General features: G+C 66.2%; 56 protein-coding genes and 1 tRNA gene. 36 read left to right on the top strand and 21 right to left on the bottom strand.

Translation table 11 applies throughout. From position 1 onward, the window contains the following. Positions 1-47: 47 nt before the first annotated feature. From hemW to C662_RS05885, 5 genes are read right to left on the bottom strand one after another with little or no spacing between them, the layout of a single operon-like run. On the bottom strand, positions 48-1,271 hold the full coding sequence (gene hemW / locus C662_RS05905; RefSeq protein ID WP_002926098.1) for a radical SAM family heme chaperone HemW: 1,224 nt from the start codon (positions 1,269-1,271) through the stop codon (positions 48-50). Further along, entirely contained in the window at positions 1,268-1,873 is a 606-nt protein-coding gene (gene rdgB / locus C662_RS05900; RefSeq protein ID WP_002926097.1) for an RdgB/HAM1 family non-canonical purine NTP pyrophosphatase, read from the bottom strand. The genes hemW and rdgB overlap by 4 nt, the downstream gene beginning before the upstream one ends. A gap of 3 nt (positions 1,874-1,876) precedes the next feature. Further along, positions 1,877-2,596 carry a ribonuclease PH gene (rph, locus tag C662_RS05895; RefSeq protein ID WP_002926095.1) on the bottom strand — a complete coding sequence of 240 codons (720 nt, stop codon included), beginning with the start codon at positions 2,594-2,596 and terminating at the stop codon, positions 1,877-1,879. 8 nt (positions 2,597-2,604) lie between these two features. Next, positions 2,605-3,528, bottom strand: coding sequence for a PP2C family protein-serine/threonine phosphatase (locus C662_RS05890; RefSeq protein WP_002926091.1), 924 nt, complete (start codon positions 3,526-3,528; stop codon positions 2,605-2,607). An 11-nt stretch (positions 3,529-3,539) separates the two neighbouring features. Continuing rightward, the gene (locus C662_RS05885) at positions 3,540-4,487 is read right to left on the bottom strand and encodes a serine/threonine-protein kinase (RefSeq protein WP_002926089.1); all 948 of its coding nucleotides are present in this window, start codon (positions 4,485-4,487) and stop codon (positions 3,540-3,542) included. 91 nt (positions 4,488-4,578) lie between these two features. On the opposite strand from C662_RS05885, the gene C662_RS05880 reads away from it, so the two are divergent. From C662_RS05880 to C662_RS05855, 6 genes are all read left to right on the top strand, one after another. Further along, a complete protein-coding gene (locus tag C662_RS05880) occupies positions 4,579-5,445 on the top strand; it encodes a YicC/YloC family endoribonuclease (protein ID WP_002926087.1) in 867 nt (288 codons plus the stop codon). A 12-nt stretch (positions 5,446-5,457) separates the two neighbouring features. After that, complete coding sequence (gmk, locus tag C662_RS05875) at positions 5,458-6,072, top strand: guanylate kinase (RefSeq protein ID WP_002926084.1); 615 nt, start codon at positions 5,458-5,460, stop codon at positions 6,070-6,072. Positions 6,073-6,074: 2 nt separating this feature from the next. Next, positions 6,075-6,290: a DNA-directed RNA polymerase subunit omega gene (gene rpoZ, locus C662_RS05870; protein ID WP_002926082.1), complete on the top strand. Its 216-nt coding sequence runs from the start codon at positions 6,075-6,077 to the stop codon at positions 6,288-6,290. A 22-nt stretch (positions 6,291-6,312) separates the two neighbouring features. Beyond that, positions 6,313-8,541, top strand: a complete 2,229-nt coding sequence (locus C662_RS05865) for a RelA/SpoT family protein (protein WP_002926080.1) — start codon at positions 6,313-6,315, stop codon at positions 8,539-8,541. A gap of 108 nt (positions 8,542-8,649) precedes the next feature. Then, positions 8,650-8,838 (top strand): DUF3460 family protein, encoded by a 189-nt coding sequence (locus tag C662_RS05860; RefSeq protein WP_002926078.1) that lies wholly within the window; start codon positions 8,650-8,652, stop codon positions 8,836-8,838. A 55-nt stretch (positions 8,839-8,893) separates the two neighbouring features. Next, positions 8,894-10,342 carry an exonuclease domain-containing protein gene (locus tag C662_RS05855; RefSeq protein ID WP_002926075.1) on the top strand — a complete coding sequence of 483 codons (1,449 nt, stop codon included), beginning with the start codon at positions 8,894-8,896 and terminating at the stop codon, positions 10,340-10,342. A gap of 32 nt (positions 10,343-10,374) precedes the next feature. On the opposite strand, the gene C662_RS05850 is transcribed toward C662_RS05855, so the two are convergent. Then, entirely contained in the window at positions 10,375-11,073 is a 699-nt protein-coding gene (locus C662_RS05850; RefSeq protein ID WP_002926074.1) for a Crp/Fnr family transcriptional regulator, read from the bottom strand. Positions 11,074-11,327: 254 nt separating this feature from the next. Between C662_RS05850 and C662_RS05845 the strand changes: the two genes are divergently transcribed. From C662_RS05845 to ccmI, 18 genes are all read left to right on the top strand, one after another. Further along, positions 11,328-13,259: a histidine kinase gene (locus C662_RS05845; protein ID WP_002926073.1), complete on the top strand. Its 1,932-nt coding sequence runs from the start codon at positions 11,328-11,330 to the stop codon at positions 13,257-13,259. After that, complete coding sequence (narL, locus tag C662_RS05840) at positions 13,256-13,900, top strand: two-component system response regulator NarL (protein WP_002926072.1); 645 nt, start codon at positions 13,256-13,258, stop codon at positions 13,898-13,900. Before C662_RS05845 ends, narL begins: the two co-directional genes overlap by 4 nt. 86 nt (positions 13,901-13,986) lie before the next feature. Continuing rightward, complete coding sequence (napF, locus tag C662_RS05835; protein ID WP_083485739.1) at positions 13,987-14,508, top strand: ferredoxin-type protein NapF; 522 nt, start codon at positions 13,987-13,989, stop codon at positions 14,506-14,508. Continuing rightward, positions 14,505-14,759 carry a chaperone NapD gene (locus C662_RS05830; protein ID WP_002926070.1) on the top strand — a complete coding sequence of 85 codons (255 nt, stop codon included), beginning with the start codon at positions 14,505-14,507 and terminating at the stop codon, positions 14,757-14,759. Before napF ends, C662_RS05830 begins: the two co-directional genes overlap by 4 nt. Position 14,760: 1 nt before the next feature. Then, entirely contained in the window at positions 14,761-17,307 is a 2,547-nt protein-coding gene (gene napA / locus C662_RS05825; RefSeq protein WP_002926069.1) for a nitrate reductase catalytic subunit NapA, read from the top strand. A 75-nt stretch (positions 17,308-17,382) separates the two neighbouring features. Then, positions 17,383-18,258, top strand: a complete 876-nt coding sequence (napG, locus tag C662_RS05820; protein ID WP_002926067.1) for a ferredoxin-type protein NapG — start codon at positions 17,383-17,385, stop codon at positions 18,256-18,258. Beyond that, complete coding sequence (gene napH, locus C662_RS05815; RefSeq protein WP_002926065.1) at positions 18,255-19,199, top strand: quinol dehydrogenase ferredoxin subunit NapH; 945 nt, start codon at positions 18,255-18,257, stop codon at positions 19,197-19,199. Before napG ends, napH begins: the two co-directional genes overlap by 4 nt. After that, positions 19,196-19,648 (top strand): nitrate reductase cytochrome c-type subunit, encoded by a 453-nt coding sequence (locus C662_RS05810; protein WP_002926061.1) that lies wholly within the window; start codon positions 19,196-19,198, stop codon positions 19,646-19,648. Before napH ends, C662_RS05810 begins: the two co-directional genes overlap by 4 nt. Before the next feature lie 22 nt (positions 19,649-19,670). Continuing rightward, a complete protein-coding gene (locus C662_RS05805) occupies positions 19,671-20,297 on the top strand; it encodes a NapC/NirT family cytochrome c (RefSeq protein WP_002926059.1) in 627 nt (208 codons plus the stop codon). A 158-nt stretch (positions 20,298-20,455) separates the two neighbouring features. Further along, a complete protein-coding gene (gene ccmA, locus C662_RS05800) occupies positions 20,456-21,082 on the top strand; it encodes a cytochrome c biogenesis heme-transporting ATPase CcmA (RefSeq protein ID WP_002926056.1) in 627 nt (208 codons plus the stop codon). Next, positions 21,076-21,744 carry a heme exporter protein CcmB gene (ccmB, locus tag C662_RS05795; protein WP_002926054.1) on the top strand — a complete coding sequence of 223 codons (669 nt, stop codon included), beginning with the start codon at positions 21,076-21,078 and terminating at the stop codon, positions 21,742-21,744. Before ccmA ends, ccmB begins: the two co-directional genes overlap by 7 nt. A 58-nt stretch (positions 21,745-21,802) precedes the next feature. Continuing rightward, entirely contained in the window at positions 21,803-22,591 is a 789-nt protein-coding gene (gene ccmC, locus C662_RS05790) for a heme ABC transporter permease CcmC (protein WP_002926053.1), read from the top strand. Then, entirely contained in the window at positions 22,591-22,818 is a 228-nt protein-coding gene (ccmD, locus tag C662_RS05785; protein WP_002926051.1) for a heme exporter protein CcmD, read from the top strand. Before ccmC ends, ccmD begins: the two co-directional genes overlap by 1 nt. Continuing rightward, complete coding sequence (ccmE, locus tag C662_RS05780) at positions 22,815-23,261, top strand: cytochrome c maturation protein CcmE (RefSeq protein ID WP_002926049.1); 447 nt, start codon at positions 22,815-22,817, stop codon at positions 23,259-23,261. The genes ccmD and ccmE overlap by 4 nt, the downstream gene beginning before the upstream one ends. Before the next feature lie 4 nt (positions 23,262-23,265). Continuing rightward, positions 23,266-25,248, top strand: a complete 1,983-nt coding sequence (locus tag C662_RS05775) for a heme lyase CcmF/NrfE family subunit (protein WP_002926047.1) — start codon at positions 23,266-23,268, stop codon at positions 25,246-25,248. Positions 25,249-25,268: 20 nt separating this feature from the next. Beyond that, positions 25,269-25,862: a DsbE family thiol:disulfide interchange protein gene (locus C662_RS05770; RefSeq protein WP_002926045.1), complete on the top strand. Its 594-nt coding sequence runs from the start codon at positions 25,269-25,271 to the stop codon at positions 25,860-25,862. Next, positions 25,852-26,412 carry a cytochrome c-type biogenesis protein gene (locus tag C662_RS05765; protein ID WP_002926043.1) on the top strand — a complete coding sequence of 187 codons (561 nt, stop codon included), beginning with the start codon at positions 25,852-25,854 and terminating at the stop codon, positions 26,410-26,412. Before C662_RS05770 ends, C662_RS05765 begins: the two co-directional genes overlap by 11 nt. Then, on the top strand, positions 26,409-27,635 hold the full coding sequence (ccmI, locus tag C662_RS05760; RefSeq protein WP_002926041.1) for a c-type cytochrome biogenesis protein CcmI: 1,227 nt from the start codon (positions 26,409-26,411) through the stop codon (positions 27,633-27,635). Before C662_RS05765 ends, ccmI begins: the two co-directional genes overlap by 4 nt. Before the next feature lie 10 nt (positions 27,636-27,645). Here the strand turns inward: ccmI and alr are convergent, their stop codons facing one another. Beyond that, complete coding sequence (gene alr, locus C662_RS05755) at positions 27,646-28,707, bottom strand: alanine racemase (protein WP_002926039.1); 1,062 nt, start codon at positions 28,705-28,707, stop codon at positions 27,646-27,648. 107 nt (positions 28,708-28,814) lie between these two features. Beyond that, complete coding sequence (locus C662_RS05750) at positions 28,815-30,125, bottom strand: D-amino acid dehydrogenase (RefSeq protein WP_002926037.1); 1,311 nt, start codon at positions 30,123-30,125, stop codon at positions 28,815-28,817. Positions 30,126-30,259: 134 nt separating this feature from the next. Here C662_RS05750 and C662_RS05745 point away from each other — a divergent pair, with 134 nt between their 5' ends. After that, complete coding sequence (locus tag C662_RS05745) at positions 30,260-30,727, top strand: winged helix-turn-helix transcriptional regulator (protein ID WP_002926036.1); 468 nt, start codon at positions 30,260-30,262, stop codon at positions 30,725-30,727. Here C662_RS05745 and C662_RS05740 read toward each other — a convergent pair. Continuing rightward, complete coding sequence (locus C662_RS05740) at positions 30,706-31,488, bottom strand: hypothetical protein (RefSeq protein ID WP_002926033.1); 783 nt, start codon at positions 31,486-31,488, stop codon at positions 30,706-30,708. The two genes, C662_RS05745 and C662_RS05740, sit on opposite strands and share 22 nt — an antisense overlap. Before the next feature lie 173 nt (positions 31,489-31,661). Continuing rightward, on the bottom strand, positions 31,662-32,375 hold the full coding sequence (locus tag C662_RS05735; protein ID WP_002926031.1) for an autoinducer binding domain-containing protein: 714 nt from the start codon (positions 32,373-32,375) through the stop codon (positions 31,662-31,664). Between the two features lie 89 nt (positions 32,376-32,464). Between C662_RS05735 and C662_RS05730 the strand changes: the two genes are divergently transcribed. Together C662_RS05730 and C662_RS05725 are read left to right on the top strand one after the other, a co-directional pair. Beyond that, positions 32,465-32,923: a DUF4902 domain-containing protein gene (locus C662_RS05730; protein WP_332306949.1), complete on the top strand. Its 459-nt coding sequence runs from the start codon at positions 32,465-32,467 to the stop codon at positions 32,921-32,923. Positions 32,924-33,101: 178 nt separating this feature from the next. Beyond that, entirely contained in the window at positions 33,102-34,553 is a 1,452-nt protein-coding gene (locus C662_RS05725) for an amidase (protein WP_002926026.1), read from the top strand. 137 nt (positions 34,554-34,690) lie between these two features. On the opposite strand, the gene C662_RS05720 is transcribed toward C662_RS05725, so the two are convergent. From C662_RS05720 to C662_RS05685, 8 genes are all read right to left on the bottom strand, one after another. Then, positions 34,691-34,765 (bottom strand) — tRNA-Gly (locus C662_RS05720). A gap of 142 nt (positions 34,766-34,907) precedes the next feature. Next, entirely contained in the window at positions 34,908-35,732 is an 825-nt protein-coding gene (locus tag C662_RS05715; protein ID WP_002926024.1) for an LIC_10091 family protein, read from the bottom strand. 17 nt (positions 35,733-35,749) lie between these two features. Next, entirely contained in the window at positions 35,750-36,463 is a 714-nt protein-coding gene (locus C662_RS05710; RefSeq protein ID WP_232431447.1) for a hypothetical protein, read from the bottom strand. Beyond that, positions 36,460-37,752, bottom strand: a complete 1,293-nt coding sequence (locus C662_RS05705) for a phenylacetate--CoA ligase family protein (protein WP_002926020.1) — start codon at positions 37,750-37,752, stop codon at positions 36,460-36,462. Before C662_RS05705 ends, C662_RS05710 begins: the two co-directional genes overlap by 4 nt. Positions 37,753-37,924: 172 nt before the next feature. Beyond that, the gene (locus C662_RS05700; protein ID WP_002926016.1) at positions 37,925-40,120 is read right to left on the bottom strand and encodes an autotransporter domain-containing protein; all 2,196 of its coding nucleotides are present in this window, start codon (positions 40,118-40,120) and stop codon (positions 37,925-37,927) included. A 145-nt stretch (positions 40,121-40,265) separates the two neighbouring features. Continuing rightward, the gene (gene ptsP / locus C662_RS05695) at positions 40,266-41,996 is read right to left on the bottom strand and encodes a phosphoenolpyruvate--protein phosphotransferase (protein WP_002926013.1); all 1,731 of its coding nucleotides are present in this window, start codon (positions 41,994-41,996) and stop codon (positions 40,266-40,268) included. A gap of 1 nt (position 41,997) precedes the next feature. Beyond that, the gene (locus tag C662_RS05690) at positions 41,998-42,267 is read right to left on the bottom strand and encodes an HPr family phosphocarrier protein (RefSeq protein WP_002926011.1); all 270 of its coding nucleotides are present in this window, start codon (positions 42,265-42,267) and stop codon (positions 41,998-42,000) included. Between the two features lie 47 nt (positions 42,268-42,314). Continuing rightward, the gene (locus tag C662_RS05685; protein WP_002926009.1) at positions 42,315-42,704 is read right to left on the bottom strand and encodes a PTS sugar transporter subunit IIA; all 390 of its coding nucleotides are present in this window, start codon (positions 42,702-42,704) and stop codon (positions 42,315-42,317) included. A 194-nt stretch (positions 42,705-42,898) separates the two neighbouring features. Between C662_RS05685 and C662_RS05680 the strand changes: the two genes are divergently transcribed. Genes C662_RS05680 through C662_RS05670 form a run of 3 tightly spaced genes read left to right on the top strand, consistent with a single transcriptional unit; the run spans position 42,899 to position 47,253 of the window. After that, positions 42,899-44,530, top strand: a complete 1,632-nt coding sequence (locus C662_RS05680) for a BCCT family transporter (protein ID WP_002926006.1) — start codon at positions 42,899-42,901, stop codon at positions 44,528-44,530. A gap of 46 nt (positions 44,531-44,576) precedes the next feature. Beyond that, the gene (locus C662_RS05675) at positions 44,577-46,454 is read left to right on the top strand and encodes a DUF294 nucleotidyltransferase-like domain-containing protein (protein ID WP_002926004.1); all 1,878 of its coding nucleotides are present in this window, start codon (positions 44,577-44,579) and stop codon (positions 46,452-46,454) included. A 10-nt stretch (positions 46,455-46,464) separates the two neighbouring features. Further along, positions 46,465-47,253 (top strand): 3'-5' exonuclease, encoded by a 789-nt coding sequence (locus C662_RS05670; protein WP_002926002.1) that lies wholly within the window; start codon positions 46,465-46,467, stop codon positions 47,251-47,253. 1 nt (position 47,254) lies between these two features. Here C662_RS05670 and C662_RS05665 read toward each other — a convergent pair whose 3' ends face one another. Further along, positions 47,255-48,880 carry an ABC-F family ATPase gene (locus tag C662_RS05665; protein ID WP_002926001.1) on the bottom strand — a complete coding sequence of 542 codons (1,626 nt, stop codon included), beginning with the start codon at positions 48,878-48,880 and terminating at the stop codon, positions 47,255-47,257. A gap of 314 nt (positions 48,881-49,194) precedes the next feature. Here C662_RS05665 and C662_RS05660 point away from each other — a divergent pair, with 314 nt between their 5' ends. From C662_RS05660 to C662_RS05645, 4 genes are all read left to right on the top strand, one after another. Beyond that, positions 49,195-49,392 carry a CsbD family protein gene (locus C662_RS05660; RefSeq protein ID WP_002925999.1) on the top strand — a complete coding sequence of 66 codons (198 nt, stop codon included), beginning with the start codon at positions 49,195-49,197 and terminating at the stop codon, positions 49,390-49,392. A gap of 72 nt (positions 49,393-49,464) precedes the next feature. After that, positions 49,465-49,629, top strand: a complete 165-nt coding sequence (locus C662_RS20005; protein ID WP_002925996.1) for a DUF1328 domain-containing protein — start codon at positions 49,465-49,467, stop codon at positions 49,627-49,629. A 119-nt stretch (positions 49,630-49,748) separates the two neighbouring features. Next, positions 49,749-50,384 (top strand): response regulator, encoded by a 636-nt coding sequence (locus tag C662_RS05650; protein WP_002925994.1) that lies wholly within the window; start codon positions 49,749-49,751, stop codon positions 50,382-50,384. 7 nt (positions 50,385-50,391) lie between these two features. Beyond that, positions 50,392-50,814 carry a response regulator gene (locus C662_RS05645; RefSeq protein ID WP_002925992.1) on the top strand — a complete coding sequence of 141 codons (423 nt, stop codon included), beginning with the start codon at positions 50,392-50,394 and terminating at the stop codon, positions 50,812-50,814. Between the two features lie 26 nt (positions 50,815-50,840). On the opposite strand, the gene C662_RS05640 is transcribed toward C662_RS05645, so the two are convergent. Both C662_RS05640 and C662_RS05635 read right to left on the bottom strand, forming a co-directional pair. Beyond that, complete coding sequence (locus tag C662_RS05640) at positions 50,841-52,235, bottom strand: CHASE3 domain-containing protein (RefSeq protein WP_157354464.1); 1,395 nt, start codon at positions 52,233-52,235, stop codon at positions 50,841-50,843. Positions 52,236-52,344: 109 nt separating this feature from the next. Then, on the bottom strand, positions 52,345-52,656 hold the full coding sequence (locus tag C662_RS05635; protein ID WP_002925989.1) for a BON domain-containing protein: 312 nt from the start codon (positions 52,654-52,656) through the stop codon (positions 52,345-52,347). Between the two features lie 215 nt (positions 52,657-52,871). Here C662_RS05635 and C662_RS05630 point away from each other — a divergent pair, with 215 nt between their 5' ends. Further along, positions 52,872-54,017 carry an exonuclease SbcCD subunit D gene (locus C662_RS05630; RefSeq protein WP_002925986.1) on the top strand — a complete coding sequence of 382 codons (1,146 nt, stop codon included), beginning with the start codon at positions 52,872-52,874 and terminating at the stop codon, positions 54,015-54,017. Continuing rightward, the coding region (locus tag C662_RS05625; RefSeq protein ID WP_002925982.1) for an AAA family ATPase at positions 54,014-54,975 on the top strand (962 nt) is incomplete at its 3' end. The genes C662_RS05630 and C662_RS05625, both read left to right, overlap by 4 nt.

Genomic DNA, 54,975 nt, shown 5'->3' with positions numbered 1-54,975 from the left:
AGCGAGGCGGCCGCGCTTCAGTCTCAAGGTCGTGAGGGCTTGCACCCTCAATCCCGCAAGAACACCTGCAGCAACTCGTTCAGGAACCGCCGCCCCTGGAGCGTCGGCCGCAATTGCCCCTCTGCCATCTCCAGCAGCCCGCGCTCGCGCGCCTGCGCCAGCTCGTCGGTGATCGTCTCGATCGGCACCCCGGTGCGTGCGGCGAACAGCTTGGCCGGCACACCCTCGGTGAGGCGCAGCGCGTTCATCATGAACTCGAAGGGCAGCTCGGCTACCGACACCTCGCGCGCCTCCTGGATGAAGTCGTTGCGTGCCGCGCCTTCGAGGTAGCGCCCCGGGTGCTTGTGGCGCATCTCGCGGCGGATGCCTTCGTGGCTGGAGAGCTTGCCGTGGGCGCCGGGGCCGATGCCGAGGTAGTCGCCGAAGGTCCAGTAGTTGAGGTTGTGACGGCTCTGCTCGTGCGGGCGGGCGAAGGCGGAGGTCTCGTAGTGGGCGAAGCCGGCCGCGGCGAGGCGGGATTCGATCGCCTCCTGCATGTCGGCGGCGGTGTCGTCGTCGGGCAGCGCCGGCGGGTTGTGGGCGAAGGGGGTGTTGGGTTCGAGGGTGAGGTGGTAGCAGGACAGGTGCTGCACGCCGAAGCCGATTGCGGTGTCCAGGTCGGCAAGCGCCATGTCCAGGGTCTGGCCTGGCAGGGCGTACATGAGGTCGAGATTGACGCGCTCGAAGTGCGTGCGCGCAGCGTCGATCGCGCGTCGCGCCTCATCGCCGCCGTGGATGCGGCCGATCTTCGCCAGCATGGCGTCGTCGAAGCTCTGGATGCCGAGCGAGATTCGATTGACGCCGGCAGCGCGGTAGTCGCGGAAGCGCCCGGCTTCCACCGTGCCCGGGTTGGCTTCGAGCGTGACCTCGGCGAGCGGGTCGAGCGGCAGCAGCATGCGGATGCCGGTGAGCAGGCCGTCGAGCGTGGCCGCGGACATCAGGCTGGGCGTGCCGCCACCGATGAAGACGCTATGTACCCGCCGCCCCCAGACCTGGGGCAGTGCGTGCTGGAGGTCGGCGAGTACCGCATCGAGCCAGGCCTGCTCCGGGATGCCGCCCTCGCGCGGGGCGTGCGAGTTGAAGTCGCAGTAGGGGCACTTCCTCACGCACCAGGGAAAATGCACATACAGCGACAGCGGCGGAGGTGCCTCGAGCTGCGGACGCTCGGGTAGCGGCAGGGGCTTCGCCGGGGGGGTGACCGGGCTCAGCGGGATGATGCGGCGGCTGCTCACAGCGGGTAGTACTTGAGGCGGTCGAGCAGGTGGCGCATGGCGGCGCCGCGGTGGCTGAGGGTGTTCTTGAGCGCAGGTTCGAGCTCGGCGGCGGTCTGTTCGAGCTCGGGCAGCCAGAACAGCGGGTCGTAGCCGAAACCGCCCGCGCCGCGCTCGGCGGTGAGGATCTGGCCGTGCCATTCGCCGTCGGCGATCAGCGGGCGCGGGTCCTCTGCGTGACGCACCAGGACCACGGTGGAGTAGAAGTAGGCTGCGCGCTGGGCGGGCTCGGTGAGGTGCGCGAGCTTTTCCAGCAGCAGGGCGTTGTTGCGTGCATCCGACTTGGGCTCGCCGGCAAAGCGTGCGGAGATCACGCCCGGTGCGCCGCCTAGCGCTTCCACGCACAGGCCGGAGTCGTCGGCGACCGCCGGCAGGCCGGTGGCCGCTGCCGCGTGACGGGCCTTGGCGAGTGCATTCTCGACGAAGGTGGGGTGGGGCTCCTCGGCTTCACTGACGCCGAACACCGACTGCGGCACCACCTCGATCCCCAGCGGGGCGAGCAGGGCCTGCATTTCGGCGGCCTTCTTGACGTTGTTGCTGGCGAGGACGAGTCGCTTGCTCATGCTTCAGGCTCCATGAATGGCATTGCGTTGCAGTTCGAACAGGCGGCGGCCGCCGAGTTCGGCGAGGTCGAGCAGGGCGTTGAGTTCGGCGCGCGAGAAGGCGGCGCCTTCGGCCGTGCCCTGCACCTCGATCAGGCCACCGCCTTCGGTCATCACCACGTTCATGTCGGTGTCGCAGTCGGAGTCCTCGGCGTAATCGAGGTCGAGCACCGGGACGCCCTGGTGGATGCCCACCGAGACGGCGGCGACGAGCTCGCGCATCGGGTTGCGGGCGAGCTTGCCAGCGGCAACCAGGCCGACGAGCGCGTCATGCACGGCGACGCAGGCGCCGGTGATGGCGGCGGTGCGGGTGCCGCCGTCGGCCTGCAGCACGTCGCAGTCGATCACGACCTGGCGTTCGCCCAGGGCGGTGAGGTCGACCACGGCGCGCAGGCTGCGCCCGATCAGGCGCTGGATTTCCTGGGTGCGGCCACTTTGCTTGCCCTTGGCGGCTTCGCGCGCGCTGCGGGTGTGGGTGGCACGCGGCAACATGCCGTACTCGGCGGTGAGCCAGCCCTGGCCCTTGCCGCGCAGGAAGCCGGGAACGCTGTCGTCCACGCTGGCCGTGCACAGCACGCGGGTGTCGCCGAACTCGACCAGCACCGAACCTTCGGCATGGCGGGTGAAGCCGCGGGTGAGGCGCACGGGGCGCAGTTCGGCAGGTTGGCGGTTGCTGGGTCGCATGGAGGTTCCTATCGCTTGTCGAGTTTCTTGATGGTGTCGTTGATCTCGCGGATCGCGCGTTCGATCTCGTCGTCGTTGTCCAGCTCGCCGGAGGCGTCCGCACCCATGCTCGAGGTGTCGAGACGGGTGGTGTTGTCGTCGAGCGCCATCGTCCGTGTGGAGATCGCGTCGGCCATCGTTGCCTGACTGGCGTTGTCGGCATGCCAGCACATGGCGACGATGGACAGGTTGTCGGCACTGCTGCCGGCAGTGAGTTCTGCCTGCTTGAGGAGCTGGGGCACGCAGCGGCTGAGTGGGCCGCCGGTGAGTCCGCTGACGAGCGCATCGTCGCCCGCCGGGCCCCACACGCCGTCGCTGCACAGGGCGATGATGTCGCCGTCGCGCAGCGGTGTCCGGGCGGAATGCTCGATCTGCGGCGCGTGGCTGCCTCCCAGGCAGGAGTAGAGTCGATTGCGAGCGGGGTGGCTGTCGGCCTCGGCGGGCGTGAGGATACCCTGGTCGACCAGCAGTTGCGTGCGCGAATGGTCGCGCGTGCGCGTCACCACATGGCCGCGACGCAGCAGGTACAGGCGCGAGTCGCCGGCATGGGCCCAGTGCGCAGCGCCGTCCTGGATGACGCAGGCGACGATGGTCGTGCGCGGCGCCTCGGGCAGCGCGCGGTCGAGCGCATCGTCGAGGATGGCGTGATGGGCACCGGCGAGTGCGCGCGACAGGAACAGGCCAGGGTCGGGCAGGGCAGGGCGCGCCTCGCGCTGGAACGCCTGGACCACGTGGCGGGCGGCGATGTGCGCGGCCAGTTCGCCATGAAGGTGGCCGCCCATGCCGTCGGCGACGAGCATGAGCAGGGCATCGCGCGAATAGCAGTGCGCAATGCGGTCCTGGTTGTCGTTGCGCTTGCCGGTGCGGCTTTCCTGGTAGATCGTGAAACGCATGGGCAGTCTCTTCAGTTGCGTCCGATGAAGGACTTCAGCCTGCCGCCGAGGTCGGAGAACCAGCGTGCGGACGGTTGTGCCCCGGTGTCGCGCTGGATCAGCGCCTTCTGCAGGCTGTACACGCTCTGCGGCCGGGCCAGCGGGTCGAGCTTGAGGCACCAGTCCACGAGTTCGAGCAATTGTGGCGCGTAGTGTTCGGCATGGGTCTTCGCGACCGGCTGCAGGGTGTCCTTGGTGCTGCGTTCATCGGCACGCGGCGGCGCCTTGCCGGTGACGCTGGCATACAGGCTGGCGCCGACGCTGTAGATGTCTGTCCATGGGCCGAGCTGATCGCGCTTGTCATACTGTTCCGGTGCGGCATAGCCTGGCGTGTACATCGGCTTGAGCACCGGTTGGCCCACCATCAAGGTCTGGCGTGCCGCGCCGAAATCGAGCAGCACGGGCGTGCCGTCGGCACGCAGGTAGATGTTGGCCGGCTTGATGTCGAGGTGGAGCAGCTTGTGGGCGTGCACTTCGCGCAGGCCGTTGAGCATGCGGGCGAACACCGCGCGGATGAACAGCTCCTTGAGCTCGCCGCGGTGGCGCTGGATGTAGTCGTGCAACGTGCGGCCGCGCTCGAATTGCATCACCATGTACACCGTGCCGTTGGCGCGGAAGAAGTTGAGCACGCGCACCACGTTGGGGTGCATCAGCTTGGCGAGTGCGCGGCCTTCCTCGAAGAAGCACTTCATGCCGTAGCGGAAGGCGGCGCGGTGCTCGTCCGGGACCTGCGGTTCGATCTCGCCCTCCTTGCGCAGCGCGAGCGAATTGGGCAGGTACTCCTTGATCGCCACCGGGATGCCGGCCTCGTCATGAGCGAGGTAGACGATGGAGAAGCCGCCCAGCGACAATTGCCGCTCGATACGGTACTGGTCGAGCTGAAAGCCCTGTGGCAGCGCGAAGTTGGCTTGAGAGGGCATCTTCGTGGGCGCTAGAATCAGCTCTTTGCAGCTTCATTCCTGAGTGGGACCCGCAGTGTAATCGATCGCGCCGGGTTCCCGGAGACTCCACATGATCCACAGCATGACGGGTTTCGCGGTACAGACGCGAGACCTGGGCAGCGTTTGTCTGCACCTCGAACTGCGCAGCGTCAATTCGCGCTATCTCGACCTCGGCTTTCGTATCGTCGATGACCTGCGTGCGGCCGAACCCGCCATTCGCGAACGCCTGAGCGCCCGCCTGGGCCGTGGCAAGGTCGAATGCCGGCTCAACCTGCAGGCCGGCCATGGCGGTGCGCGCAGCCTGGCGCTCAACACCGCACTGCTCGATCAGCTCGCCGACGCCCAGGCCGGGCTGCGTGCGCGCTTTGCCGATGCCGCGCCGCTGTCGGTCAATGAGCTGCTGCGCTGGCCCGGCATGCTGGCTGACGACGGCCTCGGCTTCGACGAGATGCTGCCGGCGATCGTCGAGCTCACCAACGCCGCGCTCGACGAACTCGTCGCCACCCGCCGTCGTGAAGGCGACAAGCTTGCCGACATGATCCGCGAGCGCGTCGTGCGCATGCGCGAACTGGTCACCATCGCCACCCCGCGCATGCCGGCCGTTGTTGCCGAATACCAGGAGCGCCTCACGACCAAGCTGCGCGACGCAGTGGCCAGTCTTGACGAGGACCGCATCCGCCAGGAGGTGGCACTCTACGCGCAGCGCATCGACGTGGCCGAGGAGCTCACCCGGCTCGTCACCCACCTCGACGAGGTCGAGCGCATCCTCAAGGCCGGCGGGGCTGCGGGCAAGCGCCTGGATTTCCTGATGCAGGAGCTCAACCGCGAGGCCAACACCCTGGCCTCCAAGTCGCCCGCCACCGACATCACCGCCATCGCCATGGAGATGAAGGTGCTGATCGAGCAGATGCGCGAGCAAGTGCAGAACATCGAATAAGGAGCGCCTCGCATGCCCGGAACCCTCTTCATCGTCACCGCGCCATCGGGCGCGGGCAAGACCACCCTGGTGCGCGGCCTGCTGCAACGCGATGCACGCGTGCAGCTGTCGATCTCCTACACCACGCGCGACCCGCGCCCGGGCGAGCAGGATGGGCGCGAGTACCATTTCGTCGATGTGGCGACCTTCCGTGCCCTGCGCGATCGCGGCGAGTTTCTCGAGTGGGCCGAGGTGCATGGCAACTATTACGCTACTTCCAAGGTCTGGTTGAAGGAGCAGATCGAGGCTGGGCGCGACACCTTGCTCGAGATCGACTGGCAGGGGGCGCAGCAGGTGCGCAAGCACTTTCCGGATGCGGTCGGGGTCTTCATCCTGCCGCCGTCGATGGAGGCGCTCGAGGCGCGTCTCGTCGGTCGCGGCACCGACAGTCCCGACGTGATCAGCCGGCGCTTGCTGGGTGCGCGCGGGGAAATGCGCCATGTCGCCGAATTCGACTACGTTATAATCAACGACGAAATCGGTGCCGCGCTGGATGATCTCGTCGCCGTCGTGCGTGCAGCGCGCCTGCGCTGCGGCAATCAGCACCTGCGGCATCCCGAATATTTCGCCTTTCTCGAACAGGATTGAACATGGCCCGCATCACCGTCGAAGATTGCCTGAAACGCATCCCCAATCGCTTCCAGCTCACCCTGGCTGCGACCTATCGTGCCCGCCAGCTCACCATCGGCAGCACGCCCCAGATCGAACTCGAGCCGGGTGACAACGACAAGCCCACCGTGATCGCCCTGCGCGAAGTGGCGGCGGGCAAGGTCGGGCTCGAGATGCTCAACCGCGGCCAGGCCTGAGCCCGGGGCCAGGGGGTGAAGCATGCAAGCCAATCATGTAGGCGCGCCCCCTCAGCCCGCGCAATCCCCCGGCCCGATCTTTCGTCCGCCGGTGTCGAGCGTGCTGTCGCTCGACTTCCAGCAACTCAAGGCCAAGATCGAGACCTACCTCAAGCCCGAGGACGTCGGCCGGGTCGAGGCGGCTTACCATTTCTCGGCCGATGCCCATGCCGGGCAGTTCCGCGTCAGTGGCGAGCCCTATGTCAGCCACCCGGTTGCCGTCTGCTCGCTCGTCGCCGACTGGCATCTTGACGCCCAGGCGCTGATCGCCGCGCTCCTCCATGATGTGATGGAGGACACCCACATCACGAAGGCGGAGCTGACCGAGCGCTTCGGCAAGGTGTCCGCCGAGCTGGTCGATGGCCTGTCCAAGCTCGACAAGATCGAGTTCCGCTCGCAGGAAGAGGCGCAGGCCGAGAATTTCCGCAAGATGCTGCTGGCGATGGCGAGCGACCTGCGCGTCATCCTCATCAAGCTCGCCGACCGCCTGCACAACATGCGCACGCTGGACCACATGCGTCCGGCCAAGCGCCGCCGCATCGCCAACGAAACGCTCGAGATCTACGCGCCGATCGCCAACCGGCTCGGCCTCAACGACCTCTATCGCGAGCTGCAGGAACTGTCCTTCCGCAACAAGCATCCGCTGCGCTACGAGGTGCTTGCCAAGGCGATCCGCTCGGCGCGTGGCAACCGCCGCGAGGTTGTGGGCAAGATCCTCGCCAGTATCGAGGAACGCTTGCCGCAGTGGGGCATCGGCGCAGAGGTGCAGGGGCGCGAGAAGCATCTCTACGGCATCTACCGCAAGATGGTGGAAAAGCACCTGTCCTTCTCGCAGGTGCTCGACATCTATGGCTTTCGCGTCATCGTGCGCGACGTACCGAGTTGTTACCTCGCGCTGGGCGCACTGCACTCGATGTACAAGCCGGTGCCGGGCAAGTTCAAGGACTATCTGGCGATTCCCAAGGCCAACGGCTACCAGAGCCTGCACACGACGCTGATCGGCCCTTTCGGCATGCCGGTCGAGGTGCAGATCCGCACTCGCGAGATGCACCACATCGCCGAGACCGGCGTGGCCTCCCACTGGCTGTACAAGGAGGACGAGCGCACGCTGTCCGAACTCCAGCAGAAGACGCACTCATGGCTGCAGTCCCTGCTCGAGCTCCAGTCCACCTCGGGCGAGGCCACCGAGTTCCTCGAGCACGTCAAGATCGACCTTTTCCCGGGTGAGGTCTACGTGTTCTCGCCCAAGGGCAAGATCTTCTCCATGCCCAAGGGCTCGACGCCGGTCGATTTCGCCTATGCGGTGCATACGGACGTCGGCAACCGCTGCGTGGCCTGCCGCATCAATGGCGACCTGATGCCCCTGCGCAGCGAGCTCAAGAACGGCGACCAGGTCGAGATCATCACCGCCGCGCATGCCAACCCCAACCCCGCCTGGTTGTCCTACGCCCGCACCGGCAAGGCGCGCTCGCAGATCCGCCACTTCCTCAAGAACGCCCAGCTCGACGAGTCGGTCGCGCTCGGCGAGCGCCTGCTCAACCAGGCTTTGCGACCGCACGGGCTCACCCTGGGGCAGATCTCCACGTTTGCCTGGGACCGCTTCCTGCGTGACCGCGGTGTGCGCAGCAAGAAGGACATCTTCTCCGATCTCGGTCTGGGCAAGCGCTTGCCGATCATCGTGGCGCGGCGTCTGGCAGAGGCCCAGGACCTCGAATCCGGTCGCCCGGACGTGGTCAAGCCCAAGCCGGCAGGCGCCATCACCATCCGCGGCTCCGAGGGCGTTGCGGTCCAGTTGGCGCGGTGCTGCCACCCGATTCCGGGTGATCCGATCATCGGTACCTTGCGCAAGGGCCAGGGACTCGAGGTGCATACGCACGACTGCGCAGTGATGGGCAAGCTGCGTGGCGACCGCGGGCGCTGGGTCGATGTGGAGTGGGAGCACGTTGTCGATGATCGCCTGTTCGATGTCGGCATCCGCGTGCTCACGCGCAATGCTCGCGGCGTGCTCGCCCGTGTCGCCAACGCGATCGCCGAGGAAGACTGCAATATCCAGAGCGTCAGCATGGAAAGCGGGCAGGGCGACTACACCGCGCTCAATTTCACCGTCCAGGTGCGCGACCGCATGCACCTGGCGCGCGTCATGCGCGGGGTACGCAGGGTGCAGGAAGTGGTGCGCATTGGCCGGGCCAAGGGCGACGGGCGGGCGAGCTGAACGGCCGCCGCGCTGCTAGAATACCGGCCTTGTGTCTTTGCTTGCGCTGCGGCCAGGGCCGCTGCAGGCGCGACTGACAACCCTCATTGCATCCAGCCGGGACCCGACATGGCAATGTACGAATCCGATCACACCAAGTTCATGCGCGAATGGCTTGCGCAGCATCCCGAGCAGGCGGCCGAACAGCAGAAGGGCCGCGCGCTGTGGTGGGACAAGCCGCAGGACGTCCGTGCGCAGGGCGCGCTCGAGCAGGCCAAGGTGCCGGTCAAGCCCTACTACTACGACAGCAACCACTGAGCCGTAACGCCCTGAACACCTTGCCGCAAGGGCGGCGCGAAGGCGGCGCGCGCGCATGAGCCTGCCGCGTCGCCTAGCCTTCATTGATGTCGAGAGCACCGGCGCCCATCCGGTACGCGACCGCATCACCGAGATCGCCATCCTGCGGATCGAGGACGGGCAGGTCGTCGCAAGCTGGGAAAGCCTGGTCTGTCCCGGTCAGCCGATTCCGCCGCTGATCCGCGAGGTGACCGGCATCTCCGATGAGATGGTTGCCGACGCGCCGAGCTTCGAAGCGCTCGCCGACAAGGTCGAAGCCCTGCTTGCCGACTGCGTCTTCGTCGCCCACAACGCCCGCTTCGACTTCGGTTTCATCAAGAGTGCCTTCGACCGCATCGGACGCCGTTTCGATGCGCCGGTGCTGTGTACGGTGAAGCTGTCGCGCGCGCTCTACCCCGAGCATCATCGGCACGGCCTCGATGCACTGATAGAGCGCCATCAACTTGTCTGTGACGCCCGTCACCGCGCCATGGGCGACGTGCAGGCGCTCTGGCAGTTCGTGTGCCAGGCCCGGGCCGCATTCGCTCCCGAGGTGCTCGAGCGCGCCGTCGAGCGTGCGATGAAGGCAGCGGCCCAGGCCCCCGGCCTGCCCGAGGGGCTGCTGGAGGCGGTGCCGGACGTGCCCGGGCTATACCTTTTTCACGATACCCCCGAGCCGCCCGCTGGTGCGCGCGACACTCGGCCGCTATACGTCGGCCGCGCGCAAAGCCTGCGTGCGCGGGTACGTGAGCATTTTGCCGCGCAGGCCCGCAAGGGGCGCGACGCCGAGCTGGCAGCAAGGGTGCGCCGGGTGGAGTGGGTCGAGACCGCGGGCGAGCTCGACACCTCACTGCAGGAGCTGGCGCTACTACGCCGCTTTGGCCCACCCTACAACCGACCTCAGGAGCCGGCGGACACGGTCTTTGCCTTGCGCCTGCTGACGGGGCGCCGGCGGGCACCGATCTATGAACGCGTGCCCGTGGCTGGCACCGATCCGGCGCAATGGACGGGCCTGCATGGCGTGTTTCGCAACGCGCGCGAGGTGGACAACCTTCTGCGCGAACTGGCGATGCTGTATCGCCTGTGTCCGCGCCGGCTGGGGCTGGAGGGTGGGAGCGGTCCGTGCTCGGCTTACCAAGGGCGCCGTTGTGCAGGCGTCTGCGCACGACGTGAGTCGATTGACGAGCATGATGGGCGCCTCGCCGCTGCTCTGTCGGCTCTGGGTCCGAAGCCGTGGCCGTGGTCAGGCGCAGTGTTCGTGCGGGAAAGCAATGCGCACAGCGGGCGCGAGATGTTCCATCTTTTCGACCGCTGGTGCCACCTGGGCAGCGTGCCGGACGCGGCCTCGTTGGCGGCCATGGCGGCGAGCACCGCACGTGCGTTCGATGCCGATGTCGCGCGCATCCTCACACGCTGGCTCGCTGTGCCGGTTCATCTTGCCGGTGTGCAGCCGGTGGACGGCCGGGGCGCAACAGGCGCCGAGTAAGGCCTGTTCGAGGGCCTGTGTGTGCAGTGCGCTCAGTGTGCTGCGCAGCTGCGCAGTTCCGAGACCCGGTTCAACACCATGCCACGCCGGCCGCGCGGCTGGATCATGCCGTCGCGGGTCAGTTGCGAAAGGATGCGCGACAGGGTTTCGGGCGTCAGGTTGAGCTGTGCCGCAATGGTCTGCTTGTCGATGTCGAGGCGGATCTCACAGTGCTCGGCATCGTCGGGCGCGAGGCGGGTGAGGTAGTGCGCGACGCGCTGCGTGCCGCTCATCTGCAGCTGTACCTGCATGGTCGACATCAGGTCGTAGTTCGCCATCGCCAGGCGCATCGCCATCGACACCGAGAATGCGGTCGAACTCACCATGGCTTCGCGCAGGAGGGTGGTCGGAACCAGCAGCAGCTCGGTTGCCGTCATGGCCTGAGCGTTGACGATGTGCGGGCGGTTGAGCATCGCTGCGTCCTCGCCGAAGAAACAGCCTGATTCCGCCAGGCTGACGATTTTCTCGCCGCCCGAGGGTGAGAGCACGAAGCACTTCACCCGGCCGGAGAGGACGAGGTAGACACCGCGCGGACAGTCATCCTGCTGCACGAGCAGTTCGCCGCGTGCCGCGTGGATGGGCCGCGCGCCGGCCTGGAGACGGTTGCGCTCCGCGTCGTCGAGCATGTTGAAAGGGCTGAAGCGGCTCAGTAGGCTGCTTGTATCGACGACGGGGGGCTTGCTGCGGTTCATGCGGTTCTCCTGCGGACGCCGTGTCTGGCGCTAGACCTGTACACTAGACACTTGTGCACCGATTTACGCCCTGCCAGCGCTGGGCCGGACGCCCGGTGTGGCTTGGCGCATACCTCCAAAGAGGTATGCGCCAAGCGTGTAAGTGCATGATTTGAATAGGGTGGCAAGAATGTGTGCTTCCGAGTTGCCTGACCCTGGCGTTAAAGGGGTATGTCCACGTTTCCGACGTGGGATTGCCTGAGCGGAGGTTGAGGATGAACTTTCCCACCCTGCGTCCGCTGGCAAGGCGTTCGATCATGCTGCTGGTATCGGTGGCAATGCTCACCCTCACCCTGATCACCCTTGCCGGTATGAGCGCCTCGGTGCTGGTCGTCGAGAGTGCGCGCGGCAGTGCGAGCGCGATCAACGTTGCCGGCAGCCTGCGCCGCTACACCCATCGCCTTGCCAACCTGATCGCGGTCGACGCGCTCTCGGGGCGTTCCGAGTCGCAGCGGGTCGAGGCGGCGGTGAGGGACTTCGAGACCCATCTCGAGCACCCTGCGCTGCTGCGCTTCGTCGAGCGTGCGCCCGGCGAGTTGTTTGCCGCCACGTACCGCGGCGTGCACGCATCCTGGCACTTGAGCCTCAAGCCGCGCATCGAGGCGCTTGGCGCCCAGTCGCCACCACCGCCCAATGAGCAGGTCGAGATCCTGCTGACCGAGGTCGACGCCTTTGTCGACCAGCTCAATACCCTGGTCGCCGTGCTCGAACACGATACCGAGAAGCGCATCCAGGACCTGCGTCTGATCCTGGCAGGGGCGATTGTGCTCACCGTGCTGGTGGTTGTGGTGGCGCTGTTGTTGCTCAAGCGTGCGCTGCTGACGCCCTTGCGTGGGCTGCTCGATGCGGCGCGGCGTATCGCCGGCGGCGATTTCGGGGTGCGTGTGAGCTACACCGGCCAGGACGAACTCGGCCGCGTCGGTCTGGCTTTCAATCTGATGGCAGATGAGCTTGCCGGCCACTACCGCACGCTGGAGCAGCGAGTTGCCGACAAGACATCCGAACTTCAGCGCAGCAACCGCTCGCTGGAGTTGCTGTACCACGCCATTGCCCGCCTGTACCAGACGCCAACGGCCACCGAGGCGTATGAGGCGACCCTGCGCGACATCGATCGGGTGGCGGGCCTGGAGGGCAGCTTTGTCTGCATCGAGCCGCGTCACGGTGGGCCGGCGAGTGTGATCGCTTCCTCGATGGGGGGCTGTCCCGACCGCAACGAGCGTGGCGAGGATGCCTGTGGCGCCTGTCGGGCGGCATCCGATGGCGTTGGGCTGGCGCTTCATCACCCGGCCTTGTTGCGCTTTCCGCTGCGCGACCGTGAGCACCACTACGGCATGCTGCGCCTTTCGCTGCCCGATGGGGCCCGCCTCGAGGACTGGCAGCGTCAGCTGGTGGAGGCGCTGTCGCGCCACATCGGCATGGCGCTCGGCGCGAGCCGGCGCAGCGAGCAGGAGCGCCTACTGGCGCTGCAGGAGGAGCGTTCGGTGATTGCGCGCGAGCTTCATGACTCGCTTGCCCAGGCGCTGTCCTACATGAAGATTCAGGTCAGTCTCCTGCAGGGCGTGCTTGCCGATCCGCAGCGGCGTGCCGAAGCCGAGCCCATACTGGCCGATCTGCGTGAAGGCATCAACGCGGCCTACCGGCAGTTGCGCGAACTGCTCGTCTCGTTCCGGCTCGGCCTTGCGGGCGACCTGAAGACCCTGCTCGCGGATGCCGTGCGCGAGTACGGGGCACGCGGTGGTGTGGAGGTGCAGCTGGAAGTTGCGCTCGGGGAGTGCACGCTGCGTCCCAACCAGGAAGTGCATGTGCTGCAGATCGCGCGCGAGGCCTTGTCGAACATGGTGCGTCACGCCCAGGCTCGCAGGGCCCGGGTCAGCCTGATCGGTACTGACGACGGGATGGTGGAGCTGACTGTCATGGATGACGGCGTCGGCCTCGGCATGCCGCCGGCCGATGCGCATAACCATCATGGCATGGCGATCATGCGCGAGCGTGCCAGCAGCCTTGGCGGCAGTATTGCGTTTGATGACCAAGCCGACGGCGGCACCTGTCTGCGGGTGCGCTTCCAGGCGGCCGCCAGCCTTGCCGAGCCTGTCGTTCCCCCCGCGCCCGCAGAGGCGCGAAGCCACGCCGGAGAAAGCCGCGCATGAATGAGCACCACCGCGTCCTGATCGTCGACGACCACCCTCTGTTTCGCAAGGGATTGGGCCAGCTGCTGCAGATGGTGCCCGGTTTCGTGCTTGCCGGTGAGGCTGCGGACGGGGAGGAGGGGCTCGCGCTTTCCCGCCAGCTCAAGCCTGACCTGATCCTGCTCGATCTCAACATGCGTGGCATGAATGGCCTGGAAGTGCTGCGTGGCTTGCGTACCGCCCGTATCGAAAGCAAGGTCGTCATGATCACCGTTTCGGACGCCGGGGAGGATGTCGTCGCTGCGTTGCGCGCGGGCGTCGACGGCTATCTGCTCAAGGACATGGAGCCTGAGGCGATGATGGCAGCGCTGGCCGATGTCGCGGCTGGCAGGGTGGTGATTCCGCCTCAGCTCAATCACCTGCTTGCGGCTGCGCTGCGCAGCGAGACCCGCCCGCAATCGGTGGGGGCGGCAGGTCTGACCGAGCAGGAGACCCGTATCCTCGAGAAGATCGCCGCAGGTTTGTCCAACAAGCAGATCGGGCGCGAACTGGACATCACCGAAGGGACTGTCAAGGTCCATGTCAAACACGTCCTGCGCAAGCTCGACTTGCGTTCGCGGGTGGAAGCCGCGGTGTGGGCGGTGGAGCACATACGTAACTGAGAGACGCTCGCAACTTGACTGTAGTCAATGATCCATGCGGTCCAGGAGGTATCCAATGGAATCGATAAAAAGGTCAGGTCAGCGAAGTGGAATCAGTCACTCTCTCCCGCAGGGGTTTCCTGCGGGGCCGCATGCGCAAGGTTGCGCCCGCACAGCGCCCCCCGTGGGCGCTTGCAGAGGATGATTTCATCTCCCGCTGCACCCGCTGCGACGCGTGTGTCGAGGCCTGCCCGACGCTGATTCTCGTGCGTGGGGAGGGTGGCTTCCCGAGCGTCGATTTCAGCAAGGGCGAGTGCAGCTTCTGTACCGAGTGCGTCACGCGGTGCGAGCCCCGTGCGCTGTTGCGCACCGATGCGCATGAGTTGCCGTGGGCGCTCGCCGCGCGCATCGGCGATGCGTGTATCGCCGCCGCAGGGGTCGAGTGCCGGGTTTGCGGTGAGTCCTGCCCGGTCGGCGCAATCCGCTTTCGCCCGCAACTCGGCGGCGTGTCGCGTCCCCAGCTCGATGTACAGACGTGTACGGGCTGCGGCGCCTGCTTCGCCCCTTGCCCGACGCGCGCGATCGCCATCGAATCACGATTGGATACGCCCATGGAGAGCGAACAATGAACATAGCAAGCCTGGTCGTGCGGGCTTTTCCCGCCGATTTCCCCACGGTGATGGAAGCCTTGCGCAAGATCCCCGGCGTCGAGCTGCATGGCGCTTCGGAAGAAAAAGGCAGCATCGTCGTCACGATCGAGGACGGCGAGGGCTGGTCGGTCACCGACTCGATCCTTGCGGTGAATCTTGCCCCGAAGGTCCAGGGCCTGACGATCGCCTATGAATACACCGATGATGGTCTCGAATTAACGGAGGCATGAAATGAGCATGAATCGACGCGAATTCATCAAGAACAATGCGGTTGCGGCTGCCGCGGCCACGGCCGGTATCGGCATCCCCGTGGTCACGCAGGCGCAGGGCGTGGCGCCGGCAGGTACCAATGTGCGCTGGGACAAGGCTGCCTGCCGCTTCTGTGGCACCGGCTGCTCGGTGCTGGTGGGTGTGCAGAACGGGCGTGTGGTGGCCTCGCAGGGCGACCCCGACTCGCCGGTCAATCGTGGCCTGAACTGCATCAAGGGCTACTTCCTGTCCAAGATCATGTACGGCGAGGACCGCCTGACACAGCCGCTGCTGCGCATGCGTGGCGGCAAGTACGACAAGAACGGCGAGTTCACCCCGATCAGCTGGGACCAAGCCTTCGACATCATGGCCGAGAAGTGGAAGGCCGCGCTCAAGGAACACGGTCCGCGCTCGATCGGCATGTTCGGCTCCGGCCAGTGGACGATCTGGGAAGGCTATGCGGCTGCCAAGCTGCACAAGGCCGGTTTCCGCACCAACAACATCGACCCCAACGCCCGCCACTGCATGGCTTCGGCGGTGGCAGGCTTCATGCGCACCTTCGGCATGGACGAGCCAATGGGCTGCTATGACGACATCGAGAACGCCGACGCCTTCGTGCTTTGGGGCGCGAACATGGCCGAGATGCACCCCATCCTGTGGAGCCGCATCACCGACCGTCGCCTGACCCACGCGGGTTGCGAGGTGCACGTGCTGTCGACCTTCGAGCATCGCTCCTACGAGCTCGCCGACAACCCGATGATCTTCAAGCCGCAGACCGACCTGGCGATGTTGAACTACATCTGCCATCACATCATCTCGACCGGTGCGGTGAACAAGGACTTCGTCGCCAAGCACGTCAAGTTCAAGCGCGGTGAGACCGACATCGGCTACGGCCTGCGCGGCAACCATGCGCTCGAGGTGAATGCGACCAACAACGGCTATCCCGGCGCCGACGGCAAGCCCAAGGGCAACCCGGGCAAGGCCGAGGACATGACGTTTGAGGAGTTCGCCGCCTACGTCTCCGAGTACACGCTGGAGAAGACCTCCAAGCTCTCGGGTGTGCCCGAGGCCCACCTCAAGCGCATGGCTGAGGTCTATGCCGATCCGAATCGCAAGGTCACCTCGTTCTGGACCATGGGCTTCAACCAGCACACCCGCGGTACCTGGGTGAACAACATGATCTACAACGTCCACCTGCTGGTGGGCAAGATCTCGGAGCCGGGCAACAGCCCGTTCTCGCTCACCGGCCAGCCTTCCGCCTGCGGTACCGCGCGCGAGGTCGGCACCTTCGCCCATCGCCTGCCGGCGGACATGGTCGTTACCAATCCGAAGCACCGCGAGTACAGCGAGAAGATCTGGCAACTGCCTGAGGGCACCATCCCCGACTGGATTGGCCTGCACGCCGTGGCACAGAGCCGTGCGCTCAAGGATGGCACGCTCAAGTGCTACTGGACCACGACCACCAACAACATGCAGGCGGGGCCCAACGTCAATGACGAGATCTATCCGGGCTGGCGTAACCCGGAAGCCTTCGTCGTCGTCTCCGATGTCTATCCGACCGTGTCAGCGCTGTCGGCCGACCTGATCCTGCCGGCTGCGATGTGGGCAGAGAAGGAGGGCGCTTTCGGCAATGCCGAGCGTCGCAGCCAGTTCTGGCGCCAGCAGGTGAGCGCGCCTGGCCAGGCCAAGTCCGACCTGTGGCAGTACATCCAGTTTGCCAAGCGCTTCAAGGTTGAGGAGGTGTGGCCCGAGGAACTGCTGGCCAAAAAGCCCGAGTACCGCGGCAAGACGCTGTACGACATCCTGTATGCGAACTCTGAGGTCACCAAGTATCCGCTCGAGGACGTCGCCAAGGTCAATGAGCACGCCTGGGCGGGCTACATGAACGACGAGTCCAAGGAGCTTGGCTTCTACCTGCAGAAGGGGCTGTTCGAGGAATACGCGAAGTTTGGCCGCGGCAAGGCGCACGATCTGGCCGACTTCGATGACTACCACCGCTCCCGCGGTTTCCGCTGGCCGGTGGTCGAGGGCAAGGAAACCCTGTGGCGCTACCGCGAAGGCTATGACCCCTACGTCGAGGCAGGCGAGGGTTGGAGCTTCTATGGCTATCCGGACAAGAAGGCGATCGTGTTCGCGCTGCCCTACCAGGATCCGCCCGAGATGCCGGATGCCGAGTACGACATGTGGATGTGCACGGGCCGTGTGCTGGAGCACTGGCATACGGGTTCGATGACGCGCCGCGTGCCCGAGCTGCACCGCTCGGTGCCGGACGCGCAGGTCTTCATGCACCCGGACGATGCCCAGAAGCGCGGCCTGCAACGTGGTATGGCGGTGAAGATCGTCTCCAAGCGTGGTGAAGTGGTGGCGCGTCTCGAGACGCGTGGCCGCAACAAGCCGCCGGTCGGCCTCATCTTCATCCCCTTCTTTGACGAAGGGCGTCTGGTGAACAAGCTGATCCTGGACGCGACCTGCCCGATCTCGAAAGAGACCGACTTCAAGAAGTGCCCGGTCAAGGTGGTCAAGGCCTGATAAATGGAGGCGTGAGTCCGGCTTGCGCACGACCGACCGGGGGGCGGCGTGCGCGGGCGGGGATCCACGAATGAAATGAGCAAGCAAACGGAAAACACCGAGCGCAAAGGGGCCACCGTCCCGTCCTCGCGCCGCCGGTTCCTCAAGGAATCGGCGGGCGTGGCAGGCGGTGCCGGCCTGCTCGCGCTCGGTGCCGGGATGTACGCGAAGCAGGCGTCGGCGTTGCCGGCCACTGCCATCCGTCCGCCCGGGGCGCTCCCCGAGCCCGAGTTCCTGGCCGCCTGTGTGCGCTGTGGCCTGTGCGTGCGCGACTGCCCCTACGACACCCTGAAGCTGGCCGAACTGGGCGACGGTGTCGCCACCGGCACGCCCTACTTCGAAGCACGCAGGATCCCCTGCGAGATGTGCGAGGACATTCCCTGCGTGGTTGCCTGTCCGACTGGTGCGCTCGATCGTGCGCTCACCGACATCGAGCAGGCGCGCATGGGACTGGCCGTGCTCATCGACCAGGAGAACTGCCTCAACTTCCTCGGCCTGCGCTGCGATGTGTGCTACCGCGTGTGCCCGGTCATCGACAAGGCGATCACGCTCGAGCGCATGCACAACCCGCGCTCGGACCGTCACGCCATGTTGCTGCCCACGGTGCATTCGGATCACTGCACGGGTTGCGGGAAATGCGAGCAGGCCTGCGTGCTGCCGGGCGAGTCGGCGATCAAGGTGCTGCCGATCAAGCTCGCCCAAGGTTCGAAAGCCGACCATTACCTGCGCGGCTGGGAACAGAAGGAAGCGGCCGGGCAGTCGCTCATCGGCGACCAGATCGAGCTGCCTGTGCGAGGCCTGGAGGACAAGGCCTTTGGGGATACCCGCGTGCGTCCTGGTGAAGCGCCGACCCGTACGCCCGAGTATGCACCGACGGCCCCCGGCGGACTGGATTCGGGGTGGAAGCCATGAGCACGCAGACGACTTCCGTGATGGCGGGCGGCAAGCCCGAGCGCACGGTGCCGCCCACCAGTGTGCGTGGTGCGGCGATGCGTGGTGTCGTTGCGCGGCCAGGGCATGAAGCGATCGAGGCCAAGGGTTGGTTCGGTGCCCACAAGTGGTTGCTGCTGCGGCGCGCTTCCCAGTTCGGCATCCTTGCGCTGTTCCTGGTCGGGCCCTGGCTCGGCTGGTGGATCGTCAAGGGCAACCTGGCCTCAAGCCTGACCTTGGGCGTGCTGCCGCTCACCGATCCCTTCCTGATCGCGCAGCAGGTGGCGGCGGGGCAGTGGCCGTATCGCGAGGCCTTGCTCGGTGGTGGCATCGTGCTGGCCTTCTACCTGCTCCTCGGTGGGCGGCTGTTCTGCTCCTGGGTATGCCCGGTGAACCTCGTCACCGATGCTGCGGCCTGGCTGCGGCGCCGGCTGGGGCTCAAGGGCGGCAAGGCGCCTGCGGCGAGCACGCGCTACTGGCTGCTGGGGTTCGTGCTGGTGATCGCGGCGGCAACCGGTTCGCTGGCGTGGGAGTGGGTGAATCCGGTGTCGATGTTCCACCGTGGGCTGATCTTCGGCTTCGGCCTGGCCTGGGGCATCGTCGGCGGCATCTTCTTTTACGACCTGCTGATTGCGCCGCGCGGCTGGTGCGGTCACTTGTGCCCGCAAGGCGCCTTCTACGCGCTGCTCGGCCGTGCTTCGGTGCTCAAGGTGTCGGCCGCCAGGCGCAGCGCCTGCAACGACTGCATGGACTGCTTCGCCGTGTGCCCCGAGCCGCAGGTCATCCGTCCCGCGCTCAAGGCGGCCGGGCAGGACCACCCCCTGATTCTGGATGCCGACTGCACCACCTGCGGACGCTGTGTGGATGTATGCGGCAAGGACGTTTTCCGTATTACGACCCGATTCAACAGGAGCGAGTCATGAAAAAACAAACCCGCAATCTCGTGATCGCGCTCGTCGCCGCACTCGGCATCGGCGCTGCACTGCCCGATGCCGCCGAGGCCCAGAGCGTGCGCAGTATTCGTGGCGCCGACGTCGCCGATCCCGAACTGGCCGTGGGCAACTACAAGCTGATCCCCGACCAGGCCCCGCTGCCGCGTGACTATGTGCAGCAGCCACCGCTGGTGCCGCACAAGATCGATGGTTATGAGGTCACCATCAATTTCAACAAGTGCATGGACTGCCACTCCTGGACGCGTTATCGCGAGACCGGTGCGACCAAGGTCAGCATCACGCACTTCAAGGACCGCGAGGGCACCGAACTCTCCAACATCTCGCCGCGGCGCTATTTCTGCCTGCAGTGCCATGTGCCGCAGACCGATGCCCGCCCGCTGGTCGAGAACCAGTTCCAGCGCGCCCAGGGCCTGCGCTAAGGCCGACTGAACGGGGTATGAAATGACCGACAACAAGAAGAGTTTGATGCAGCGCATCCGCGGCGCCGGTTGGGGCGCGGTCGTGCTGCTGTTCGCGGCCGGTGTCGTGTTCTGGGGCGGCTTCAACTGGGCCCTGGAGGCGACCAACACCGAGAAGTTCTGCATCTCCTGCCACGAAATGGAGGAGAACGTCTTCAAGGAGTACCGCAACACCATCCACTACCAGAACCGCACCGGTGTGCGCGCGACCTGCCCGGACTGCCACGTCCCCAAGGAGTGGGGGCCGAAGATGGTCCGCAAGGTCCAGGCCTCGCGTGAGCTGTACGGCAAGGTGATGGGCACGATCGACACGCCCGAGAAGTTCAACAAGGAGCGCCTCCGCCTCGCCGAGAACGAATGGCGCCGCATGAAGGCGAACGACTCGCGCGAGTGTCGCAACTGCCACAGCTTCGAGTACTTCGACTACTCGGCGCAGGGTCGCCGCTCCAACCAGATGCACCAGGCTGGCTTCGCCGAAGGCAAGACCTGCATCGACTGCCACAAGGGCATCGCTCACTCGCTGCCGCCGGTCGCGCAGGATATCGGCGCCGAGCGTGGCGGTGTGACGCCGGAGACCATGCACCCGACGCCGCCCGCCGCCCAGCAGTAAGCCCTGGCGTGAAGGGCAGAGCGGGGGCTTAGGCGCCCGCTCCACATATCCGCCCCCTGCGGCGCTGATCAGGATCGGTGGCGCAGGGGGTTTGCCATTGCCTTTCGGCGCAGCTCGGGATGGCGTCGCCTGCCATCCCTGTGGTTCAATCCGTCCCCATGCTCGAAGCCCAAGATCTCGCCTGCCTGAAGGGCGATCGCCTGTTGTTCCGCGACCTCGCCTTTCGCCTGCAGGCGGGCGAAATGCTGCGTATCGCCGGCCCCAACGGGGTAGGAAAGACCAGCCTGCTGCGCCTGGTCACCGGCCTTGCCTTGCCGGAAGCCGGGGAGGTGCGCTGGCGCGGCCACTGTATCCGCCGCGAGCGCGAAGCCTTCCATGGCGAACTGCTCTATCTCGGCCATGCGCCGGCCCTCAACGACTTGCTCAGCCCGCTCGAGAACCTCCGCTTTGCCTGTGCCGCGGGAGGCGACCATGTCGCCGAGGATGACTGCGTACAGGCGCTTGTCCGCATCGGTCTCGAGAACCAGCTCGATCTCCCCGCACGGGTGCTGTCGCAGGGCCAGCGCCGGCGTGTGGGGCTTGCCCGCCTGTTCCTGTCGGCGCGGCGGCCGTTGTGGGTACTGGACGAACCCTTCACTGCACTCGACGTGCACGCGGTGGCCGATCTGGCCGCGACCCTGTCCGCACACTGTGCGGACGGTGGCTGCGTGATGATGACCACCCACCAGGATGCACCCTTTGCCCGCCCACCCGCGGTGCTCGATGTCGGAGCCTTTGCATGCTGAGCACCTTCCTCGCCGTGCTGCGCCGCGACCTATTGCTGGCGTGGCGCGGGCGCGCCGACGTACTGGTGACGCTGGCCTTCTTCGTCATCGTCGTCTGTCTGTTCCCGTTCGGTGTCGGTGCCGAGCCCAACCAGCTGCGCGCGATCGCACCCGGCGTGTTGTGGGTGGCCGCCTTGCTCGCGTGCCTGTTGTCCTTGCACCGGCTGTTTGCACAGGACTATGCGGACGGAACCCTGGAGCAACTCCTCCTGTCTAGAGAGCCTGCTGCTGTATGGGTGATGGCCAAGGTGCTGGCCTTCTGGCTCAGCACCGGCCTGCCGGTGATTGCGGTTGCGCCTGCGATGGCCTTGCTGCTTGACCTGGAGCAAGGTGGACTTTCGGTGTTGGTACTAAGTTTGACGCTGGGCACGCCGATCCTGACCTTGCTGGGCGCTGTAGGCGCCGCCCTGACGCTTGGCCTGAGAGGTGGCGGGATGTTGCTGGCGCTGCTTGTACTGCCGCTGTTCGTGCCGGTGCTGATCTTCGGTGCGGGGGCGGTCGAGGCCGAGGTGTCGGGTAGTGGTGCCTTGGCTCACCTGCTGCTGCTTGGTGGCGGGCTGGCCGGTGCGGTGGCGCTTGCCCCCTGGGCGTGCGCCGCGGCGCTCAGGATTTCGACCGAATGATGATGTGGCCGCGCATTTGCGTGTGTGGCCTTGAGACGAGACAACGACCGATCTTCGCATGACGACCTCCGAACGCAGTCGCAGCGTGCTCCGCTTCGCATCCCCGCAGTACTTCTATCCGCTCGCTGGCAAGCTTGCCCCCTGGTTCGCAGCCCTGGCGGTCGTGCTCACCCTTGCCGGCCTCTGGCTGGGCTTTTTCGTGGCACCCACCGATGCAACCCAGGGCGAGGTCTATCGGGTGATCTTCATCCACGTGCCTGCGGCCTGGATGTCGATGTTCATCTACCTGGTGATGGCCTTCTGGTCTGCGGTCGGCCTGGTCATGAACACGCGCCTGTCCTTCGTGATGAGCCAGGCGCTGGCGCCCACTGGCGCGATCTTCTGTTTCCTGGCGCTGTGGACCGGCGCGCTGTGGGGCAAGCCGACCTGGGGGGCCTACTGGGTGTGGGACGCACGCCTGACCTCGCAGTTGCTGCTGCTTTTCCTTTATTTCGGCTTCATCGCGCTCACGCGCGCGATCGAGGACCCGCGCCGCGCCGACCGTGCCGGCGCCATCATCGCACTGGTCGGTGCGGTGAACGTGCCCATCATCTATTTCTCGGTGAATTGGTGGAACACCCTGCACCAGGGTGCTTCGGTGAGCCTTACCAAGGCGCCGTCGATGGCGGCGACGATGCTCGCCGGCATGCTGGTGATGGCGATCGCGGCGTGGATGTACACCATCGCCGTGGTGCTGTGGCGGGTGCGCCCGATGATCCTCGAGCGCGAGCGCCACACCGAATGGGTGGGCACGGTGCTTGAGAAGGAATTGCAGGCCGTTGCAGCGAACAAGGGAGGACGTGCCTGATGCAATGGGAAAGCTGGTCCGCGTTCTGGGACATGGGCGGTGCAGCCATCTTCGTCTGGGGCAGCTACGCCGTCACCTTCGGATTGCTCGCGCTGGAACTCGTGCTCGTGTTCCAGCGTCGGAGAGACACGACGCGCCGACTGCTGCGCTGGCGGCGGGCGGTCGGCAAGGAAGTTGGCAAGCATGATGGCGGCGAGTTCGAGCCCGCCCTGGAGTCTGAAAGATGAAAGCCCGTAGCAAGCGTCTGATGTTGGTTGGCGGCGGTGTCGCCCTGTTGGTGGCGGCGGTCGCCCTCGTGTTGAGCGCCTTCCAGCAAAACCTGGTGTTTTTCCACACGCCTTCCGAGGTTGCCGAAGGCAAGGCGCCCCTGGGCAAGACCTTCCGCATCGGCGGCATGGTCGAGGATGGCTCGATCGCGAGAGAGGCCGATGGACTCACCGTACGTTTCGCCATCACCGATACCGCGAAGGTCATTCCGGTGACCTACCGTGGCACGCTGCCCGACCTCTTCAAGGAGGGCAAGGGCGCAGTGGTGCAGGGGCGGCTCGAGGACGACGGCATTTTCCGTGCGACGGAGGTACTCGCCAAGCACGACGAGAACTACATGCCACCCGAGGCCGCACACGCGGTCGAGCAGGCGCAGAAAGCCGCCCAAACCGTGAGCCAGTGACGCCATGATTCCCGAACTCGGACATTTCGCGCTCATCCTCGCGCTGGTGCTGTCGCTGGTGCAGGGCATCGTGCCGCTGGTCGGTGCCAGCCGCAACAGCATGGCGCTGATGGCAGTCGGCCGGCCTGCAGCACAGGGTCAGTTCTTCTTCATCCTGTTCAGCTACGTATGCCTGACCTGGGCTTTCGTCACCAGTGATTTCTCGGTGCAGCTGGCCGCGTCGAACTCGCACAGCGCCACGCCGCTGATGTACAAGATCACCGGCGTATGGGGCAACCACGAAGGTTCCTTGCTGCTGTGGGCGATGTCGCTGTCGTTGTGGACGGTGGCGGTGACGGTGTTCTCGCGCCACCTGCCCGAGGCCTTCATGGCCCGCGTGCTCGGCGTGCTGGGTTGGGTCAGCGTCGGCTTCATCTCCTTCACGCTCGTTACCTCCAACCCGTTCGACCGCCTGCTGCCGGCGGTGGCCGAGGGCCGTGACCTGAACCCGCTGCTGCAGGACCCGGGGATGATCATCCACCCGCCACTGCTCTACATGGGTTATGTCGGTTTCTCGGTGGCTTTTGCGTTCGCCATTGCCGCGCTGCTCTCCGGCCGGCTCGACGCTGCCTGGGCGCGCTGGTCGCGGCCATGGACCACGGTGGCCTGGGTGTTCCTGACTGCGGGTATCGCGGTCGGTTCGGGCTGGGCGTACTACGAGCTCGGCTGGGGCGGCTGGTGGTTCTGGGATCCGGTCGAGAACGCCTCCTTCATGCCGTGGTTGCTTGGCACCGCGCTGATCCACTCGCTCGCGGTCACCGAGAAGCGTGGTGCGTTCCGTAGCTGGACGGTGCTGCTGGCGATCGCGGCGTTCTCGATGTCGCTGCTCGGCACCTTCCTCGTGCGTTCGGGCGTCATCACCAGTGTGCATGCATTTGCGACCGACCCGAAGCGCGGTCTCTACATCCTTGCCCTGCTCGTGCTGGTGATCGGCTTTTCGCTGATGCTGTACGCGATGCGTGCCAACAAGCTGATGGGTGGCGGTAGCTTTGCGCTGGTATCGCGCGAGACCTCGCTGCTAGGCAATAACGTGCTGCTGACCGTGGCTTCGGCGTCGGTGCTGCTCGGCACGCTCTATCCGCTGTTCCTCGATGCGCTCAACCTGGGCAAGATCTCGGTGGGGCCGCCGTACTTCGAGGCGGTGTTCGTGCCGCTGATGACGCCGGTGGTGGTACTGATGATGTTCGGCCCCTTCCTGCGCTGGAAGGACGATGATTTCGTCGCGGCGGCGCGCAAGGTCGCGCCAGCCTTCGTTGCCAGCATCCTGATCGGAATCGGTGCGGCGATGGCGGTGGATCACCTGACCTGGCGCACAGCGCTGGGCCTGTTCCTTGCCGCCTGGGTGGTGCTGGCCAGCATCCAGCTGCTCTATGGCCGCCTCAAGGAGCGCGCCGGTGCATCGGTCGGATCGCGCCTGCGCTCGATCACTGCATCCTGGTGGGGTATGTGGCTCGCACACCTCGGAATTGGCGTGTTCATCATCGGCGTCACCATGGTCGGCAGCCTCGATCAGCACCTTGACGTCAAGATGCAGGAAGGACAGCGTGCAGAGCTTGCGGGCTACACCTTCACCTTCCGTGGCGCGATCGACGCCGATGGCCCCAACTACGACGCCGCGCGCGGCATCATCGACGTAACGCGCAACGGTCGTGCGATTGCGACTCTGACGCCCGAGAAACGCCTTTACTGGGCGCAGGGCATGCCGATGACAGAGGCCTCGATCGACATCGGCCCGTTCCGCGACGTGTATGTATCGCTTGGTGAACAGCTCGAGACCGGGGCATGGATCGTCAGCCTGTACTACAAGCCCTTCATCAGCTGGATCTGGCTGGGTTGCACGTTGATGGGTCTTGGCGGACTGTTTGCCGCGGCCGACCGCCGTTATCGCCGCCTTGCCGAGCGCGATGCCAAGGTCGGCGCAGGGCGCAGCGTTGCCGGCGCAGCCTGAGTGGAGACCGGACAAGCCTCATGAAAGCAAAGTTTCTCGTTCCGCTGCTGCTGTTCTTCGCTCTTGCCGCGTTCCTCGGCTTCGGCCTCACCCTCAACCCGCGCGAGGTACCCTCGCCGCTGATCGGCAAGCCGGCGCCCGAATTCACGCTTGCCCGCCTCGATCAGCCCGAGCAGCGCTTCGCACTCGAGGAAATGCGCGGCGAGGTGTGGTTGCTCAACGTGTGGGCGTCGTGGTGTGTCGCCTGTCGCGAGGAGCACCCCGTTCTGGTGCGCATGGCGCAGCAGAAGCTGGTGCCCATCGTTGGCCTCAACTACAAGGAGGTACGTGGTGACGGGGCGCTCAACGTACGCGGTATGGCACTCGACACCGAAACCGACCTTGCAATCCAGCGCGCCCGGCGCTGGCTGACCGACCATGGCGACCCCTACGTGCTGTCCGTGCTCGACATCGATGGCCGCGTTGGCATCGACTTTGGCGTCTATGGCGTACCCGAGACCTTCCTGATCGATCGCGAGGGCAAGATCCGCTACAAGCACATCGGCCCGATCACGCCCGAGGTGCTGAAGCAGGTGTTGCTACCGAAGATCGAGGAGGTCCGCCGTGCCGGCTGATCACTACAAGGAATTTGCGCTCCGGACGCTGCGCCTGGCTGCCTGCGCGCTCATGTTCGCGGGCGGGCAGTCCGCCTGGGCTGAGGGCCAGCCTGCGTCCGACCCCGGCTTGGCGCCGACGGTGGCGGCAGACCTCGCGCTCGAGGCTGACGTCATGGAGCTGTCGCACAAGCTGCGCTGCCTGGTGTGCCAGAACCAGTCGATTGCGGAATCCAATGCGCCGCTGGCGGTCGATCTACGCGACCAGGTGCGCGAACAGCTCGCGGCCGGCAACAGCAAGCAGGACGTCATCGACTATGTCGTCGCCCGCTATGGCGACTTCGTCCTTTACCAGCCGCCATTCCGTGCCTCGACTGCCGTGCTGTGGGTGGGGCCGGCACTGCTCCTGTTCGGGGGCGCCGGCTGGCTGGCCTGGCGGCTGCGCCGCAGGCAGGAAGAAGTGGCGGCCGATCATGGCCTGAGCGCCGCCGAGCGCGAACGTGCGCGCGTCCTGCTCGCGGGAGCGGACGAGGCAGCACCGAAATCTGAATCACCGGAGTCCCGTTCGTGACCGCCTTTATCCTTCTTGCCGGCCTGTTGCTGGCCGGTGCCCTGCTATTGATCGTTCCGCCGCTGTTGGGCGCAGGTGCGCGCCAGCGGCGCGAGCAGGCGCGTCAGAGCACGATGGCGCTGACCGTGCTGCGCGAGCAGCTGGCCGAGCTCGATGCAGACCTCGCGTCCGGCCAGATCGACGCCGAAAGCCATGCCCGCAGTCGCGAGGAGCTCGAGCGCCGCGCGCTCGAAGAGGGCGAGGCGGCTGCCGAAGCGGCTGAGCGTGCCGACGTGCGCCCGAGCCGCGGCTGGGCGGTGGCGATGGCAGTGAGCATCCCGGCCGTGGCCATCGCCTCCTACCTGGCGATCGGAGAGCCGGAGGCGCTCGATCCCGCAAACCTCACCACGCAGCAAGGTTTCACCCGCGAACAGGTCAACGACATGGTGGGCCAGCTCGTGGCCCGTCTCGAGCAGGAGCCCGACAACGTCGAGGGCTGGACCATGCTCGCGCGCACCTACATGGTGCTGGAGGATTACCCGAAGGCGGTCGCTGCGTTCGCGCGTCTGGGGGCGCTGGTGCCCGACGACCCCGATGTCCTGGCCGACTGGGCAGATGCCACTGCGGTGGTGAGCGGAACGGTGCAGGGCGAGGCCGAGGCGCTGGCGCAGCGTGCGCTGGCGGTGGCGCCCCAGCATGTCAAGGCGCTCGCCATTGCAGGCACCGGTGCATACCAGCGCAAGGACTTCGCGACCGCAGCCGGGCACTGGGAACGCATCCTTGCGCAGATTCCCGCGACCAACGACATGGCGAAGGGTTTGCGCGACAGCATCAACGACGCGCGCGCCAAGGCCGGGCTCGAACCGCTGGCTGCGCTCGAGGGGGCAGCGCCGGCGGCGGCCGCCCCGGTACTGACGATCAGCGGCCGTCTCAGCCTGTCTGCCGAGCTTGCGGACAAGGTGCAGCCAGCAGATGTCGTGTTCGTGTTCGTGCGTGCCGAAGCCGGCGGTCCGCCGTTCGCGGCGCTGCGTTTCACGGCCGCGGAACTGCCGCTCGACTTCGATTTCGATGGCGCGACACTGATGATGGGCGACATGCCCATCCCCGAGCGTGTCGTCGTCGCGGCCCGGGTTGCAAAGGGCGGTGACGCGACGGCGCGCAGCGGCGACCTCGAGGGCGCAAGCCCGGTGGTTTCGCCCGACAGCGAGGGACTCAGCGTCGTGATTGACCGCGTGCGGGAGTGACGGTCGCCGCTCAGCCGATGTATTCCAAACGCACCCGCTTCACGTTGCACAGCAGTTCGTAAGCAATCGTGCCCGCAGCCGCGGCAACGCGGTTGACCGGCACTTCGGTGCCCCACAGCTCGACCCGGGTGCCAATGTTCGCAGTCGGCAGGGCGCTGAGGTCCACCGTGAGCATGTCCATCGAGACCCGCCCGATGATGCGACTGGGCTTTCCGCCCACGCTCACCGGTGTGCCGTCCGGCACTGTGCGCGGATAGCCGTCGGCGTAGCCCATCGCCACCAGTCCGACACGCGTGGGTGTCTGCGCGACGAAGCGGCCGCCGTAGCCGAGCGCTTCTCCGACAGCGATCTCGCGTACCGCCATCACCGCGCTTTCGAGCGTCATCACCGGCTTGAGGCCGTTGTCTGGCGCCGGCATCGGGTCGGCCCCATAGAGCAGGATGCCGGGGCGCGCCCAGTCGCGCCGGGCGTCTGGCCAGCCCAGGATGGCGCTCGAGTTGGCAAGACTGCGCGCGCCGGGCAGGTTGGCGGTCGCCTCCTGGAAGCATTCGATCTGGTCCGCAGTGGTGATCACCTGTGGTTCGTCCGCGCGCGCGAAGTGCGTCATCAAGGTGATGTCGGCAACCTGCCTGCAGGCTTTCAGCCGTGCCCACACGGTGCCGACTTCCGCTGGCGCGAAGCCGGCCCGGTTCATGCCCGTATTCACCTTCAGCCAGACGTGGATGGGGGCTGCCATCGGCGTCGTTTCGAGCATCCGTACCTGATCCTCATGGTGGACGACGATCCATAGCCCCTCGCGCGCGACCTCGGCAAGCTCAGCCGCCTCGAACACGCCTTCGAGCAGGAGCAGCGGCTGACGAATACCGGCGGCGCGCAGCACCAACGCTTCCTCGAGGAAGGCAACCGCGAAGCCGTCGGCCTCAGCGGCCAGCGCCAGTGCGCAGTGCACCGCGCCATGGCCGTAGGCGTTGGCCTTGACTACCGCCAACGCGCGCGCGCCGTGGCGCTCGCGGGCGAGGCGGTAGTTGTGACGCAGGGCGGCGAGGTCGATCTGGGCGCGGGCAGGGCGCATGGTAGGCATCCGGGGTGCAATGTACAGGCTCGATGGTGCAGTCAACGCATTGGGGCCGCAATAGCGCGGCCCCAATGGCATGACTCCACGACTGATGAGCAGGGGATTCAGGCGGGTGACAGGGTGTAGCCCGCGGTGCTGCCGCCCGCCTTGCGACCGTAGCGGGCGAGGCCGAGGTCGTCATGGCGGATCGCCGGCTGGTGGCCGCAGACGAGATCGGCGACAAGTGCGCCGGCACCGCAGGACATGGTCCAGCCCAGCGTGCCGTGACCGGTGTTGAGGAAAAGCTCGGGGTAGGAGGTGGCGCCGATGATCGGCGTCGAGTCGGGCGTCATCGGCCGCAGCCCGGTCCAGAATTCTGCCTTGGGCAGGTCGCCGCTGCCGGGGAAGAGGTCGCCGACGACCATCTCCAGGGTTTCGCGCCGGCGTGGGTTCAGGCGCAGGTCGAAGCCGCCGAGCTCGGCCATGCCTCCAACTCGGATGCGGTCGTCGAAGCGGGTCACGGCCACCTTGTAGGTCTCGTCGAGCACCGTCGACACCGGCGCGGCGGCGGCATCGACCAGCGGTACCGTAAGCGAGTAGCCCTTGACCGGGTACACCGGCAGTTCGAGCCCCAGGCTGGCTGCCATCTGCCGGGAGTAGCTACCGAAGGCCAGCACGTAGCGGTCGGCGCGCAGGATCTCGTCGCCCTCTGCTCCCGCGACACGCACGCCGTCGATGTGGCCGCCACGCTTGAGCAGTTCGCGCACATCGACGCCGAAGCGGAACTCCACACCCGCTGCGCGTGCCATGTCGGCGAGCCGGGTGGTGAACAGGTGGCAGTCGCCGGTCTCGTCGTTGGGCAGGCGCAGGCCCCCGGCGAGCGGGGTGGCCCGGCTGGCCAGTGCGGGCTCGGCGCCGCCAAGCGCGTCGCCGGCCAGCAGTTCATAAGGTACGCCGCACTCGTCGAGTACGGCCGTGTCGCGCGCAGCTGCGTCTAGTTGGGCCTGAGTGCGGAACAGCTGCAGCGTGCCGCGGCTGCGCTCTTCGTAGTGCAGGCCGGTTTCGGCACGCAGGGTGCGCAGGCAGTCGCGGCTGTATTCGGAGACGCGCATCATGCGTTCCTTGTTCACCGCATAGCGCGCGCTGGTGCAGTTGGCGAGCATGCTCGCCATCCAGCGCAGCTGGAACAGGCTGCCGTCGGCACGGATCGCGAGTGGGGCGTGGCGCTGGAACAGCCACTTCACGGCCTTGAGGGGAATGCCGGGTGCGGCCCAGGGCGTCGAATATCCAGGCGAGACCTGGCCGGCATTGGCGTAGCTGGTCTCGAGCGCGGCACCAGGCTGGCGGTCGATGACCGTTACCCGGGCGCCGCGTTGCGCGAGGTACCAGGCGGTGGTGGTGCCGATCACGCCGCTTCCGAGTACGATCACGTTCATCCTGGTGTCTCCTGTCTTGTAGCTGTTGAATATCGGCAGTTTAGTCAGCAAAATGCAGTGAAAATCACCTAACTAATGGTCGATTCTAGTGATATGAACTTTGTTGCCCCGTGCCAGGGCACTTCAGGAGTGAAATGCGCGATCTCGACCGCATAGACCGCCGGATCATCGATCTGCTGCAGAAGGACGGCCGCCTGTCGATGACCGAGCTTGCCCAGCGTGTGGGGCTGTCGGCGACCCCGTGCACCGAGCGTGTGCGCCGTCTCGAACGCGAGGGCGTCATCACTGGTTACCACGCCCGCGTCGACCCGCGGGCGCTTGGCCGGCCCTTGCTGGTGTTCGTCGAACTCAAGCTCGCTGCCAAGTCGAACGACACCTTCGACCGCGTGAAGAAGGAGCTCGCGTTTGTCCCCGAGGTGATGGAGTGTCACCTTGTGTCGGGTGACTTCGATTACCTGATCAAGGCGCGTATCGCCGAGATGAGCGACTACCGGCGCCTGCTTGGCAACATCCTGCTCAAGCTGCCGTCGGCAACCGAATCGCGCAGCTACGTGGTGATGGAGGAGGTCAAGGAAAGTCTCTACCTGCCGCCCGAGCCTTGATCCAGGCCCCGGTCTGCACGTGACAGGGCGATCAGCAGCGGGATGACACCCGCGGCGGCGGCGAGGTGCTTGAGTGCATGTCCAGCGATAAGCTGCCCGGAGAGCGTCCAGATGCTGGTGTCGGCGGCCTCGAAAACCTTGGCCAGCCCGTATGCCACCAGGAGCCATCCCCATGGCAAGGCGCAGGCCCCGGGCCGCACACTGTGGCGCAGCCAGATCAGTAGGACCATGAAGCCGCCGAACTGCGTCAGAACGTATAGCCGCAGGTCGTCCTTCAGTACCCATAGGGCCAGCGCCGACGCGCCCAGCAACAGCCAGCCACCGAGCCAGCGCCGAGCCGCTCGGTCGCCGAGGCGCTCGCCGGCAAGGGCGCCGAGTGCACCGGCAAACGCGATGCACATGGCGAGGCGATCCCAGAACAGGCTGGCACTGCTGGGGTCGAGGTGGTACCAGGCGCTACCCGCCCCAGTCAGGACCAGGCCGATGAAGAACACCCTCAGCGCCATGCGCTGCGAGGGCGGCGCGTGCGCTCCCCGCACCAGGCCTGCAAGGCCCGCCGCACAGAAGGCGAGGCTGCTCAGGACATCGGCAGCGTTGGGAATGAGCAGGCGGCCGATTGCAAGTGCGCGCGTGTCGGCGAATTGGTGATACTGCGGCGACTGTGGGATGGGCGCTACGAGCGCGAGTGCGAGGGCGCTTACGCCGAGCACGGCCAGCGCTGTTGCTTGGGCATGCCATGTCTTCGGTCGGCGTGGACTCATCACTTGCCTCCGCTGTTGCCTCAGGGTGTGATCCAAAACGGCCGACTCGCATGAGCCGGGTTGAGCGTCTGAATCCGTATTAAGCGGGTGTAGAGCGACATGCCAAGTACGGCCAGCCCCCCGACCCAGCCGGTGGCTCCAGCGCCCGATCGCCGAACGGCGGCGCTTCAAGCTTAATCCAGCAATCCCAGAATGGCTGCCTTTACCGCGGTGGCGGTCTTGTTGGCGCAGTTGAGTTTGGCCATGGTGTTGGCGGCGTGAAAATTCACGGTGCGTTCGGAAATGCCCATGAGAATCGAAATCTCCCCGGCAGTCTTGCCCTCGGCGGTCCATCGCAAGACCTCGACCTCACGGGTCGTCAGTTCGCCGAGATCTTGCGCGTGGTGTTCGCGGGCCAACTGATGACACAGGTACTCATGGCCCGCATGGGCGAGAAAGCTCAAGCGCGCCCCATTCGCGAATAGCTCGGCCGAACTCAGACACTCGGCGCCGCGAACGAAAGACACCAGGCTCTGCCGGCCGCGACAGTCCGTGGCAGATTGAGACCAACCGTTGGCAATGCCGAACTGCCTGGCTTCTTCCCAGAACGTGTCGCTGGCCTGTGAGTAGTGTTCGGACCAGACGAAGGGCAGTTGCGATGCCATTCCACGCATGACCACGGGATCGTTATTGATGTATCCACGCTCGGCGTAAAGGGTTTGCCATTGTTCCGGGTAGTTGTTGAGCAGAACGATGCGGGGGTTGCTCAGTGGATAGCGGAAGCGCACACCGTAGGCCAGGTGGTCGAAGCCAAGTGCCTTGCTCTCAAGCTCGATCACCGAGAACACTTCGGTTGCACCGTGCGCGGCGTTCAGTCGGGTCAGGAGGTCTTCGCGCCAGATGTTCATCCGACGCCCTCTGGCCGGGTATCGGGATCTCTGAACCTGTCAACGTTGACATGCCTAGAAACACACCGGCGCGCTAATGTCTGGCAACAATGAAGCGCTTCAAACCAATAACAACGCGTGAGCAGATGAGAACAGAACAGCCAATGACGTCCGTCGTTCGGGTATCGGACGATGGACTCGTCCGTTTGCCGGAGCAGGCCTTGAGCACTGTCCGGTTGCGTCACTTCGCCTCGGGTCTGGACGTACCGGAGGCGGCCCCCATTCCGGGGTGTGGTGACGTGACTGAGGTGACCGGGTTCACCGAATGGATCGCGGGGCGTCGTCCTTACATCAGTCTGGGTTGGGATTGGGTGCTTGATGTCTTGCACGGTCATACCTTCCTAAAGCGCACGGGCGAGCCACGATCGAACGTCATGCTGGTCGACGGGCACATGCGGGATCTGGGCATGGCTGCCTCCCTGCGGCGACTGACAGCCATTGTCGATGGTCTGGCCTGGACCAAGACGGTGTGGCCTTCCATCGTTCAGCGCTACGGCGGCGTCGGCTGACCCGGGCGCCAGAAAAATACATCATCCAAAATGGCACACGAACAACCGAAAATTCGCCTTTACAAGCGGATTTCGCTTGAACAAAAGCTCAAACGATATCCGTTGAGAATATCAATTTTGATGTACATCGAAAAGCAAATGTCATGATTGGTTTGCTTCCGGCCAGAGGAGCATCATCTTGAGCAATTCGGTTGCCCGGCTGCATCAAGCCATGTCGATCGGCACGACGAGCGCGGCGGCCACGGTGGACGGGTGTCTGACGCGTATCGATCTCTCCAACGGCATCATCAACGCCGTGGTGACCCTGGATGCGGCGTCTGCGCGCCGGCAGGCCGAGGCCTGTGACCGTGAGTCTGTCCATGACCCTGCGAAGCTGCCGTTGCGGGGCGTGCCCATCACTGTCAAGGATGCGTTTGCCACGGCTGGCATGCGCACGACCGCTAGCCACCCGCCGCTGGCTGACTACGTGCCTGACACCGATGCGACCGTGGTTGCGCGTTTGCGCCAGGCGGGTGCAATCATCCTGGGAAAGACGAACCTGTCCCGACTGGCTGGCGACCCTCAATGCATCAGTCCGGTATTCGGGGCGACACGCAACCCATGGCGTCACGATGTCACCCCGGGCGGCAGTTCCGGCGGTGCCGCCGCCGCGGTGGCCATGGGGTTCTCGTACATGGACCCGGGCAGCGACCTGGGCGGCTCCATCCGCATCCCGGCGGCCTACTGTGGCGTCTATGGACTCAAGGCCACGGAGAACCGTATTCCGAGAACCGGTCACATTCCGCATCTGCCCGGGCAGCCGCGCAGTGTCCGACACATGCTCAGTTTCGGCGTACTGACCCGGTCGATCGAGGATCTGGCGCTTGGTTTGTCGGTCATGGCGGGGCCGGACCGTATCGATACCGAGGTGCCGCCGGTCGCCGGAGTGGCCGGCCGTGCCCGCACTGACCGGCTGCGCGTCGCTTGGTGGGATGACTTCGCCGGCCTGCCCCTGTGCGATCGTACACGTGCCGGCCTGGATCGGACCATCGGGCGGCTCACCGATGCGGGCGTAGAGGTTGTACGGTGTTTTCCCGACGCCTTCGATCCTGAGCGTGCCCTATACGCTTATGGTGTGCTCGCCGGCGCCGAGATCGGTCTGGCCTTCAAGCCCTGGGAGCGTCATCTGATCGCGATGGCCGGTCGCCTGATTCCCAAGCGCCAGCCTCTCACCCGAGCCTTCACGCAAGGTTTGCGGTTTGACTGGCGTCGCTACAACGCCGCGCTCAACATCCGGGATCAGCTGATCAGTGCCATGGAGAACTTCCTCGATGACCACGATGTGCTGATTTGCCCCACGGCACCGCGGACCGCTTATCCGGCGTTCGCGCTCAAGCCGCTGGGCAAGCCGCCGACACTGGTGGTCGGTGACCGGGCCCTCCCTTTTCTGGAGGCCACCGTCAGTATGGTGGGGCTGTTTTCACTGACCGGTCACCCCGTGGTTTCGCTGCCGGCTGGCCCGGTCGATGGCCTGCCAGTCGGTCTGCAGTGTGTCGGGCGGCGCTGGGGGGATGAAGCGCTGATCGAGGCCTGTGCACAAATCGATCGCATCGTCGATGGCTACGCGACGCCGCCGGCTGCAGCCAGCTGACGGCGACTGGTAAGAGGGACTGCCGGCCCGAGAACAATTCCTTCTTCAGTACATCCGAATGGCATTCGTCTCGGCTACATGAGCCATGAAAGCAAAACGCCAACCCCGGAGGATTGGCGCAAGTGCTTGAATTCAGGTGGAGCGGGTGAAGGGAATCGAACCCTCGTCATCAGCTTGGGAAGCTGAGGTAATAGCCATTATACGACACCCGCCATGCGCATCCGGCCCCTGGCCGAAGCGAACAAGGTCGCCATTCTACTGGGCGCAGGCCGTCCGACGCAATGTGTCCAGGTGAGCCCGGCAGGTGGTGTCAGCGATGACGGAGTGACTGCGGTTATGCGTCGTGGCGCCGCCTCAAGGCAGTCCTGCTTGCAGATACGCATCGAGCTGCAGTACCTCGGTGCGCCATTGCAGATTGTCGTTCGTGCTCGTCGTTGCCAGGTGCTCAGCCGTGATCAACAGGGCGGCGGGCGAGGCGAGCAATCCAAGGTTGTGGCGGACTGCGTGCAACGCGGCGGATACGCTCCGTCCGTCCGATGATTGGTCTTCCCCGAAGAAGCCTACCGCTTGTTGCAGCATGAACGGGATGTTCGACACGTATACCGTGTCCACAGCGAAACCGTCGTTGCTTGCCCGCTCCGAGAGTCGTGCGGCAAGGCGTCCGAAGGGCCGTAGCGGGGCGTCGGGCGAGGTTGCAAGATCCAGTTGCAGCACTCTGACGGCGCCGGTTTCGAACAGCTCGCGTATGTGCCGGTAGCGCTCTGTCGAACGTTCGTTGAGCCAGCTGTCGGGGCGGGACAGCTCACGGCCAATCCAGTCCCGTACGTCGGTGGAGAACATCCGCAGGCGAGGGCGCTGGGGCAGTTTCGGGGTGACTGCATCCACGAAGGCTGCGGGTGAGTCGGCCCTGCGCAATGCCTGGCGTACTGCTCGCCAGACGCGGAACTGGTGCAGATTGATGTCGCACAGATACACGCTGGCGGAGCTTCTGGCCGCGGCGATGTCGAGATTGCGAAAGCTGCCCCAGCCGACATGGATGCAGGGCGCCGCGCGCCGGCTCGCGCGCAGCGCAGCGAGAGCGCGGGCGGTGCCTTCGTCCTCCCGCATCGTCACGGTGTAGCCGCCGCGGTCGGGTCGCAGCGGGCGTCCGCCGAGCAGCCAGGGCAGCTCCGTGCGCATGGCGGTCGAAGCCGCTGTCATCCGTGTCGAGCGGGGGGCAGAGGTGAAATCTGCGCTTCGATGTCGCCGTAGTCGAACGCCTCGCAGGCGTCGAGATCGAGTCCCAGCGCCGACGCCGGCAAGGCGAACTCGGTGGATGCAGGCGGGACGTGGCGTGCCATGGCCGAGACCAGGCTGAATCCCTTGCCAGCATCGAAGGTGTGGGCGAGGCCGGCGGGCCAGAACAGCATGTCGCCGCGCGCCACCGCCACCCTGAGTACTGCTTCGCCTCGCCGGCCCGGATGTTCGATGAAGAACGTGGCGCTGTCCGCGGTGATCAGCGCAATACGCCCCGAGTCGTGTACATGGGGTTCGCGGTTGCGTGTCCTCAATGGGCCATCGGGGTGGCGCTCGGCCGGGGCGCGCACGTGGATTGCCGACGGTCCGCCGATCGACCGGGTCAGCAGCAGGCTCTCGAAACGCATGTCGCCGATGTCATGACCATAGCCCGCGGACTCGAGGTCGTGGCGTGCGCGCATGATCTCCTCGACTTGATCGACAGCAGCCGGGCAGCGGCGCAGGAAACGTCGTTCCTGCCAATGCCTGCCGACCATGTCCTCGAACTCGTGGGTGGCGAGCGAGCCCGCCAGCAGTGTTTCCCAGAATGCGAGCAATGCCGCGTTGCTGGGCAGCAGGCTTGCGGTAGGTGAAATCGACGCCGTCATCATGTGCTCATCACTGTGCGGACTCATGCGACCCGCGACATGAAGTCCTCGAACTTGCCGCCTGCGGAGCGTGGAATGGCGTCGACATAGTGAAACTCGAGCTTGAAGGGGTAGCCCAGGTTGCGCTGTATCTCCTCGCCGAGGCGCAGCTCCGTGGCTTCATCAGGTCGGTGCGTGGCCACGATGTCGACCTCGATACGCTCGAGCTCGACCTGGATCATGCGCAGCTGTCGCAATGGCACGATGGTGTTCATGGCCTTGTAGTTCAGGATCGGCCAGTGGCATCGACCGTCCGGCAGGCGCAGCATGTTGCGTTGGCGGCCAAGGATGCGCCTGATGACCGGCAGGCCGCGACCGCAGGGGCAAGGTTCGCCGACTTCGGCATAGTCGCCAACTTCGTAGCGTAGCAGCGGGAAGGCAAAATTGTGCAGCGGTGTGACCACCACTCGTCCGATGTCACCGGGGCCGCAGGGCTGGCCGCCGGCGTCGAGGATCTCGATGCGGGCGTTCTCGGCCTGTAGGTGGTAGTGATCGTGCTCGGGGCATTGCAGCGCGAGGTAGCCCGTCTCGCGCGTGCTGTAGATGTCGGTCAGGGAAACACCGAGCAATTGCCGGCAGCGCTCGCGCAAGCCTTCGGGCAGCGCTTCGCTTACCGTGCGGACCTCGCGCAGGCGCTCCAGCCGCAACGGCCTGCCGTCTTCAAGGGTGCGCAGAAGGGTGTCGAGAATCGTGGGGTGGGTCAGCAGGTATTCGGGTTGTTCGCGCTCCAGCCAAGCGATCTGCTGGTCGACGCTCGAGCGTACGTCCAGCATGGCAACGGGGCCGGTGCGGACGAGGTCGGCCGTGGCGCTGCCCCAGTTCGGGCCACGCCCACCCTGGGGGGGCGCGGCACTGCCATCGGGGAAAAAGCGGATTGAACACAGCTTGCCCGCCACGTCACGCGCATGCCATTCGTGGTCACGAAGCGTGAATGCCTCCCAGAACAACTGGGTGAGCGTGGTTTGCTCGACGGCGATCGGCTTGCCTGTCGAGCCAGAAGAGAAAATGGTTTCGCGACCACCATGCGCTTGCGGGCAATGCGTACTACGCAGCGCCGCTTTCTCTTCCTGCACGGTGTCGCGCTTGAGGACCGGGATCGACCGCCATGCGCTTTCGTCCAGTTGCGCGGGGAGGTGTGCGAGCGTGCGGGCGTAGTAGGGGCTGTGCTTGCGGGCGTGGGCGACGAGCTCGGCAAGCTGGCGCAACTGCATGCTTGCCAGCCGCTCGACAGGCCACCATTGCGTGGCTGCGAACTGATGCAGCAGCCCGAGGCGCATGATCGCCCTTGGTCCCGGCAACGCTGGCCAGTGCAGGCCAGGCATCGTGCTTACGAAGTCCATGCTTGGGGGGGCGCTTGCTGCGGTTCCGGATGAAGTGGATGAGAAAGGTCAAAACCACCGCGCCAGGGCGGGACCCGGCACGGTGGCGGTAGGACGAAGGCTGCAGCCGTCAGAAGCCGAGGCGCAGCGAAACCGCGGCGGAGTAGCTCGGGTCCTCGCCGGAGGTGGCGGCATGCGCCGACACGGTCACAACCATGTTCGGCTTGATGCGGTGATCCACATCGACGCCGACACGCTGCCAGTTCTTGCGGATGCGGGCGCCTGGCTCGTTGAAGCTGAGCAGACCGCTCGCCTCGCTGCCAGATAGCGCCGGGCCACGGTCGTCGAGGCGATGAACGGTCTCGATCGTGCCGCGGACCCCGGTCGCCGGCGTCAAGCTCCAGTCGGCGGCGACGCCGAGGCGGAGCTCGTCGGCGTTATGTTTCTGGCCGTCAAAGGTAGCGGGGAAAGCGCCGCCGCTCTCAGTGTAGCCGTCGACCTTGACCCGGCTCCAGGTGTAAGAGGCCCAGGGCGTCAGTGTCGCCGAGCCCAGCCGTGCGGCGTCGAACCAGTCCGCACGCAAGCGCAGTGCGAGTGCGTCGACGTCCGGGCTGCCGCTCGAACGTTCCTGCGTCGTGCCGTTCATGTAGCCGCGCCGGATATCGGCATCCCAATCACCGAGCACTGCGGTGACGGAGCCGACGATGGGGGAGCCTTCAGGGCGCCAGTTCACCTCGCCCACCAGGAACTGGCCGTCGACCTTGCTGCGGCCGCCAAAGGCGAGATCCTGAGTCTGGCGTCCGATGCCGACTCCGACCCCGGCGCGCACGGCGCCGCCAGCGAAGTCGGTGCACACACCCACCTCGCCCGTGCCAACGCGGGCATCCTTGTTCTCGTGTCGGGCGAGATCGCCGGTCGCCCAGAAACAGTTCGTGCTGCCGAGCTGTGGATAGCTCATCAGCGGGCGATGGTGGGCGCCATTGAGCGGCAGGTTGGTCAGTTGCAAGCCGGAATGGAATGCCTGGCCGGCGCCGGAGACGCTGCGCAGCCAGTCCTGCACGCTGATGATGCCGCTGCCGTGACCCACTCGTGCGAGCCACACCTGATTGCGCCCCTCTGCATCCCGACCGGTGCCGACCATGACGTTGCCGAGGCTATTCACGCCGACCTCGCCACCGTCTGCCAGCCGCCAGCCTTCGGGCGTGGTCACGCCCGCGCCCGCCAGCCAGTCCGACACCGACTGCATGCCCGTTGCGGCCGTCCAGCGGAAGGGCTGGTAGATCGAGTCTGCGTCGTACGTGACTCCGACCACGACGCTGCCGTCGTCCGAGAGCCCGCTCGCCCAGCTATAGTTGCCGCCCAGGGTGCCGAGGTCGGCCATGCCGCCCGCCTCGGTCCAGCGGAAGGCATGGTAATGGTCCTCTTCGGTGCGCGCGTATCCGATCACGACGCTGCCGTCGATGTTGACCCGGTAGGCGTAGCTCCAGTTGCCACCCAGTGTGCCCAGGTTGGTCATGCCGGAGGCCTCGGTCCAGCGGAAGGCGTGCGAGTGTCCGCTATCTGTGTCCGCGTGGCCGACCACTGCGCTGCCGTCGCCGGAAATACCGTATGCGTAGCTGTAGGTGCCGCCCAGGGTGCCGAGGTCGACCATCCCATCCGCTTCCGTCCAGCGGAATGCATGGCCATGGCTTGCTGCAGTGTATGAATATCCGGCTACGGCATTGCCATCGTCAGACACACCGGTCGCGTAGCTGTAGCTGCCGCCCAGGGTGCCCAGATCGACCATGCCGGTGGTCTCCGTCCAGCGGAAGGCGCGGTCCTGGTTCATCGCCGTGCGGGCCTGTCCGACAACCACGCTACCGTCCGCGGAGACACCGTAGGCATAGCTGTAGTTGCCGCCCAGGGTGCCGAGATCGATCATGCCGGTGGCCTCGGTCCAGCGGAAGGCGCGGGAGTCGCTCCAGTCGGTGAGGTAGCTCTGCCCGACCACCACGCCGCCATCGGCGGACATGCTGTGGGCGTAACTGTAGTTGCCACCCAGGGTCCCCAGGCTGGCAATGCCGTCGGCAGCGGTCCACCGGAAGGCGTTGTAGTAGCCATCCGTCGTTTGCCCGTAACCGATGACGACCGTGCCATCCGCGGAGACTACACGGCTGTTGTAGTAGCTGCCGAGGCGGTTGTAGTCGCCTCCCAGCGAGCCTAGGACGGTGAATTCCGCGGGAAGGCTTGCTTGGGCCGAAGCAATCAGGGGGAACCCCGTCGCAATGGCCAAGGCCAGCACGCTGGGGCGAAGCATCGAGCGGGTTTTTTTGCTGCTGGTTTTCATGTTCTTGTCTCCTGAGCGTGCGAGTGCATCCTGCGCTCAAGATTAGCACCAAGGCCACGTGGGCCTCAGGGTCTTTTCGCCCAAGTTGGGCTTACGCAACATCCGCTTCGCCCGGTACCGGCAGACGGCGTTTTCTGTGTGAGCGTCAGGCCACCAGTCGTTCGACCGCCTCGCGGATGCGCGCAGGTTCGTCCATCTTGAGGATGCGCTGCACCTTGGGTGCGAGTTCGCCGAGGTCGGCGCGCAGGATCTGTTGCTTGATCTCGAGGATGTTGCCCGGATGCATAGAGAAGTTGCGCAGGCCCATGCCGAGCAGCAACTCGGTGTAGGCGAGGTCGCCTGCCATCTCGCCGCACACCGACACGGGCAGGCCGTAGCGGGCGCCGGTGGCGATGGTGCCGGCGATGAGCTTGAGCACCGCGGGGTGGAGCGGGTCGTAGAGGTGTACCACCGCCTCGTCCGAACGGTCGATCGCCAGCGTGTACTGGATGAGGTCGTTGGTGCCGATCGACAGGAAGGCGAGGCGGCGGATGAACATGCCGAGCGACAACGCGGCCGCGGGGACTTCGATCATGCCGCCGATCTGCACGCCTTCGTCGAACTTGAGCTTCTCGGCGCGCAGTTCAGCCTTGGCCTTTTCGATCAGGGCAAGGCATTGGTCGATCTCCTGGGCGTGGGCGAGCATCGGCACCATGATCTGCAGTTTGCCGTGCGCCGACGCGCGCAGCAGTGCGCGCAGCTGGGTGAGGAACATCTTGGGTTCGGACAGCGAGTAGCGCACCGCGCGCAGGCCGAGCGCGGGGTTGGGCTCCATGCGCGAGTGCACGCCGTTGAGCGCCTTGTCGTTGCCGACGTCGAAGGTGCGGATGGTGACCGGCTTGCTCGGCATCGCCTTGACGACGGCGCGGTAGGCCTCGTACTGCTCGTCCTCGTCGGGCAGGTTGTCGCGGCCGATGAAGAGGAACTCGGTCCGGTACAGGCCGATGCCGTCGGCGTTGGCGGACTTGACCGCGGGCAGGTCCTTGGGGCCCTCGATGTTGGCCATCAGGTTGATGGTTTCGCCGTCCAGCGTGGTGGCGCGCGTGTCGCGCAAGCGGTTGAGCTTGGAGCGTTCGATCTCCAGCTCGCTGCGGCGCAGGCGGTACTCCTCGATGATCTCGTCGCCGGGGGCGACGATGATGACGCCGCGCGTGCCGTCGACGATGACGAGCTCATCGTCCTCGAGCAGGTCGCGCACATGGTGCAGGCCGACCACAGCGGGGATCTTGAGGCTGCGGGCAACGATCGCGGTGTGGCTGGTCGGCCCGCCGACGTCGGTGACGAAGCCGGCGATGTTGTGGTCGCGAAAACCGATGGTGTCGGCCGGTGACAGGTCGTGGGCGACGACGATGGTGCCCAGACCGTCGCGCCGCTTGGGCGGCAGGTGGCCGGGATGGCCGAGCAGGACCTTGACCAGGCGCTCGATCACCTGAACGACATCGGCCTGGCGCTCGCGTAGATAGGGGTCCTCGATCTGACGGAACTGCTCGACCAGGTGCTCCATCTGCTGCACCAGCGCCCACTCTGCGTTGCAGCGGCGCGATTCGACGAGTTGGCGGGCGGCGTCGACCAGCATCGGATCGGCCAGCATCATCAGCTGCAGGTCGACGAATGCGCCGACTTCGCTGTGGGCCTGGCCCGAGGTGGTGACCGCCTTGAGGCCGACGAGTTCGCCCTGCACGGTGGCGACGGCCTCGTCCAGGCGCGCGAGCTCGTCCTCGATGTGGCGCGGCGCGACGTGGTAGTGGTTGACCTCGAGCAGGGCGTGGGAGATCAGGTGCACATGGCCGATCGCGATGCCCTGCGAGACCGGGAGGCCGTGGACAGTGAAAGGCATCTCACTCCCCTTCGCCGAAGCGGTCCGCGACCAGGTCCCGGATCGCCCGCAGGGCGTCGTCGGCCTGCTCGCCTTCGGTGTCGATCGTGATCGTGCTGCCCTTGGCGGCGGCCAGCATCATCACGCCCATGATGCTCTTGGCGTTGACGCGGCGGCCGTTGCGCTCGAGCCAGACCTCGCACGGGTAATTGCTGGCGAGCTGGGTGAGCTTGGCCGACGCACGTGCGTGCAGGCCGAGCTTGTTGATGATGTCGGCGTCCGCTCTTGGCATGGACTCGTCTCCCCCGGGTTTTCCCGTGTCCTCGTTATTCTTCGCGTTCAGTTGGCGTCGACGTGCAGGACGCCGTCGCAGGCGCCCGATACCGCACGCTTGACCAGGGTCGGCATGTCACGTTCGCGATAGGTCAGTACGCGCAGCAGCATCGGCAGGTTCACGCCGGCGACCAGTTCGATGCGGCCCGGCATCACCAGCTTGGCCGCGATGTTGCTCGGCGTGGCGCCGTAGATGTCGGTGAGCACGAGCACGCCTTCGCCGCCATCGACCCAGCCCAGCATGTTGCGCGCCAGCGGCAGCACGTCCAGGGGGTCGTCCTGCGCCGATACGCCAAGCTGCGCGATCTGCACAGGCCGTTTGTTGAGTACATGGCAGCAGCACTGGATGAGCGATTCGCCCAGCGTGCCATGCGTTATCAGAAAGATGCCGATCATGTCCGTTCTCCGCTGGGCGTGATTCTAGCCGAGTCTGTGCGGGGGGCGTCCGTTGGCCGGTGTGCGGCGGGTAAAGGGTATTTTAAAAACTAGGCAAATTTAATTTGGACAAATGTTAAAATGCCTCGCTCGACCCGTTACGGCTCGTGCCGCAAGTGCTGCGGCCTCCCTTCATATAACGACAAGGAGCTGGAATGACAGAGCGCAGGGACCCGATGTCCCCCGATGGCCAGGTCAATCCGATCGACACCGACTACAAGGTTGGCCAGGACAACATCATCGTTAACGTGGGGCCGCTCGGCCTCGACATCCACAACCGCGTATTCGCGATCTCCGGCCTCGCCGTGGTCGCCTTCGTGATTCTCACCCTGGCCTTCCAGAACCATGTCGAGCCCCTCTTCAGTGGCCTGCGCGGCTGGCTGACGACACACCTCGACTGGTTCTTCATCAGCGCCGGCAACGTCTTCGTGCTGGTCTGCCTGGGCCTGGCGGTGTCGCCGCTCGGCAAGGTCAGGCTGGGCGGTACCGAGGCGAAGCCCGACTACTCCTATCTCGGCTGGTTCTCGATGCTGTTCGCGGCCGGCATGGGGATCGGGCTGATGTTCTTCGGCGTCTCCGAGCCCTTGTCCCACTTCGGCAGCGCTTTTGGCGGCACCGTGGTCGAGGACGGCGTGCGCACCGACTGGGCGCCTCTGGGGGCCGCAGCGGGCGATGCCGAGGCGGCGACCCGTCTCGCCATGGCAGCGACCATCTACCACTGGGCGCTGCACCCGTGGGCGATCTACGCCATCCTGGCGCTCGGCCTGGCCCTGTTTTCCTTCAACAAGGGTCTGCCGCTGACCGTGCGCTCGGTGTTCTATCCGCTGCTCGGCGAGCGTGTATGGGGCTGGCCGGGGCACGTCATCGACATCCTTGCCGTATTTGCCACACTGTTCGGCCTGGCCACCTCGCTCGGCTTCGGCGCCGCGCAGGCCTCGGCGGGGCTCAACTACCTGTTCGACGTACCGCTCGGCAACACCACCCAGGTCGTGCTGGTGATTGCGATCACCGCCATTGCACTGGTGTCGGTGGTGGCGGGGTTGGACGCGGGGGTCAAGCGCCTGTCCGAGATCAACATGGTGCTCGCGGTCGTGCTGTTGCTGTTCGTGGTAGCAGTGGGGCCCACGCTGGCGATCCTGACCGGCTTCTTCTCCAATCTCGGCGCCTACCTGCAGAACCTGCCCGCGCTCGCCAACCCGATCGGGCGTGACGATGCCAACTTCTCGCAGGGCTGGACCGCCTTCTACTGGGCATGGTGGATCTCCTGGTCGCCCTTCGTCGGCATGTTCATTGCACGCGTGTCGCGTGGGCGCACGGTGCGCGAGTTCATCGTCTCGGTGCTGATCGTGCCCTCGCTGGCCTGCGTGATGTGGATGACGGTATTCGGCGAGACCGCGATCAGCCAGCTCGTCAGGGATGGCTACGAGGCTGCCGCCGGCGCCGCCTTGCCCCTGCAGCTATTCACCATGCTCGACGCGCTGCCGCTGGCCTCGATCACCTCGTTCGTCGCCATCGTGCTCGTGGTCGTGTTCTTCGTCACCTCGTCCGACTCCGGGTCGCTGGTGATCGACGTCATCTCCGCAGGCGGCAAGGTGGATGCGCCGATGCCTCAGCGCGTGTTCTGGTGCACCTTCGAAGGGCTGGTGGCGGTTGCGCTGATTCTTGGCGGTGGTCTGGTGGCCTTGCAGGCGATGGCGGTGTCGACCGGCCTGCCGTTTACCATCGTGCTGCTGATGTCGGCGGTGGCGGTGATCAAGGGCCTGGCCTCGGAGCCGCGTACGGGCTGAAGGCTTGCGCTACGATTCTCTCTCGCCCTCGCCACTGCTGCCCGCCATGCAGATCGAACAACTCGAGATCCTCGACTTCCTGCGCGCCCATCCGCCCTTCGACGAACTGCCCGACGAGGTATTGCAGCGGGTGGCGGCGGCGATCGACGTGCGCTACTACAAAGCGGGCGAGGCGATCGTCGAGTTCGGCCAGGTGGCCGAGTCCTGGCATGTGGTGCGCAGCGGTGCGGTGGAGGTCTTCCGTCGCAACGGCACGCTCTACAACCGCCTCACCGCCGGCGGCTACTTCGGCGAGTTCGGCCTGCTGCGCAACGGGCGGGTGCGTTTTCCGGTCACTGCGCTGGAAGACACGCTGCTGTACCTGATTCCGCGCGAGCTCTTCGCCGAGCTTTTCGACCAGCACGAGCGCTTCGCCGACCTGGTGGAGGTCGAGGACCGCACACGGCTGCGCCAGGTGGTCTCCAAGCGCGAGGAGTCCAACGACCTGCTGTCGGCGACGATCGACACCCTGGTCGGACGTAGCGCGGTAACCTTGTCCAGCACCGCCAGTGCGCGCGAGGTGGCGCAGCGCATGAGCGAGGAGGGCGTGTCCTCGCTGCTCATTCTCGAACACAACCCGGAGGTGCCCGATCTGCCGCAGCTTGCCGGCATCGTCACCGACCGCGACCTGCGCACACGCCTGGTCGCCCCCGGCCTGCCTTACGACACCCCGGTGACCGAGATCATGTCGGCCGGCGTGGTGTCGGTGAACCACAACCAGCTCGTGTTCGAGGCCATGCTGGCGATGCTGCGCCACAACGTGCATCACCTGCCGGTGCTCAGGAACCAGCGTCCGCTGGGTGTGATCGCGCTGTCGGACATCATTCGCTACGAGTCGCGCAGCAGCCTGTTCCTGGTCGGCAGCATCTTCCGCCAGCACTCGGTGGATGAACTCGCCGCCCTCGTACCCGAGGTGCGCGCCTGCTTCGCACGCATGGTGGCCGAGGACGCCAGCGCCAACATGATCGGCAGCGCCATGGCCGCGATCGGGCGCAGCTTCAAGCAGCGCCTGCTCGAGCTGGCCGAGGCCGAGCTTGGCGCGCCGCCCGTGCCCTACTGCTTCCTCGCGCTCGGCTCGATGGCGCGCCAGGAGCAGATGATCGTCACCGACCAGGACAACGCCCTGGTGCTCGACGACCGCTTCGACCCCGTGCAGCACGACGCCTACTTCAGGGCGCTTGCCGCATTCGTCAGCGACGGCCTGGCGCGCTGCGGCTACAGCTACTGCAGTGGCGGCGTGATGGCGAGCAACGAACGCTGGCGCCAGCCGCTCAAGGTGTGGGAGCGTACCTTCACGGACTGGATCGAGCGTCCCACGCCCGAGTCGCTGCTCAACGCCGGCATCTTCTTCGACCTCGACGGCGTCTGGGGGCGGTTGGAGTGGGCAACGCGGCTGCGCGAGCTGATCGCGCGCAAGGCCAAGGGCAACTCGCGCTTCCTCGCCTGCATGGCACGCAACGCGCTGCAGCGCACGCCACCACTGGGTTTCTTCAAGGATTTCGTGGTCGAATCCGATGGCCGCCACAGCCGCGTCATCAACATCAAGCGCCGCGGCACCGCGCCGCTCGCGGACCTGACCCGCGTCCACGCGCTGGCGATCGGCTCGATGGCACTCAACTCCTTCGAGCGCCTGAAGGACGTCATCGACGCCGCCATCCTGCCGCTTGGCCGCGGCCAGGACCTCTACGACGCACTGGAATTCATCGCCATGGTGCGCGCCCGCCACCAGGCCGAGTCACTCGCCGCAGGCGAAGAGCCGGACAACAGCATCGACCCCGAGAAGCTGTCCGAATTCGAACGCAAGAGTCTGCGCGATGCCTTCCTGATCCTCGGCAACGCGCAGAAATTCCTCAAGTACCGCTACCAGCCCGGGCGGGCGAACTAAGGGCGCGGCCATGCTTCACCTTGGCGACCTCAGGAAGGACGCGCCCGCCGCGCCTGCACGCAGCGGTGAGCCGCGCGCCCGCGCCGTTCGGGACTGGCCGGCGCGCTTCACCGAACTCGCCGCCGCCGCACGCGATCGGCGCCTGCATCGCTTCTATGCGGCAGGCACGGTCGCGGGCGAAACGCCGCTCAAGAACGTGCAGATGGTCGCGCTCGACGTCGAGACCACCGGGCTCGACCCGGTTCGCGACGAGATCGTCAGCATCGGCGTGGTGCCGATGGATCTCACCTGCATCCGCTCGAGCGCCTCGCGCTACTGGGTGGTGCGCCCGCGTGCCGAGCTGCACCCCGAGTCAGTGACGATCCACGCCATCACCCACGCGCAGATCGCCTCCGCACCCGATCTCGGCGCCATCGTGGACGAACTGCTGCCGGCGTTGGCCGGCCGCGTCGTGGTGGTGCATTGCGGCGACATCGAGCGCAGTTTCCTGGCCGCAGCGCTCAAGGCGCGCATCGGCGAAGGCATCGAGTTTCCGGTGATCGACACCATGGAGCTGGAGGCGCGCCTGCATCGTGCGCCAGCGACGGGCGCTTGGCTTGCAAACCTCCGCGCCCGCCTGTTTGGCCGCAAGCACGACCAGGTGTCGATCCGCCTCGCCGACAGCCGCGAACGCTACCGCCTGCCGCGCTACCGCGCCCACCACGCGCTGACCGACGCGCTCGCCACCGCCGAGCTGCTGCAGGCGCAGGTGGCGCAACGGTTCGCGCCGGATACGCCGCTGCGCGCGCTGTGGCAGTGAATCAGTCGAGGCCCTGGCTCTGCAGGTACTCCTCGTAGGTCCCGCGGTAATCCACGATCTGCCGGTCCAGCTTGATCTCGATGATGCGGGTGGCGAGCGATGACACGAACTCGCGGTCGTGGGAGATGAAGATCAGCGTGCCGGAGAACTTCTCGAGGCCGCTGTTGAGCGACTCGATCGATTCCATGTCGAGGTGGTTGGTCGGCTCGTCCATCAGCAGCACGTTGGGGCGCGACAGCATCAGCTTGCCGAACAGCATGCGGCCCTGCTCGCCACCGGAGATCACCTTGACCGACTTCTTCACCTCGTCGCCCGAGAACAGCAGGCGGCCGAGCGTGCCGCGCAGCAGGGTCTCGTTGTCCTCGCCGGTGGCGGCGGCGGTGATGCGCGAGTAGGGCGCGATCCAGTCGGTCAGGCTGACGTCCTCGGCGAAATCGCTCGAGTGATCCTGGGCGTAGTAGCCGGGCTTGGCCTTCTCCGCCCACTTGACGGCACCCTTCTGCGGCGCAAGCTCGCCCACCAGCAGCTTCAGCAGGGTGGTCTTGCCGACGCCGTTCTCGCCGATGATGGCGACGCGTTCGCCGGCCTCGATCGCGATCGAGAAGCGGTTGATGAGCGGCTTGTCCATGCCCTCGTAGGCGAAGGAGATGTTGTCCACCTCGCAGGCCAGGCGGTGCAGCTTGTCCTTTTCGTCGTAGTCGAAGCGGATCCACGGGTACTGACGGCTGGACGGCTTGACGTCCTCGGGCTTGAGCTTGTCGATCAGCTTGAGGCGGCTGGTGGCCTGCTTGGCCTTGGACTTGTTGGCCGAGAAGCGGCGCACGAAGGCCTGCAGCTCCTGGATCTTGTCCTTGGCGCGGGCGTTGGCCGAAGACTGGCGCTCGCGCGCCATCGTCGACGCTTCCATATAGTCGTCGTAGTTGCCCGGATAGATCGTGATCGTGCCGTAGTCCAGGTCGGCCATGTGGGTGCACACCTGGTTCAGGAAGTGGCGATCGTGCGAGATGATGATCATCGTGCAGTCACGATTGTTGAGCACGTCCTCGAGCCAGCGGATGGTGTTGATGTCGAGGTTGTTGGTCGGCTCGTCGAGCAGCAGGATGTCGGGATTGGCAAACAGCGCCTGGCACAGCAGCACGCGCAGCTTCCAGCCCGGGGCGACCTCGCTCATCGGGCCGTTGTGCAGTTCGGTGCCGATGCCCACGCCCAGCAGCAGTTCCCCGGCGCGCGACTCGGCGGTGTAGCCGTCGTACTCGCCCACCTTGCCCTCGAGTTCGGCGGCGTGCATGTAGTCGTCTTCGGTGGCGTCCGGGTTGGCGTAGATCGCGTCGCGCTCCTTGATCGCCGCCCACAGTTCCTCGTGGCCCATCATCACCACGTCGAGTACGCGCATGTCCTCGTAGGCGAACTGGTCCTGGCGCAGGTAGGCCATGCGCTCATGGACATCCTTGGAGACGTTGCCTGCGCTGGCTTCGAGGGCGCCGCACAGGATCTTCATGAAGGTCGACTTGCCGGCCCCGTTGGCCCCGATCAGGCCGTAGCGGTTGCCGTCGCCGAACTTGACGGAGACGTTCTCGAACAGGGGCTTGGCCCCGAACTGCATGGTGATGTTGGCTGCGACGAGCACGGAGAGTCCTGAAGTTCAGATAAAACAAAGCGTTGGATTATAGCGCAGGCAAGGGCGCTGGTGCCGGGCGGCAGCCGTCCGAGGGGGCGTTCGGCGGCAGCGTTTCCAGCGCTCGCGGGCCGGTGCAGCTACTTGGGGTGTGCCGCCTGCGTCCTGCCCGCCGCGGGGTGATGTCGGAATAGTCCGACGTTGGTTTCGGACCGGGCCGATGGGACGGGAGCAGGGGGGCGCCTAAAGTGAAGCCGTGAGCCGAGCAAGGGCCGCTCCCATGCAAAAGGCACCACGCTGCACCCTCAACTTCAAGGAGAGCAACCATGAACAAGGACATCATCGAAGGCAACTGGAAGCAACTCAAGGGCAAGGTCCAGCAGCAGTGGGGCAAGCTCACCGACGACGACTTTGACGTCATCGCGGGCCGCCGCACCGAACTGGCCGGTCGCCTGCAGGAGCGCTACGGCATCACCCGCGACGAGGCCGAGCGTCAGGTCAAGGAATGGGAAAGCCGTTTCTGAGCCCACCCGAGCGCGCCGGGCGGCCGCGGTAGCGGCGCGTGCCCGGCGGCGCTGCCGACAAAGGAGACCATCATGCTGCACTATGCCGTAATCTTTTTCATCATCGCGCTGATCGCAGCCGTGTTCGGCTTCGGCGGCATCGCCGCCGGTGCGGCTGGTATCGCCAAGATCCTGTTCGTCGTGTTCCTGGTCATGGCCATTGCCAGCTTCCTGGTCAATCTTGCCAAGGGGCGATGAGTCCGCACCCGGGTCCGCCAGCCGCGCCGCGGGATGTTTGCCGATGGCCGACGCCTGGATGGGCGGTCGGCGCATCGGCTATGCTTTCAAGCGCTTCATCGTGAATGGGACCGTCGGACATGCTGCGTATCGCCATCGTCGATGACCACCAGATCGTGCGTGCAGGCTTTCGCGAGATGCTTGCAGACGAGCTGGGATTCGAGTTTCCGTTCGAGGCCGCGTCAGGCGAGGAGGCGCTACAGGGCTTGCGCGAGCATGAGACCGATGTGCTGTTGCTCGACCTCTCGCTGCCTGGGCAGAGCGGGGTCGACGTGCTGCGCGCCGCGCGCCAGCGCTACGACAAGCTGCGCATTCTGGTGCTGTCGGGCTTTCCCGAGGAACGCTATGCGCTGGCGATGATTCGCAACGGAGCGGATGGTTACCTGTGCAAGGACTGCACCCGCGAGGACCTGATCAACGCCATTCGCACCGTCGCGCAGGGGCGGCGCTACTTGTCGCCGCGCACGGCAGAGCTGCTTGCCGAGACCTTGGCCGGCGGAGCGTCCGGCGCCGCGCATGACAAGCTGTCTGACCGCGAACTCCAGGTCTTTCTGCGCCTCGCACGTGGCGAGTCGGTGTCGGACATCGCTGGTGTGCTCAGTCTGAGTGTAAAGACGGTCAGTACCTACCGCACGCGCCTGCTTGAAAAGCTCGGCGTGGCCAGCAATGCCGAGCTCGCGACCTATGCGCTGCGTCACGGGCTGATTCTCGAGTGAGGCCGTCATGTCGATGACTGCATCGCCCCGCCCTGACGACCCGCCTGTGTTGCGCATCGTCCTGGTCGAGGATTCGGCGCTGCTGTGCGGCATGCTGCGGGACATGCTCGAGGAGCTCGATGGCGTGGGCGTGGTGGCGGCGGCCGCGGACGAGCAGGACGCGCTTGCAGCACTCGAGCGCCTGCATCCTGATCTGGCGATCATCGATCTCGAGTTGCGCGCCGGAAGCGGCCTGGGCGTGTTGCAGCGGTTGCAGGCCGAACCTGAGCGTTTCGGTCGTCCGCGAGCCGTGGTGTTCTCCAACTACGGTCACCCGCCGGTGCGGGCGCGCTGCGAACAGTTTGGCGCCGAGCGCTTCTTCGACAAGTCTTTCCAGCTCGATGAGTTGGTCGAATTCGTGCAGGCTGCGCTCCCCGAGCCTGGCTCCTGAGACAGCGCCGGAACATGGCTCCACGCTCAATGCATGCGTGCGAAGGGGACGCGCGCACTGATGCGGGTGCCAGCGCCGGGGCGGCTGTCGATGTCCAGCCGCCCGGCCAGCATCTGCACGCGGTGTGCCATGCCCGCCAGGCCGTGACGGTCGTGGTCGCGTGCTGAAGGGTCGAAGCCGACACCGTTGTCCTCGATCTCCAGTACCAGCTCGTCGCCCTCGGTGTGGAGGCGTAGTTGCACACGAGTGGCCGAAGCATAGCGGCGCACGTTGGTGAGCGCTTCCTGGGCGATGCGATAGAGCGCGAGCGCGGTCTGCGCGGGCAGTTCGGGCAGTGCGTCTGGCAAATCGATCTCGAGCTTGCCGCCATGCTCGCCGATGTCACCGCTGTCGGGCAGTGCGCGCAGCGCCTCGACAAGGCCGAGCTCGGACAGCAGCGGGGGGCGCAGGTCAGCCACCACCTTGCGCTTGAGCGCAATCCCCTGGTTCAGGGTGTCGAGCAGGCGGTCGAAGCGGCTGCGCAGCGCCGTCATCGTCTCCGCCGGCAGTTTGCGTGCAATCCACCCGGCGTCGAGCTTGGCGGCCGTGAGCAGGGCGCCGAGCTCGTCGTGCAGTTCGCGTGCCAGGCGGGCCTGCTCGGCTTCGCGGGCGTTGGTCAGGTAAGTGGCCAGGCTGCTGAGCGCCTGGGTGCGATGGGCGACCTCCGTGTGCAGGCGGTCGTTCTCCGAGCGCAGCAGGTTGGCAATGTGTTCGCGCAGGCGGTCCTGGCGGTAGAGCACGACGACCAGCACCAGCAGCAAGGCGAGCACGCTGGCGCCGAGCACGCGGTTCATCGCGCGTGCATCGCCAAAGCGTTCGAAAGCACCGTCCTGGGTGGCGTCGATCTCGGCCTGGGTCTGCGTGCGCAGTGCCATGATGCGCGTCCGCAGATCGTCGGTCACCTGCTTGCCGGGGCCGCCGTCCGGAAGGTCGGCGTCGGCAGGTATGCCGCGCTCGATCGCCCGGCTGAGCAGGCTCCAGCGCATATCGACCAGTAGTGCCAGATGCTCCACGGCCTCGCGCTGATCGACACTTGTCCAGACGTCTGCACGCAGCGCGTCGAGCGTGCGCTCGAGTGCCTGCGGACCGTCCTGATAAGGAGTGAGGTAGCCCGGGTTCAGGGTGAGCAGGTAGCCGCGCACGCTCGATTCAGCGTCGAGTACCTGCAGCAGCAGGGTGTCGAGGTGGTGCAGGCGTGTAGTTCGCGCGCGCAGATCCTCCAGGGCCGCACGACTCGATTCAGACTGCCACTGGCCTGCCACCAGCCACGCCGAGCCAAGCGCAAAGCTCAGCAGGAGCACCACCAGCAGCAGGCCGGTACGCGGGGTCGGAAGACGGGACGGCGCGGGCGGCAAGGGCATATCCTCCGGGAGTGGGCGCATGAACGTGTCCTATGCTAGTCCAAGGCCGGGTACTTGTCCCGCTGTCCCCGAGTGGCCGCGCGGGCCGCCACTGTGCCCGCACGGTGCCGCCGCGTTTGCAGTGGTTCGATCAGGGGCGGATCGCGATGTCGTTCTTTACCGTCCTCACCCCTGGGGTGCCGCGTGCGATCTCGGCGGCACGATTGCGTTCGGTACTGCTCTTGGCGAAGCCGGACAGCTGCACCGTGCCCCTCAGCGTCTCGACGCTGATCGCCAGCGCGCTTACGGTGGGGTCGTCGGCGAACCGGGCCTTCACGCGGGCGGTCACGGTGGCGTCATCCACATATTCGCCCACGGTCGATTGGTCGCGGGTAACGGCACAACCGACGGCAGTGAAGGCGAGCAGGCCGGAAAGTGCGAGGCTAACGGCGGTGTGTTTCATGATGGTCTCCTTGACGGGAATGTCACCGGGGCGGGACGGCTGTCGCCGCCCGTGAGATGCGATTCAAATGTATGCTCCGTGGCGACTGCACGCTGTCCGACAGTGCGGATTGCGCTGTAGGACGATTCCCGCACGGCACCGTCGAGCCGCGCTGCCTGAGCGCGCGGTGGTGTCCGCGCCGGCGGTATGCCTCCCACTGCAACCATCCTCTCCCGATGCGCTTCCTTCACTCCGCCGACTGGCATCTTGGCCGTGTCTATCACGGCGTCTCCCTGCTCGAAGACCAGGACCATGCGCTGCAGCAGTTCGTGCGTATCGCTGCCGATACCCGGCCCGACGCCGTTCTGCTTGCCGGTGACATCTACGACCGTTCGGTGCCGCCTGCAGAGGCGTTGCGCCTGCTCGACCGCGTCCTCGAGCAGCTCGTGCTCGGGTTGAGGATTCCGGTGGTGATGATTGCGGGCAACCACGACGGCCCCGATCGTCTCGCCTTCGGCTCCGGCCTGCTGCAGCGCGCAGGGCTCGTGGTGCGTGGCCCGGTGGAGTGGGCTGCGGCGCCGCTGGTGCTGAACGATGCGCACGGCGAGGTCGAGATCCATGCCTTGCCCTATGCCGAGCCCGCGCTGGTGCGCAGCGTCAGTGGCGACGATACGGTCACCGACCACCACGCCGCGCTTGCCGCGCAGACCGCGGCCGTGCGTGCCGCGCGGGCGCCGGGCCGGCGCGTGGTCGTGGTTGCCCACGCCTTCGTGCAGGGCGGCGCAGAGAGCGAGTCCGAGCGTCCGCTGTCGGTAGGGGGCACGGGGGCGGTCGGTGCCGAGGTGTTCGCCGGCTTCGATTACGTCGCGCTCGGTCACCTGCACCGTGCGCAGCAGGTGGGCGAGGCGCGCATCCAGTACGCCGGCTCGCTGCTGAAGTACGCGTTCTCCGAGGCGGACCAGCGCAAGTCCGTGACCCTGGTCGAGCTCGACGGCGCGGGCGTGTGCAGCGTCGAGCGCATTGCGCTCACGCCACGCCGCGACCTGCGTATCGTGGAAGGCACGCTCGAGGCCATCGTCGCCGCCGCTGCCGCCGACCCGGCGCGTGACGACTACCTGCTCGCCCGCCTCACCGACAGCGGCGCGCTCCTCGATGCCATGGGCAAGCTGCGCACGGCTTACCCGAACGCGCTCGCCATCGAGCGCCCCGTGCTCACCGGCGACGGCCCCGGCCGTGCCCATGCCGACCACCGCCGCACCCGCATCCAGGACCTGTTCGCCAGCTTCCATCGCGACACCACCGGACTCGCGCTCGAGCCTGCCGCACAGGCCGCGCTCGAACGCATCGTCGACCGCATCGAGCAGGAGGCGCGCAGCGCATGAAACCGCTCAAGCTCAGCCTGCAGGCCTTCGGTCCCTTCGCCGGCCGTGAAACGGTGGACTTCACCTTGTTGCCGCCCGGCTGCCTGTTCCTGATCGCCGGCCCCACCGGCGCCGGCAAGACGTCCATCCTCGACGGCATCACCTACGCCCTCTACGGCGACACCTCGGGCGGCGAGCGCAGCGCGCGTGAAATGCGCAGCCACCATGCCGACGCCAGCGTGCAGACCGAGGTCGAGTTCGAGTTCGCCCTCGGCCAGCGCCACTACCGCGTGCGACGCGTGCCCGAGCAGGAGCGTGCAGCGCTGCGTGGCGACAAGCTGGTCAAGGTGCTCGCCCGTGCCGAGCTTTACCGCCTCGAGGCGGACGGCGAGACCTGGACGCCGCTGGCGCAGAAGACCACCGAGGTTGGTGCGCTGGTCGAAGAGCTGCTCGGCTTCAAGGCCGAACAGTTCCGCCAGGTGGTGGTGCTGCCGCAGGGGCAGTTCCGCAAGCTCCTCGCGGCGAGCTCGGCCGAGCGCGAGAAGATCCTCGAGACCCTGTTCGCCACCGCCACCTACAAGCGTCTGCAGGATGCCCTCAAGGCCGACGCCGCCGCGCTGCGCGAGCGTGGCGAGAAGGCCGCGCTGCAACGCCGCACCTTGCTCGATCAGGCTGGCGCTGACGCACCCGAGGCGCTGCTGGCCCGCCGCGATGCACTGCAGGCCGAACTGGCGGTACTGACCGGCGCCGAAACGCAGGCGCGCGCCGACGATGCCGCTGCGCGCACCGCCCTGCAGCAAGGCCAGGCGGCCCAAGCGCAGTTTGTCGAAGCGGATGCGGCGAAGACCGCCTTGCAGGCCTTGGAGACCGGCCTGGTCGAGCTCGACACCCAGCGCCAGCGCCTGGCGCAGGCGCGCCGAGCGGCGCTGGTGGTGCCGGCCGACAGTGCGTTCGCCGCCGCCCGCCGCAGTGCCGACGA

Origin of the sequence: Thauera sp. 28 (genome assembly GCF_000310145.2) — a bacterium.
In the GTDB taxonomy this organism is placed as follows: domain Bacteria; phylum Pseudomonadota; class Gammaproteobacteria; order Burkholderiales; family Rhodocyclaceae; genus Thauera; species Thauera mechernichensis.
The sequence above is the reverse complement of the archived record's forward strand: the minus strand, read 5'-3'. Positions and strand labels throughout refer to the sequence as shown.

What these genes read in the sequence shown, in the direction of transcription:
- rdgB (WP_002926097.1), bottom strand. Translation starts at nt 1,873, where the DNA reads ATGAGCAAGCGACTCGTCCTCGCCAGCAACAACGTCAAGAAGGCCGCC.
- rph (WP_002926095.1), bottom strand. Translation starts at nt 2,596, where the DNA reads ATGCGACCCAGCAACCGCCAACCTGCCGAACTGCGCCCCGTGCGCCTC.
- C662_RS05890 (WP_002926091.1), bottom strand. Translation starts at nt 3,528, where the DNA reads ATGCGTTTCACGATCTACCAGGAAAGCCGCACCGGCAAGCGCAACGAC.
- C662_RS05885 (WP_002926089.1), bottom strand. Translation starts at nt 4,487, where the DNA reads ATGCCCTCTCAAGCCAACTTCGCGCTGCCACAGGGCTTTCAGCTCGAC.
- C662_RS05880 (WP_002926087.1), top strand. Translation starts at nt 4,579, where the DNA reads ATGATCCACAGCATGACGGGTTTCGCGGTACAGACGCGAGACCTGGGC.
- gmk (WP_002926084.1), top strand. Translation starts at nt 5,458, where the DNA reads ATGCCCGGAACCCTCTTCATCGTCACCGCGCCATCGGGCGCGGGCAAG.
- rpoZ (WP_002926082.1), top strand. Translation starts at nt 6,075, where the DNA reads ATGGCCCGCATCACCGTCGAAGATTGCCTGAAACGCATCCCCAATCGC.
- C662_RS05865 (WP_002926080.1), top strand. Translation starts at nt 6,313, where the DNA reads ATGCAAGCCAATCATGTAGGCGCGCCCCCTCAGCCCGCGCAATCCCCC.
- C662_RS05860 (WP_002926078.1), top strand. Translation starts at nt 8,650, where the DNA reads ATGGCAATGTACGAATCCGATCACACCAAGTTCATGCGCGAATGGCTT.
- C662_RS05855 (WP_002926075.1), top strand. Translation starts at nt 8,894, where the DNA reads ATGAGCCTGCCGCGTCGCCTAGCCTTCATTGATGTCGAGAGCACCGGC.
- C662_RS05850 (WP_002926074.1), bottom strand. Translation starts at nt 11,073, where the DNA reads ATGAACCGCAGCAAGCCCCCCGTCGTCGATACAAGCAGCCTACTGAGC.
- C662_RS05845 (WP_002926073.1), top strand. Translation starts at nt 11,328, where the DNA reads ATGAACTTTCCCACCCTGCGTCCGCTGGCAAGGCGTTCGATCATGCTG.
- narL (WP_002926072.1), top strand. Translation starts at nt 13,256, where the DNA reads ATGAATGAGCACCACCGCGTCCTGATCGTCGACGACCACCCTCTGTTT.
- C662_RS05830 (WP_002926070.1), top strand. Translation starts at nt 14,505, where the DNA reads ATGAACATAGCAAGCCTGGTCGTGCGGGCTTTTCCCGCCGATTTCCCC.
- napA (WP_002926069.1), top strand. Translation starts at nt 14,761, where the DNA reads ATGAGCATGAATCGACGCGAATTCATCAAGAACAATGCGGTTGCGGCT.
- napG (WP_002926067.1), top strand. Translation starts at nt 17,383, where the DNA reads ATGAGCAAGCAAACGGAAAACACCGAGCGCAAAGGGGCCACCGTCCCG.
- napH (WP_002926065.1), top strand. Translation starts at nt 18,255, where the DNA reads ATGAGCACGCAGACGACTTCCGTGATGGCGGGCGGCAAGCCCGAGCGC.
- C662_RS05810 (WP_002926061.1), top strand. Translation starts at nt 19,196, where the DNA reads ATGAAAAAACAAACCCGCAATCTCGTGATCGCGCTCGTCGCCGCACTC.
- C662_RS05805 (WP_002926059.1), top strand. Translation starts at nt 19,671, where the DNA reads ATGACCGACAACAAGAAGAGTTTGATGCAGCGCATCCGCGGCGCCGGT.
- ccmA (WP_002926056.1), top strand. Translation starts at nt 20,456, where the DNA reads ATGCTCGAAGCCCAAGATCTCGCCTGCCTGAAGGGCGATCGCCTGTTG.
- ccmB (WP_002926054.1), top strand. Translation starts at nt 21,076, where the DNA reads ATGCTGAGCACCTTCCTCGCCGTGCTGCGCCGCGACCTATTGCTGGCG.
- ccmC (WP_002926053.1), top strand. Translation starts at nt 21,803, where the DNA reads ATGACGACCTCCGAACGCAGTCGCAGCGTGCTCCGCTTCGCATCCCCG.
- ccmD (WP_002926051.1), top strand. Translation starts at nt 22,591, where the DNA reads ATGCAATGGGAAAGCTGGTCCGCGTTCTGGGACATGGGCGGTGCAGCC.
- ccmE (WP_002926049.1), top strand. Translation starts at nt 22,815, where the DNA reads ATGAAAGCCCGTAGCAAGCGTCTGATGTTGGTTGGCGGCGGTGTCGCC.
- C662_RS05775 (WP_002926047.1), top strand. Translation starts at nt 23,266, where the DNA reads ATGATTCCCGAACTCGGACATTTCGCGCTCATCCTCGCGCTGGTGCTG.
- C662_RS05770 (WP_002926045.1), top strand. Translation starts at nt 25,269, where the DNA reads ATGAAAGCAAAGTTTCTCGTTCCGCTGCTGCTGTTCTTCGCTCTTGCC.
- alr (WP_002926039.1), bottom strand. Translation starts at nt 28,707, where the DNA reads ATGCGCCCTGCCCGCGCCCAGATCGACCTCGCCGCCCTGCGTCACAAC.
- C662_RS05750 (WP_002926037.1), bottom strand. Translation starts at nt 30,125, where the DNA reads ATGAACGTGATCGTACTCGGAAGCGGCGTGATCGGCACCACCACCGCC.
- C662_RS05745 (WP_002926036.1), top strand. Translation starts at nt 30,260, where the DNA reads ATGCGCGATCTCGACCGCATAGACCGCCGGATCATCGATCTGCTGCAG.
- C662_RS05740 (WP_002926033.1), bottom strand. Translation starts at nt 31,488, where the DNA reads ATGAGTCCACGCCGACCGAAGACATGGCATGCCCAAGCAACAGCGCTG.
- C662_RS05735 (WP_002926031.1), bottom strand. Translation starts at nt 32,375, where the DNA reads ATGAACATCTGGCGCGAAGACCTCCTGACCCGACTGAACGCCGCGCAC.
- C662_RS05730 (WP_332306949.1), top strand. Translation starts at nt 32,465, where the DNA reads ATGAAGCGCTTCAAACCAATAACAACGCGTGAGCAGATGAGAACAGAA.
- C662_RS05715 (WP_002926024.1), bottom strand. Translation starts at nt 35,732, where the DNA reads ATGCGCACGGAGCTGCCCTGGCTGCTCGGCGGACGCCCGCTGCGACCC.
- C662_RS05710 (WP_232431447.1), bottom strand. Translation starts at nt 36,463, where the DNA reads ATGAGTCCGCACAGTGATGAGCACATGATGACGGCGTCGATTTCACCT.
- C662_RS05705 (WP_002926020.1), bottom strand. Translation starts at nt 37,752, where the DNA reads ATGCGCCTCGGGCTGCTGCATCAGTTCGCAGCCACGCAATGGTGGCCT.
- C662_RS05700 (WP_002926016.1), bottom strand. Translation starts at nt 40,120, where the DNA reads ATGAAAACCAGCAGCAAAAAAACCCGCTCGATGCTTCGCCCCAGCGTG.
- ptsP (WP_002926013.1), bottom strand. Translation starts at nt 41,996, where the DNA reads ATGCCTTTCACTGTCCACGGCCTCCCGGTCTCGCAGGGCATCGCGATC.
- C662_RS05690 (WP_002926011.1), bottom strand. Translation starts at nt 42,267, where the DNA reads ATGCCAAGAGCGGACGCCGACATCATCAACAAGCTCGGCCTGCACGCA.
- C662_RS05685 (WP_002926009.1), bottom strand. Translation starts at nt 42,704, where the DNA reads ATGATCGGCATCTTTCTGATAACGCATGGCACGCTGGGCGAATCGCTC.
- C662_RS05680 (WP_002926006.1), top strand. Translation starts at nt 42,899, where the DNA reads ATGACAGAGCGCAGGGACCCGATGTCCCCCGATGGCCAGGTCAATCCG.
- C662_RS05675 (WP_002926004.1), top strand. Translation starts at nt 44,577, where the DNA reads ATGCAGATCGAACAACTCGAGATCCTCGACTTCCTGCGCGCCCATCCG.
- C662_RS05670 (WP_002926002.1), top strand. Translation starts at nt 46,465, where the DNA reads ATGCTTCACCTTGGCGACCTCAGGAAGGACGCGCCCGCCGCGCCTGCA.
- C662_RS05660 (WP_002925999.1), top strand. Translation starts at nt 49,195, where the DNA reads ATGAACAAGGACATCATCGAAGGCAACTGGAAGCAACTCAAGGGCAAG.
- C662_RS20005 (WP_002925996.1), top strand. Translation starts at nt 49,465, where the DNA reads ATGCTGCACTATGCCGTAATCTTTTTCATCATCGCGCTGATCGCAGCC.
- C662_RS05650 (WP_002925994.1), top strand. Translation starts at nt 49,749, where the DNA reads ATGCTGCGTATCGCCATCGTCGATGACCACCAGATCGTGCGTGCAGGC.
- C662_RS05645 (WP_002925992.1), top strand. Translation starts at nt 50,392, where the DNA reads ATGTCGATGACTGCATCGCCCCGCCCTGACGACCCGCCTGTGTTGCGC.
- C662_RS05640 (WP_157354464.1), bottom strand. Translation starts at nt 52,235, where the DNA reads ATGCGCCCACTCCCGGAGGATATGCCCTTGCCGCCCGCGCCGTCCCGT.
- C662_RS05635 (WP_002925989.1), bottom strand. Translation starts at nt 52,656, where the DNA reads ATGAAACACACCGCCGTTAGCCTCGCACTTTCCGGCCTGCTCGCCTTC.
- C662_RS05630 (WP_002925986.1), top strand. Translation starts at nt 52,872, where the DNA reads ATGCGCTTCCTTCACTCCGCCGACTGGCATCTTGGCCGTGTCTATCAC.